The sequence below is a fragment of the Exiguobacterium sp. s128 genome (assembly GCF_018618815.1).
GTDB classification, from domain to species: domain Bacteria; phylum Bacillota; class Bacilli; order Exiguobacteriales; family Exiguobacteriaceae; genus Exiguobacterium_A; species Exiguobacterium_A antarcticum.
The window spans coordinates 1-57,671 of the sequence record NZ_JACSMT010000014.1; the positions used below are offsets into that span (position 1 = coordinate 1).

Annotated in this window: 58 protein-coding genes, 1 tRNA gene, 1 pseudogene and 1 other annotated feature (1 of these 61 running past the window's edge); of the genes and pseudogenes, 41 read left to right on the plus strand and 19 right to left on the minus strand. The window is 45.2% G+C overall.

From position 1 onward, the window contains the following. Positions 1-143: 143 nt before the first annotated feature. Complete coding sequence (locus tag KNQ13_RS07290; RefSeq protein WP_014969551.1) at positions 144-1,013, minus strand: YitT family protein; 870 nt, start codon at positions 1,011-1,013, stop codon at positions 144-146. Positions 1,014-1,153: 140 nt separating this feature from the next. Between KNQ13_RS07290 and KNQ13_RS07295 the strand changes: the two genes are divergently transcribed. Together KNQ13_RS07295 and KNQ13_RS07300 are read left to right on the plus strand one after the other, a co-directional pair. Then, positions 1,154-1,762, plus strand: coding sequence for a hypothetical protein (locus KNQ13_RS07295; RefSeq protein WP_236624396.1), 609 nt, complete (start codon positions 1,154-1,156; stop codon positions 1,760-1,762). 184 nt (positions 1,763-1,946) lie between these two features. After that, positions 1,947-2,783: a formate/nitrite transporter family protein gene (locus tag KNQ13_RS07300; RefSeq protein ID WP_014969553.1), complete on the plus strand. Its 837-nt coding sequence runs from the start codon at positions 1,947-1,949 to the stop codon at positions 2,781-2,783. 105 nt (positions 2,784-2,888) lie between these two features. Here the strand turns inward: KNQ13_RS07300 and KNQ13_RS07305 are convergent, their stop codons facing one another. Then, positions 2,889-3,311 carry a DUF1232 domain-containing protein gene (locus tag KNQ13_RS07305; protein WP_026830895.1) on the minus strand — a complete coding sequence of 141 codons (423 nt, stop codon included), beginning with the start codon at positions 3,309-3,311 and terminating at the stop codon, positions 2,889-2,891. A gap of 95 nt (positions 3,312-3,406) precedes the next feature. Here KNQ13_RS07305 and KNQ13_RS07310 point away from each other — a divergent pair, with 95 nt between their 5' ends. Then, the gene (locus KNQ13_RS07310; RefSeq protein ID WP_026830896.1) at positions 3,407-4,630 is read left to right on the plus strand and encodes an aminopeptidase; all 1,224 of its coding nucleotides are present in this window, start codon (positions 3,407-3,409) and stop codon (positions 4,628-4,630) included. Positions 4,631-4,693: 63 nt separating this feature from the next. Here KNQ13_RS07310 and murB read toward each other — a convergent pair whose 3' ends face one another. Further along, positions 4,694-5,626, minus strand: a complete 933-nt coding sequence (gene murB, locus KNQ13_RS07315) for a UDP-N-acetylmuramate dehydrogenase (protein ID WP_026830897.1) — start codon at positions 5,624-5,626, stop codon at positions 4,694-4,696. 264 nt (positions 5,627-5,890) lie between these two features. On the opposite strand from murB, the gene KNQ13_RS07320 reads away from it, so the two are divergent. The 4 genes from KNQ13_RS07320 to KNQ13_RS07335 all read left to right on the plus strand — a co-directional run bounded on the left by KNQ13_RS07320 (position 5,891) and on the right by KNQ13_RS07335 (position 8,370). Further along, positions 5,891-6,406, plus strand: a complete 516-nt coding sequence (locus tag KNQ13_RS07320; RefSeq protein WP_014969557.1) for a GNAT family N-acetyltransferase — start codon at positions 5,891-5,893, stop codon at positions 6,404-6,406. Positions 6,407-6,437: 31 nt separating this feature from the next. Beyond that, positions 6,438-6,905 carry a GNAT family N-acetyltransferase gene (locus KNQ13_RS07325; RefSeq protein WP_026830898.1) on the plus strand — a complete coding sequence of 156 codons (468 nt, stop codon included), beginning with the start codon at positions 6,438-6,440 and terminating at the stop codon, positions 6,903-6,905. Positions 6,906-6,961: 56 nt separating this feature from the next. Then, complete coding sequence (locus tag KNQ13_RS07330; protein WP_014969559.1) at positions 6,962-7,321, plus strand: hypothetical protein; 360 nt, start codon at positions 6,962-6,964, stop codon at positions 7,319-7,321. A gap of 116 nt (positions 7,322-7,437) precedes the next feature. Then, positions 7,438-8,370 carry a hypothetical protein gene (locus KNQ13_RS07335; RefSeq protein ID WP_026830899.1) on the plus strand — a complete coding sequence of 311 codons (933 nt, stop codon included), beginning with the start codon at positions 7,438-7,440 and terminating at the stop codon, positions 8,368-8,370. Here the strand turns inward: KNQ13_RS07335 and KNQ13_RS07340 are convergent. Further along, a complete protein-coding gene (locus KNQ13_RS07340) occupies positions 8,359-9,198 on the minus strand; it encodes a GNAT family N-acetyltransferase (RefSeq protein WP_026830900.1) in 840 nt (279 codons plus the stop codon). The genes KNQ13_RS07335 and KNQ13_RS07340 overlap by 12 nt on opposite strands. A gap of 112 nt (positions 9,199-9,310) precedes the next feature. On the opposite strand from KNQ13_RS07340, the gene KNQ13_RS07345 reads away from it, so the two are divergent. Continuing rightward, entirely contained in the window at positions 9,311-9,571 is a 261-nt protein-coding gene (locus KNQ13_RS07345; RefSeq protein WP_026830901.1) for a hypothetical protein, read from the plus strand. Positions 9,572-9,637: 66 nt separating this feature from the next. Here the strand turns inward: KNQ13_RS07345 and KNQ13_RS07350 are convergent, their stop codons facing one another. Further along, complete coding sequence (locus KNQ13_RS07350; RefSeq protein WP_014969563.1) at positions 9,638-10,549, minus strand: hypothetical protein; 912 nt, start codon at positions 10,547-10,549, stop codon at positions 9,638-9,640. Positions 10,550-10,692: 143 nt separating this feature from the next. Between KNQ13_RS07350 and nfsA the strand changes: the two genes are divergently transcribed. From nfsA to KNQ13_RS07375, 5 genes are all read left to right on the plus strand, one after another. Then, positions 10,693-11,439: an oxygen-insensitive NADPH nitroreductase gene (nfsA, locus tag KNQ13_RS07355; RefSeq protein WP_026830902.1), complete on the plus strand. Its 747-nt coding sequence runs from the start codon at positions 10,693-10,695 to the stop codon at positions 11,437-11,439. A 14-nt stretch (positions 11,440-11,453) separates the two neighbouring features. Continuing rightward, the gene (locus KNQ13_RS07360) at positions 11,454-12,677 is read left to right on the plus strand and encodes an LCP family protein (RefSeq protein WP_026830903.1); all 1,224 of its coding nucleotides are present in this window, start codon (positions 11,454-11,456) and stop codon (positions 12,675-12,677) included. A gap of 79 nt (positions 12,678-12,756) precedes the next feature. Further along, positions 12,757-13,467, plus strand: coding sequence for an NAD(P)H-binding protein (locus KNQ13_RS07365; RefSeq protein ID WP_014969566.1), 711 nt, complete (start codon positions 12,757-12,759; stop codon positions 13,465-13,467). Positions 13,468-13,611: 144 nt separating this feature from the next. Continuing rightward, on the plus strand, positions 13,612-14,157 hold the full coding sequence (locus KNQ13_RS07370; protein WP_026830904.1) for a TlpA family protein disulfide reductase: 546 nt from the start codon (positions 13,612-13,614) through the stop codon (positions 14,155-14,157). 4 nt (positions 14,158-14,161) lie between these two features. Continuing rightward, positions 14,162-14,611 (plus strand): hypothetical protein, encoded by a 450-nt coding sequence (locus tag KNQ13_RS07375; RefSeq protein WP_026830905.1) that lies wholly within the window; start codon positions 14,162-14,164, stop codon positions 14,609-14,611. Between the two features lie 91 nt (positions 14,612-14,702). Here the strand turns inward: KNQ13_RS07375 and KNQ13_RS07380 are convergent, their stop codons facing one another. After that, positions 14,703-14,912, minus strand: coding sequence for a hypothetical protein (locus KNQ13_RS07380; protein WP_026830906.1), 210 nt, complete (start codon positions 14,910-14,912; stop codon positions 14,703-14,705). A gap of 240 nt (positions 14,913-15,152) precedes the next feature. On the opposite strand from KNQ13_RS07380, the pseudogene KNQ13_RS07385 reads away from it, so the two are divergent. Beyond that, positions 15,153-15,404: pseudogene (locus tag KNQ13_RS07385) on the plus strand (helix-turn-helix domain-containing protein); the annotation flags it as partial. A 67-nt stretch (positions 15,405-15,471) separates the two neighbouring features. Here the strand turns inward: KNQ13_RS07385 and nhaC are convergent. Beyond that, positions 15,472-16,845, minus strand: coding sequence for a Na+/H+ antiporter NhaC (gene nhaC / locus KNQ13_RS07390; RefSeq protein ID WP_026830907.1), 1,374 nt, complete (start codon positions 16,843-16,845; stop codon positions 15,472-15,474). A 493-nt stretch (positions 16,846-17,338) separates the two neighbouring features. Between nhaC and argC the strand changes: the two genes are divergently transcribed. Genes argC through argF form a run of 7 tightly spaced genes read left to right on the plus strand, consistent with a single transcriptional unit; the run spans position 17,339 to position 26,489 of the window. After that, positions 17,339-18,370 (plus strand): N-acetyl-gamma-glutamyl-phosphate reductase, encoded by a 1,032-nt coding sequence (gene argC, locus KNQ13_RS07395; RefSeq protein WP_014969570.1) that lies wholly within the window; start codon positions 17,339-17,341, stop codon positions 18,368-18,370. Positions 18,371-18,384: 14 nt separating this feature from the next. Then, positions 18,385-19,602: a bifunctional glutamate N-acetyltransferase/amino-acid acetyltransferase ArgJ gene (gene argJ, locus KNQ13_RS07400; RefSeq protein WP_014969571.1), complete on the plus strand. Its 1,218-nt coding sequence runs from the start codon at positions 18,385-18,387 to the stop codon at positions 19,600-19,602. After that, positions 19,599-20,372, plus strand: coding sequence for an acetylglutamate kinase (argB, locus tag KNQ13_RS07405; RefSeq protein ID WP_026830908.1), 774 nt, complete (start codon positions 19,599-19,601; stop codon positions 20,370-20,372). The genes argJ and argB overlap by 4 nt, the downstream gene beginning before the upstream one ends. Beyond that, positions 20,338-21,480, plus strand: coding sequence for an acetylornithine transaminase (locus tag KNQ13_RS07410; protein ID WP_209548221.1), 1,143 nt, complete (start codon positions 20,338-20,340; stop codon positions 21,478-21,480). The genes argB and KNQ13_RS07410 overlap by 35 nt, the downstream gene beginning before the upstream one ends. After that, positions 21,477-22,529 carry a carbamoyl phosphate synthase small subunit gene (locus KNQ13_RS07415; protein WP_026830910.1) on the plus strand — a complete coding sequence of 351 codons (1,053 nt, stop codon included), beginning with the start codon at positions 21,477-21,479 and terminating at the stop codon, positions 22,527-22,529. Before KNQ13_RS07410 ends, KNQ13_RS07415 begins: the two co-directional genes overlap by 4 nt. Further along, complete coding sequence (carB, locus tag KNQ13_RS07420) at positions 22,519-25,551, plus strand: carbamoyl-phosphate synthase (glutamine-hydrolyzing) large subunit (protein WP_026830911.1); 3,033 nt, start codon at positions 22,519-22,521, stop codon at positions 25,549-25,551. The genes KNQ13_RS07415 and carB overlap by 11 nt, the downstream gene beginning before the upstream one ends. Continuing rightward, positions 25,521-26,489, plus strand: a complete 969-nt coding sequence (gene argF, locus KNQ13_RS07425) for an ornithine carbamoyltransferase (RefSeq protein WP_034774496.1) — start codon at positions 25,521-25,523, stop codon at positions 26,487-26,489. Before carB ends, argF begins: the two co-directional genes overlap by 31 nt. 56 nt (positions 26,490-26,545) lie before the next feature. On the opposite strand, the gene KNQ13_RS07430 is transcribed toward argF, so the two are convergent. Both KNQ13_RS07430 and KNQ13_RS07435 read right to left on the minus strand, forming a co-directional pair. Beyond that, complete coding sequence (locus KNQ13_RS07430; protein WP_014969575.1) at positions 26,546-27,355, minus strand: MBL fold metallo-hydrolase; 810 nt, start codon at positions 27,353-27,355, stop codon at positions 26,546-26,548. A 172-nt stretch (positions 27,356-27,527) separates the two neighbouring features. Continuing rightward, a tRNA-Gly gene (locus KNQ13_RS07435) sits at positions 27,528-27,601 on the minus strand. A gap of 172 nt (positions 27,602-27,773) precedes the next feature. Here KNQ13_RS07435 and KNQ13_RS07440 point away from each other — a divergent pair. Both KNQ13_RS07440 and KNQ13_RS07445 read left to right on the plus strand, forming a co-directional pair. Further along, entirely contained in the window at positions 27,774-28,319 is a 546-nt protein-coding gene (locus tag KNQ13_RS07440) for an imm11 family protein (protein WP_236624397.1), read from the plus strand. Beyond that, positions 28,316-28,735 carry a hypothetical protein gene (locus KNQ13_RS07445; protein WP_014969577.1) on the plus strand — a complete coding sequence of 140 codons (420 nt, stop codon included), beginning with the start codon at positions 28,316-28,318 and terminating at the stop codon, positions 28,733-28,735. The genes KNQ13_RS07440 and KNQ13_RS07445 overlap by 4 nt, the downstream gene beginning before the upstream one ends. 56 nt (positions 28,736-28,791) lie before the next feature. On the opposite strand, the gene KNQ13_RS07450 is transcribed toward KNQ13_RS07445, so the two are convergent. Beyond that, the gene (locus KNQ13_RS07450; RefSeq protein ID WP_026830913.1) at positions 28,792-29,760 is read right to left on the minus strand and encodes an alpha/beta fold hydrolase; all 969 of its coding nucleotides are present in this window, start codon (positions 29,758-29,760) and stop codon (positions 28,792-28,794) included. Positions 29,761-29,770: 10 nt separating this feature from the next. Further along, a complete protein-coding gene (locus KNQ13_RS07455) occupies positions 29,771-31,450 on the minus strand; it encodes a formate--tetrahydrofolate ligase (RefSeq protein ID WP_014969579.1) in 1,680 nt (559 codons plus the stop codon). Between the two features lie 167 nt (positions 31,451-31,617). On the opposite strand from KNQ13_RS07455, the gene KNQ13_RS07460 reads away from it, so the two are divergent. The 5 genes from KNQ13_RS07460 to KNQ13_RS07480 all read left to right on the plus strand — a co-directional run bounded on the left by KNQ13_RS07460 (position 31,618) and on the right by KNQ13_RS07480 (position 35,851). Next, positions 31,618-32,508 carry a carbohydrate ABC transporter permease gene (locus tag KNQ13_RS07460; RefSeq protein ID WP_014969580.1) on the plus strand — a complete coding sequence of 297 codons (891 nt, stop codon included), beginning with the start codon at positions 31,618-31,620 and terminating at the stop codon, positions 32,506-32,508. After that, positions 32,505-33,392: a carbohydrate ABC transporter permease gene (locus KNQ13_RS07465; protein ID WP_014969581.1), complete on the plus strand. Its 888-nt coding sequence runs from the start codon at positions 32,505-32,507 to the stop codon at positions 33,390-33,392. The genes KNQ13_RS07460 and KNQ13_RS07465 overlap by 4 nt, the downstream gene beginning before the upstream one ends. Positions 33,393-33,534: 142 nt before the next feature. Next, positions 33,535-33,794: a binding site (T-box leader), on the plus strand. A gap of 67 nt (positions 33,795-33,861) precedes the next feature. Continuing rightward, the gene (gene asnA, locus KNQ13_RS07470) at positions 33,862-34,836 is read left to right on the plus strand and encodes an aspartate--ammonia ligase (RefSeq protein WP_026830914.1); all 975 of its coding nucleotides are present in this window, start codon (positions 33,862-33,864) and stop codon (positions 34,834-34,836) included. Between the two features lie 182 nt (positions 34,837-35,018). Beyond that, a complete protein-coding gene (locus KNQ13_RS07475) occupies positions 35,019-35,240 on the plus strand; it encodes a hypothetical protein (RefSeq protein ID WP_014969583.1) in 222 nt (73 codons plus the stop codon). A 17-nt stretch (positions 35,241-35,257) separates the two neighbouring features. Continuing rightward, the gene (locus KNQ13_RS07480) at positions 35,258-35,851 is read left to right on the plus strand and encodes a DedA family protein (RefSeq protein ID WP_014969584.1); all 594 of its coding nucleotides are present in this window, start codon (positions 35,258-35,260) and stop codon (positions 35,849-35,851) included. 78 nt (positions 35,852-35,929) lie between these two features. Here KNQ13_RS07480 and KNQ13_RS07485 read toward each other — a convergent pair whose 3' ends face one another. Beyond that, positions 35,930-37,438, minus strand: coding sequence for a potassium/proton antiporter (locus KNQ13_RS07485; RefSeq protein ID WP_312846192.1), 1,509 nt, complete (start codon positions 37,436-37,438; stop codon positions 35,930-35,932). A 143-nt stretch (positions 37,439-37,581) separates the two neighbouring features. Between KNQ13_RS07485 and KNQ13_RS07490 the strand changes: the two genes are divergently transcribed. Next, on the plus strand, positions 37,582-38,868 hold the full coding sequence (locus KNQ13_RS07490) for an ABC transporter substrate-binding protein (RefSeq protein WP_014969586.1): 1,287 nt from the start codon (positions 37,582-37,584) through the stop codon (positions 38,866-38,868). 51 nt (positions 38,869-38,919) lie between these two features. On the opposite strand, the gene KNQ13_RS07495 is transcribed toward KNQ13_RS07490, so the two are convergent. Next, positions 38,920-40,212, minus strand: coding sequence for an NCS2 family permease (locus tag KNQ13_RS07495; protein ID WP_026830916.1), 1,293 nt, complete (start codon positions 40,210-40,212; stop codon positions 38,920-38,922). Positions 40,213-40,422: 210 nt separating this feature from the next. On the opposite strand from KNQ13_RS07495, the gene KNQ13_RS07500 reads away from it, so the two are divergent. From KNQ13_RS07500 to KNQ13_RS07550, 11 genes are all read left to right on the plus strand, one after another. Then, complete coding sequence (locus KNQ13_RS07500) at positions 40,423-42,180, plus strand: cache domain-containing sensor histidine kinase (protein ID WP_026830917.1); 1,758 nt, start codon at positions 40,423-40,425, stop codon at positions 42,178-42,180. Then, positions 42,180-42,884 (plus strand): response regulator transcription factor, encoded by a 705-nt coding sequence (locus KNQ13_RS07505; protein ID WP_251027367.1) that lies wholly within the window; start codon positions 42,180-42,182, stop codon positions 42,882-42,884. The genes KNQ13_RS07500 and KNQ13_RS07505 overlap by 1 nt, the downstream gene beginning before the upstream one ends. A gap of 25 nt (positions 42,885-42,909) precedes the next feature. Continuing rightward, on the plus strand, positions 42,910-43,617 hold the full coding sequence (gene deoD, locus KNQ13_RS07510; RefSeq protein WP_014969590.1) for a purine-nucleoside phosphorylase: 708 nt from the start codon (positions 42,910-42,912) through the stop codon (positions 43,615-43,617). A gap of 101 nt (positions 43,618-43,718) precedes the next feature. Continuing rightward, complete coding sequence (locus tag KNQ13_RS07515; RefSeq protein WP_026830918.1) at positions 43,719-45,101, plus strand: aldehyde dehydrogenase; 1,383 nt, start codon at positions 43,719-43,721, stop codon at positions 45,099-45,101. 102 nt (positions 45,102-45,203) lie between these two features. Next, on the plus strand, positions 45,204-46,388 hold the full coding sequence (locus KNQ13_RS07520; protein WP_209548222.1) for a CDP-glycerol glycerophosphotransferase family protein: 1,185 nt from the start codon (positions 45,204-45,206) through the stop codon (positions 46,386-46,388). Beyond that, a complete protein-coding gene (gene tagD, locus KNQ13_RS07525) occupies positions 46,385-46,774 on the plus strand; it encodes a glycerol-3-phosphate cytidylyltransferase (protein ID WP_014969593.1) in 390 nt (129 codons plus the stop codon). The genes KNQ13_RS07520 and tagD overlap by 4 nt, the downstream gene beginning before the upstream one ends. Positions 46,775-46,848: 74 nt before the next feature. Continuing rightward, complete coding sequence (locus tag KNQ13_RS07530; RefSeq protein ID WP_236624398.1) at positions 46,849-47,979, plus strand: CDP-glycerol glycerophosphotransferase family protein; 1,131 nt, start codon at positions 46,849-46,851, stop codon at positions 47,977-47,979. A 180-nt stretch (positions 47,980-48,159) separates the two neighbouring features. Then, complete coding sequence (locus KNQ13_RS07535; protein WP_014969595.1) at positions 48,160-48,867, plus strand: Crp/Fnr family transcriptional regulator; 708 nt, start codon at positions 48,160-48,162, stop codon at positions 48,865-48,867. A gap of 205 nt (positions 48,868-49,072) precedes the next feature. After that, positions 49,073-49,186, plus strand: a complete 114-nt coding sequence (locus KNQ13_RS07540; RefSeq protein WP_236624399.1) for a cytochrome C oxidase subunit II — start codon at positions 49,073-49,075, stop codon at positions 49,184-49,186. Between the two features lie 12 nt (positions 49,187-49,198). After that, complete coding sequence (locus KNQ13_RS07545) at positions 49,199-49,669, plus strand: cytochrome c oxidase subunit II (RefSeq protein WP_014969597.1); 471 nt, start codon at positions 49,199-49,201, stop codon at positions 49,667-49,669. Further along, positions 49,670-51,361: a b(o/a)3-type cytochrome-c oxidase subunit 1 gene (locus KNQ13_RS07550; protein ID WP_034774498.1), complete on the plus strand. Its 1,692-nt coding sequence runs from the start codon at positions 49,670-49,672 to the stop codon at positions 51,359-51,361. Positions 51,362-51,496: 135 nt separating this feature from the next. On the opposite strand, the gene KNQ13_RS07555 is transcribed toward KNQ13_RS07550, so the two are convergent. From KNQ13_RS07555 to KNQ13_RS07575, 5 genes are read right to left on the minus strand one after another with little or no spacing between them, the layout of a single operon-like run. After that, complete coding sequence (locus KNQ13_RS07555) at positions 51,497-52,126, minus strand: response regulator (protein ID WP_014969599.1); 630 nt, start codon at positions 52,124-52,126, stop codon at positions 51,497-51,499. After that, positions 52,123-53,148 carry a sensor histidine kinase gene (locus tag KNQ13_RS07560; protein ID WP_214773203.1) on the minus strand — a complete coding sequence of 342 codons (1,026 nt, stop codon included), beginning with the start codon at positions 53,146-53,148 and terminating at the stop codon, positions 52,123-52,125. The genes KNQ13_RS07555 and KNQ13_RS07560 overlap by 4 nt, the downstream gene beginning before the upstream one ends. Further along, a complete protein-coding gene (liaF, locus tag KNQ13_RS07565) occupies positions 53,145-53,864 on the minus strand; it encodes a cell wall-active antibiotics response protein LiaF (RefSeq protein WP_014969601.1) in 720 nt (239 codons plus the stop codon). The genes KNQ13_RS07560 and liaF overlap by 4 nt, the downstream gene beginning before the upstream one ends. A gap of 59 nt (positions 53,865-53,923) precedes the next feature. After that, positions 53,924-54,547, minus strand: a complete 624-nt coding sequence (locus KNQ13_RS07570) for a PspA/IM30 family protein (RefSeq protein WP_014969602.1) — start codon at positions 54,545-54,547, stop codon at positions 53,924-53,926. 55 nt (positions 54,548-54,602) lie between these two features. After that, positions 54,603-54,983, minus strand: a complete 381-nt coding sequence (locus KNQ13_RS07575) for a lmo0954 family membrane protein (protein WP_026830922.1) — start codon at positions 54,981-54,983, stop codon at positions 54,603-54,605. A 269-nt stretch (positions 54,984-55,252) separates the two neighbouring features. Between KNQ13_RS07575 and rsgA the strand changes: the two genes are divergently transcribed. Continuing rightward, positions 55,253-56,302 carry a ribosome small subunit-dependent GTPase A gene (rsgA, locus tag KNQ13_RS07580; RefSeq protein ID WP_014969604.1) on the plus strand — a complete coding sequence of 350 codons (1,050 nt, stop codon included), beginning with the start codon at positions 55,253-55,255 and terminating at the stop codon, positions 56,300-56,302. Positions 56,303-56,387: 85 nt separating this feature from the next. Here rsgA and abc-f read toward each other — a convergent pair whose 3' ends face one another. After that, on the minus strand, positions 56,388-57,671 hold the 3' portion of the coding sequence (gene abc-f / locus KNQ13_RS07585) for a ribosomal protection-like ABC-F family protein (protein ID WP_026830923.1). Its footprint extends 396 nt past the window's final position; only the last 1,284 of its 1,680 coding nucleotides appear in the window; the start codon falls outside the window, past its right edge — the gene reads right to left on this strand; it ends in the stop codon at positions 56,388-56,390.

Genomic DNA, 57,671 nt, shown 5'->3' on the forward strand with positions numbered 1-57,671 from the left:
AATGTGGTGTGGTAACTCCATTCTACACGAGGCCGTTATGGGCTTTTTGTGTTTTCCGTCAGGTGTTGCACTTAATATTACAATTCGTCACACAAAAAACCGCTACATAAAATTTATGTAGCGGTGAAGGTACTTCACGAAGATTAAAAAGAATACGAGTGTTCTTTATAATTTCCGAAAACCGTATGAATCTCGGAAAATGTGACAAAGGCATTGGATTCGACAGAGGAAACGATTTCTTGTAGTTTAAGGATTTCATTGTTTTGGACAACGACATACACCATCTTTTTCGTTCGGTTCGAATACCCACCACGCGCATCAAGAATCGTCACACCACGTCCAAGTTCTTTTGTGATGACCTCATTGATTTCATCTGCTTTTTCACAAATGATGATACATTGCTTAGAAGCAGAATAAAAACTATAGACGGTTTGAAGTGCTTTTGCACGAACAAAACTCATGATCAGTGCATACATGACGTGCTTCAAATCAAATACAAACCAGACGAGTACATAAATCACTAAGTCCTGCATTAAAAAAATACGTGGGAGCGGCCAATTATGAAAACGTGCATAGAAAAATTTCCCGAGAATATCGAGTCCGCCTGTTGAGGCACCGCCAAAGAAAATCAAGGCCATCGCTAAACCAGAAACAAGACCGGCAAAAATAGAAGCGACGAGAGGATCATTTAAAGACTCAGGTACGATTTGTGTTGGAATCCAGTCAATCAAAAAAGAAGAGACCAGGACGATGATACCCGATAAAAACATAAATCGTTTGGGTAAAAAACGAAAGCCGAGTAAAAAAAGTGGGATGTTTAAGACAAGTTGTGTCAAGCCGATGGGTGTATGAAACAATTCTTGGGCAATGAGCGTAATCCCCATGATACCACCGGATCCGATATCGTTAGGTGATAAGAGAAGGCTGATATACAACGAGTACAACAATGTTCCAACCAAAAGGAAACCAATTTTTTCTGTTCGTTTTTTCTTTGTAGGTCGTTTAATTTTCATGGTGAATGATGAGAAATCTCATGCTCCTCCTCTGTAAAAGTATCTGCCTGCAAGAGTACGCTGATATCAGGAATAATTCAACCCCTGATTTGAAAAAGGTTAACAAAACGACGAGTTTTTTGAGAAAGGGGACCATTTTTTTGAAAAAAATCATACTGATCATTTTCTGTGTCGGAATCGGGTTATCGACCGGTTCATGGGTGGTCTTACAGCAGCAAAAACAACCGGAAGAAGAAAGTTGGAAAGACGGTCATGTGATTACCCGTCATGTCGGCACGTCCATTTCAAATACGGCAGCCATCGAAGAATTGGTCAAACAGTTTCCGTTCTCCGAGTCCTTAGACGACGTTTCAATTACAGGGACAACCGTACGGATGACGTATCGCGTGACGGGGAAAGAACGAGTAGCGTGGACAGGGAGCGATACGGAGGATATTAAACGTGGAAGCCCATTCTTTTTAGAAAGTCGTTTGCCAAAGCTCATCATGCACCATACGTTAGGTCTTTTTTTGAGTGTATCGGATCTCTCCGAACTCCGGATCGAGTACAATGATCCGTTCACTGAAGTGGTATTTGACGTGGACCGTTCGAAGTTTGAAGAGTATACGCCGAAAGATATCGACCGAGCCAGTTCTTCCGCAGATCGGTTTAATCGTGTCGTCGTGGAAGACTATATTCTTGTTGATTCAAGGCGGGCCGCATTTTTCGAAAAGTTTGTCGATGCGCTCCGCATCACACCTGAAAACTAGTTGTATCTAACAATGAAAAGGCATTTTTCACAAACTTGACACAATGATATCGTTTTCACCTTGTTCTTTTGACAAAACGCTAAATAAGGTCTATTCATCACTTGAACATCTTATAAGATGGAAGTATGATAATAAGTGAACAGACATTGTGAAGTTTTGAACAAAAGAAAGCGAGGTTTCTACGATGAACGAGGTAGAAGCATTAGAAGGATTAAGAAAAAAAGCCGTCAAATCGACGCAAATGTTACAGTTGCGTCCACTAGAATATTTGGTTCGAGCGATGCTGGCTGGCGTTTTCATTGGTTTTGCAATCATATTTACACTTAAATCAATCAACGGTTTTTATTTAAATGAATCACCTGTCACGACACTTGTCGGTGGATTGACGTTTGGTGTTGCGCTCGTCTTGATTGTTTATGGCGGAGCAGAATTGTTCACCGGAAACACGATGTACTTTACGACATCGACGATGCGTGGTTATACATCGAAAATGGATACGTTTAAAGTATGGACGCTTTGTTTTATCGGAAACGGACTCGGCGGATTGGCATTTGCTTTACTGTTTTCACAAACGGGAATCATTCAGGAACTCGGGATGGACAACTGGTTGTTTGCCGTATCGGAGACGAAGATTCACCATACGACATGGGAAATCTTTACCCGAGCGATTTTTTGCAACTGGATGGTCTGTCTAGCGATTTTCATTCCAAAAAACATGAAAAATGAGTTAGCACAAATCATGATGATGATGATCCTCGTGGCTGTTTTCTTTGCCTCTGGATTTGATCATGTCATTGCTAACATGGCATTGTTCTCACTTGCTTTAGTCGTACCGCACCCAGAAGCGATTTCGTTTGCTGGAGCAATCCACAATCTGATTCCTGCCTTGTTTGGAAACATCATCGGCGGAGCACTTTTCATGGGAATGATCTACACATGGCTCAATAAATCAAAATTAGAAGTCGATCAATCGGATCAAGAAGCAGCAACGATCAATATCGCTTCAAAACAAAAAGCTTAAAAAATGGCCCGGGTTCGATGGGCTTGACCATACACAAAGAAGGATCCGATGAAAAAATCGGATCCTTCTTTGTTATGAATGGGTGTAGGACATGATCTGATTCGGTTACTCCAGATGCTGAAAACGATCGACATCTGCCGCCAGTTCTTCGTAGATGGCTTCGACGATTTGTGCATCGTCGAATAATCCTAAGATGTTTTCATCTGGTAAGGCATCAACCGGAGACGTGAAATATAGAACGGCTGTCAATAACAATTGTTCTTGCTCAGGTTGCATCTCAAAACGTTTCGTATATAGCGCCCGTAACATTTCAAGTAATTGTTTGAGTTGGAAATAAAGGACAAGTTCCGCTTCACGTTCGATATCCGAACCATCTTCTGACGCGATATCCGTTGTGAGTCGCGCCAATCCGAGTTCGCCTTGAATCAATAAGTCTTCCTGTGCTTTCGTATTTCCGACAGCTGTTAATGCTTGTCGGTGAAAATAGGTGTAAGCAGATTTAAAATCGCCTGGTGTAAATTCCATCATCAACACTCCTTCTGTATCTCTAGTTTCACCTTATTTCTTGCAAAATTGCAACTATTTCGTGAAAATAAGAGTAATAGTTGAAAGGGGATTACATAATGCCGACTCAAGAACAGTTAAAAAAGTATGCCGCACTTGCCGTACGAACAGGAATTAACCTACAAGCAGGTCAACAATTGGAAGTTCGTGCCGGAATCGAAAATGCACCGCTCGTCCGTGAAATCACGCGTGTTGCGTATGAAGTGGGAGCTTCTAACGTATATGTGCAGTGGTCTGATGACGAAATGACGAAAATCCGTTACTTCGACGCACCGGAAGATTCGTTTGACGCCTTCCCGGATTGGTTAACAGCACGATTCGATCAGTTGGCAGAGGAGAAAACAGCGTTTCTATCCGTCGTCAGTGAAGATCCGGATTTATTGAACGGAGTCGAATCGAGCCGGATTGCCCGTGCCAACAAAGCAGCAGGTGTTGCATTAGCTAACTGGCGTAAATTCGTCATGAGCGATAACGTAAGCTGGTGTGTCATCGCAGCGCCTTCGGATGCTTGGGCGGCTAAGGTATTCCCGGACTCTGAACACGCTGTGGAAGACCTGTGGGATGCTATCCTGAAGGCGACACGCGTTGATCAAGCCGATCCAGTCGCAGCGTGGGAGCAACATGACACGAACTTGCGGACAAAGGCGACGTTCCTAACTGAAAAAAAATATAAAAAATTACATTATTCAGCACCGGGTACAGAATTGACGATTGAATTACCAGAGCGTCACGTCTGGCTTGGCGGTGGTGGACCAAATGCCGATGGAGTTGATTTCATCGCGAACCTGCCGACGGAAGAAGTCTTCACATTACCGAAAAAGACAGGTGTGAACGGTCATGTTTCGAGTACGAAACCGCTCAGCTACAGCGGGAATCTGATTGATGGGTTCACATTATGGTTCGAAGACGGAAAAATCGTTAAAGCCGAGGCAAAACAAGGACAGGCAGCACTGGACGAATTGATTTCACTGGACGAAGGTGCACGTTACCTGGGCGAAGTAGCCCTCGTTCCACATCATTCACCGATTTCAGACTCCGGGATTTTATTCTATAACACGTTGTTTGACGAAAATGCATCGTGTCACTTGGCGATCGGCCGTGCCTATTCGACCTGCCTTGAAAACGGACCAAGCTTATCGAATGAGGAATTGGCTGATCAAGGTGCCAACGACTCGATGACACACGTCGACTTCATGATTGGTTCAGGTCAGATGTCGATCGATGGAGAACTAGTGGATGGAACCCGTGAACCATTGATGCGCGACGGAAACTGGGCAATTTAATCCATTCCAAAAAAGGGAGTAGGCGGACACGTTAATTGTGTTGGCCTACTCCCTTTTTTTGATTCAACTGTGTAATTCTTCGCCAATGATTTTTACTTCCGGTTCCAGTAAGATTCCGAATTTTTCTTGAACGGTTTCCTGCACGTGTTGGATGAGCGAAATGTAGTCTGTTGCTGTCGCATCTTTAATGTTGACGATGAATCCGGCATGTTTTTGAGAAACTTCAGCACCACCGATCCGTGCGCCTTGTAAACCGCTGTCTTGAATCAATTTACCGGCAAAATAACCTTCCGGGCGTTTGAAGACACTTCCACAAGATGGATACTCAAGTGGTTGTTTCGTCTCACGTTTATGCGTCAAGTCATCCATCATTTCTTTGATCAAGGCAGGATCACCTTCTGTGAGTAAAAAGCGTCCTTCTAAAATGATGTACTCTTTTTTCGAAAAACAGCTTGATCGATACCCAAGCTCAAGTTCCTCGTGTGAGATGTTCAACAGTTCGCCTTTACGCGTCAAGACCGTCGCGCTGTGGAGGCAGTCTTTTACTTCGCCACCGTAGGCTCCGGCATTCATGATTAAAGCTCCGCCAATCGTACCGGGAATACCACAGGCGAACTCAAGTCCACTCAAAGCATGGTCATACGCAACACGTGATGCTTGGATGATCGCAGCGCCGCTTTGGGCAACGAGTTCATGTCCTTCAACAGAAATATCGGTTAGTTTTTCGAAAGATAAGACGATTCCACGAATACCACCGTCACGAACGACAAGATTCGAACCGTTTCCGAGCATCGTCAGAGGGAGTTCGTGTTCATAGGCATAACGAACAGCAAATGCTGTTTCTTCATATGTCGACGGAATGAGGAACAAATCCGCCAGCCCACCCATTTTAGTGTACGTATGGTTTTTTAAGGGTTCATTAATCAAAACGGCTTCTTTTGCGATACCTTCATATAATCCAGCTAATAATTGCTCTAATAATTGCTCAGTCATCATGTCTCAGTCCTTTTTCATAAATTCCATTCAGCTAAAAACGCTCAAAATATATTTTACACTAATTCTATGATTGATGTTTAGCATACTGTCCCCAAAATACAGACTTGACAGATAAAAAGCAAGCTGTACTTCAGAAATAGGAGTGAATTTTCATCAATATATGATGATTTTCTTTAAAAATAAAAATAATAGGATCAGGAATGAATAAAAGAAAAAAGGGGAAAAATAAAATGAAGGCCTGGTATTTAAAAAGGGGGATTTCAGATGGAAAGTGAACGGTTAGAGATGCGACCATTTTCAGAAGCAGATTTTTCCTTTTATAAAACACTTGTCCAAAATGAACGCGTCATGCGGTATATCAATGGCGGGACGGCACTAGAAGAGGCGGAAGCACGAAGTTGGTTCGAACGACAATTCGGACGATATGAAGACGACCGCCAAACCGGTTTTCTATTGTTGGAAAAAAAAGAAACACGCGAACCGGTCGGATTTGCCGGACTCATTCTTCAAGAAGTGGACGGTGTCGAAGAATTAGAAGTCGGATATTGGTTGACACCGATTCATTGGAAGGTCGGATATGGTCGAGAAGCAGCAAATCGGTTGATGCGCGAAGCGTTTGAAAGAGGACACGATCGTTTGATTTCGATTATTCATCCAGAAAATAAATCTTCCCAAAATGTCGCGCGGGCGAATGGGTTACAATGGGAAAAGGACACAGTTTTCAATGGAATTCCAGTCGTCATCTATTCCTGTCGCTTATCTCGGCTGTTTAGAGGATGACCTATGAAATGATAGAGGAGCGAAGTCATTCATGTACCAGACCACGTTGATCACATTTAATGAGTTAACTGTCTCAAGCTTATATCAGTTACTGAAGTTACGAACCGATATTTTCGTCGTTGAACAAGACTGCCCGTATCCCGAGCTCGACAATCGTGATCAAGACGCGTTACATGGTCTTGCTTATGAGGGAGAGAAATTAATTGGTTGCTTACGGATTTTACCGAGAAAGTCGTCCGGAGCAGTTGCGATCGGACGTGTTGCCGTGCAAGTCGATTACCGATCGCATGGAATAGCAAGAAGACTGTTAAACGAAGCGATCGCGTATCTTCAAGAGCAAGGCGAGGTTTTGATTGACCTTCAAGCGCAGGCGCACCTGAAAGAGTTTTATGGTTCATTTGGATTTGAAGAGAAATCAGAGATTTATCTAGAAGACGGCATCCCGCATCTGGATATGCAGATGCAGTTAAGTGAAGTTCCAAAAAGACTTCAGGAATAGGGTGGACGAACCGATGATGATAGCAGGAAGAACTCTATCTGGAGGTGAGTCAGTCATTGAAAAAAGTACTGGTCATTCTCGCGTTAAGTCTGATCGGGGTGTTATCGTTTGCTGTCGGTATCTCCTATGCTGAACTTCAAATTAGCCAACGTAGTTCGGAAGAACAATTGGCTAAGATGTTACAAACCCGGCATGGCATCGATCAGACATCATTGTTAGAAGTGAAGGCCTCGTTTTCATTTCGACATCGGCAAGTGATTCAGGTCCGCTTACGTGGTGAACCCGCCGTCACCTATGAATTCATTCAACCTGAACGACAACTTGAGTATGTCGGTTCGGTTGGGACAAGTGTCGAAAAAGTCGGAAAGCAGGATGAAGCTTTTCGAAATTCGCACTTGAAAGTGAGTGAAAAATAAAAAATCTTGGTGCTATTCTCGAAGCAGAGAAACACCAAGATTTTTTTTGAGTCTTTCAAGAAGAATCGATATTGCGTACACTACGAAGAGAGACATCATTCAGGAGGAAACTTATTATGAGAAGATTTATAAAAAACGAAGCAATCGCCCCTGCGATCCACGCCTTTCGGACGCTCGAGCGAACGGACTTTCATACATACAATCAGCAATTAACACCAGAAGAACGCCGCGCACTGAATTTTATCGGGCGAGCAATCTCTCTACAATCGAGTGAACACCTCGCTTTGGCACTTGAAACAAAGCAGCCGATGATGGACGTAGACCGTCTTCTGGTCGATTTAATCCAGACGGATCAAAGGACTTCTCTATTTCGACAGTTACTTGCGAATGGCTTAGATCTTAACCAATTGGTGACGATTGACGGACATCGTTCGCTTGTCAGACAGCCGCTCTCTTTCCCGGTAGGCTTATATACAGTCTACAATCATGAGTTATTTACGATAGCTCTTCAGGCCGGACTAGATCTTACGTATACGACGACATTACAGCGGAGCGATCGTTTTCTCGAGACCGATGAAATCAATACGCTCGACATCGTGTTGTTACTGACACATGAAGAGGAACTGGACGAAAAGAGCCTCCAGATGTTCCGGCACTCGACGACAGTAGGCTTGGTCGAACGATTACACCGTTCAAAGTCTAAAAATTTGCAACCGATTATTGAGGACACCAATTACGTGGTCTCTTTCCGCTATGCCAAACATTTCCCGTTGTTTTATGCCATCGTTGGTCGCCAGACGGATCAGTTCCCCAAAATGTTGGAAGACGCATTGAAGGATCCAAATCAGCCAGACATCATCAAGGATGCCTTACTTGCCTTTCATAATTATCAACCAGGTCTTGCGGCGAGTTTAGGGAAGACCTATTATGAGAGCTTATTTGAAATCGGGAATCAATTGAAGTCACGTGGTCATGTTGATTTTAATGCAGTAGACGATCAATATGTGTTAGCGGAGTATTTCGATATCGTGCAACGATTACGTGGTTAAGAGGGCACCTTCGCACGAATAACGATGCCAATTGGAAAAGACTTGAATATCGCAAAAAGCATCAGGCTGATAAAGGCGGAGAGCATCTTGATGAGTCGAAAAGCAATACACTTCAAAAGAAAAGATATTCTTTTTGTGGAGTTTCGTCTGAAACGTGTCTAAGATACGCCGCCCATACCCTTGGTGTTTGAGTTGAGGTAGACAGGTGATTTCCAAAAGTCGGACGGTTTGTTTATGTTTTTCAATGAGAATCGTTCCGACGATGGTTTTATCATCATAAACGAGATAGGGTAAAGCACCTTGATCGACTAAGTAGTCGAGATGTAGAGTATCATAAGGAAATAGGAACTCGGAGTCACAAGTCGCATCGTTCCGGATGGTCAAGTATAACTGACGATTACGTAGTGTGAGTGGTTTGAACTGGACGGAAGGAACCCGATTATGGGTGAGACCGATTAAACGAAACTGTTCACTGGATAACTGGTAACCTAACGATGTCCAGGTGGAGACGAATCCGAAGTCATGTGGAGGTATGATTTGTACATCGATGTGTTTAGGGGAGAGAAAAATCGCTTCGGAGTGTACGTGTCGTGCGAGATAGCGAAATGCGTGTAAATCGGTATAAGCCGCATTCAAGATCTGGATCGAGTGTTCGAGGACATGGAAACCAAGTGTAGCTGAGACCTGATCCTCTTTCCAAACGGTCCATTGGTGATGTTCGGTTGGTTGACAGGACAACGATAAGGGGAAAAAACGATTGTTTTGGAGCAACCGATGCACTAAACGACGCTGCTGATGAGACAATTGTCGGTAAGACAGAATATTCATATCCTAGACGCCCTTTCAAAGAAAATGAAAGCCAGTACCTATAGTATACAAATAAATAAGTGTTAAATGGTTTTAATTTGAAATTTAAGGTAAATATTTAGGTGGTGAAGAGATGAAAAAAACATTGATTGCATTAGGCTTCTTTTGGATCATGTTAGCGATTCCGATACAAGCGCAGGAAATCGAAAAAAATGAAACGAGTGTCCGAGAATCGACTACGTACGGAAGTTACGGGACGATGGATGAAATCATCACCGATCAAAAGGAACCAACGTATGACGGTTTTGATTCACCTAATGACATGGCTTTTTTGTTTGCCTGTATCGCATTACTTGCGACGGTTGGATTAGGAATTGTCAACGCAACAGACTAATGTGAGAAAAAGACGCAGGCCTCTCTACGATATGCAGAGTCCTGCGTCTTTGTAGTTGATGTTTCATCAAAAATGAATGTGTTTTCTTCGACCGACGCGCTCGATTCGTTCATGTTCTTCCTCTAATCCAGCTTGTTCAAGCAGGTCGAGATAATAACGAAATGGCGTCGACCGATGCGAAAAGTAAGGAATGTATTCTGTGAATAACATGGCCTCGGCCCGTTCGAGTTCACGTAGAGCAATCAAGGCGTGCAGTTCGGCGAAGCGGATTTCTTGATACAGCAATAACATGTCAGCATCCACACGGACTTTCATCTGTAATTTTTTAGCGTGGTTATTCAATAACGCGACATAGGATTCGCGTTCCGAGTTATTCGTACAGTGTGTGAGGACAGCGAGGAACAGGTCGCTCCGTTCTGTATCGACATCGATCGGCACCTTGACGGCCGTATAGATGGCGCGTTGCATCCACGTCTGATCGGGTGCTTCGAGCTTATAATAACCGACAAGCTCTTCGAACAATTCAACTTGCGTGACTTTAATCAGTCGAAACGGATCGTTACTCAAAAAGAGGGGTTCTTCTCCAGCTGCAGAGGAGAGTAAAAAAAAGAATTCCTCAAAGGCGACACGTGTCCCGTTTTTTCGACCGATGTAATGCCGTAAGTGTTTGAGTAAACGTTTGGCTGTCACATACCAATTTTTTTGTTCACGAAGCGAAACGAGTTCGTTTGGCTCCAGATAATGAAGATCATAAGCAAGCTGAATAAATTGTTCCGTTTGTTCAATCGTCTGCTCGACGGTCGGTTGTTCTTGTTCCTTCTGCAAGCCTTTATACTTAGCGAACTGAGATAACATCAAATCGAGTTCTTTTTCTTCGATAACTTGTTTAGGGAGTTGGCGATAGATTTCTACGATGATGTCGCGAAGGGTCGTATCGCCATATTGTTCGAGTAAAAGACGTAGTTTACGAATTCTCATGATCGCCCTCCTTCGACAAAAAGACACAATACTTCTCTTATCCCTTTCCCGATTTTTTTATAAATCGAACATCTTTCATTTGCACTTTGAGTTCATGTTTGCCTATCGTTAAGAGAATCATTAATTCAAAGGGGCGATTATTCATGAACGAAACTATTCAACATTTACTTAATCATCGGTCGATTCGAAAATTCAAGACCGACCAATTGGACCAGGAGACAATTAATATTCTAGTCCGTTCAGCGCAGGCAGCCTCGACATCTTCCTATCAACAGGCGTATGCCATCATTGGAGTCGAAGACGACACCATTAAACAACGACTAGTCGAAGTAGCGAGTGGTCAAACATATGTCGCGGAAAATGGATATTTCTTTGTCTTCTGTATCGATTATCACAAACATGTCTTAGCAGCTGATCTGGCATCAGGGGCAGTCGATCGGACCGTCGAGACGACGGAAGCACTGATTGTCGGAGCAGTCGACGCAGGACTTGCAGCCCAAAACCTGGTCGTGGCAGCAGAGTCGTTAGGATACGGTACGGTTTATATCGGATCACTGAGAAATGATGCGGCGAAAGTAAGTGAACTGCTGGCTTTACCAGATCATGTCGTCCCGTTGTTTGGTGTCGCGGTTGGTGTACCGGACCAAGAGCCGGGTAAAAAACCCCGCCTTCCGATGGATGCGGTCTTCCACCGGAATACGTATACTAATGACGAGACGATGCGTCAATTGTTGACTCAATATGAAGAAGAGACATCTGCTTATTATGGAGACCGGACTGACGGGCGACGGACGGAAGGCTGGGTCTATCAGATGGCAGCTTCGATGAAGGAACCAAAACGGACGTATCTCCGTCATTTCTTACAGGAAAAACACTTATCGCGCGATTAAAACGGAGGTAGCTTATGGAAGAATTTCACTCGGGACGTTCTCGATTAGAACGAAAACGTCAAGAAGGGTTACATGAATCAGAAGAGCATCCTCATGGGGAGCAAGAACATGAACCGAACGAGGCTAGTCCGAGGCAAGAACGATCTGCGAGTCAGCGTTATTTAGATGATCCGCCAATCGAACGGAAAAAGCAGATGGAAAATGCGCGACAAACAACAGGAAAACGGCGCCTTCAGGTCGGATTCGGCACAGTGCTTCGCTCGGGAAATCGGTTCGCGGTTGTGGTCAAAAATCGGTTGAATCAACGGCGTTCGTCACGTAACCGCCGGACGGACGAACCGATTACTTCGCGTTCGTCCGATCGTGCTTTAAAAAAACAGCCGGTCGCAAAAAAGAAACGGCGTTTTAAAGGGAAAATAATTGGTCTAATCATGCTTATTTTAATCGGACTCATCGTGTTCGGTTCACAACCGTTTACATTCCTGCTGATTGGTAGTGATGCACGACCAGGAGAATCGTTACGGGGATCGCGGTCAGACTCGTTATCCGTCATGCAGTTCGTTCCCTTATCGCGGACGATTCAACTGACGTCGATTCCGCGAGATACGTATACACCGATTGCTTGTGAAGACGGGAAAAAAGATAAGATTACACACGCGTTCGCCTATGGAGGTGAAGACTGTACAAGTAGTGCCGTCAGCGAACTGCTCGATCAAGACATCGATAGTAAAATCGTCATTTCCTTTGATAGTTTTATCGGTCTGATCGATGAGATTGGTGGAATCGACCTTGTATCGACAGGAACATTCTCCGAACAAGATGCCAGTGGAAAAGCCAATCAGTATACGTTCCAAAAAGGAAAAGAATATCATATGGACGGAGCGATGGCACTGGCCTACTCCAGACACCGGAAATCGGATACCGACGTCGCCCGTGCGAATCGTCAATCTGAAGTTATCCAAGCCGTAGCGACAGATTTGATGAAGCCGACAGGTTGGTCAAGTATTCCTGACGCAAACCGTTACATGAAGGAAGAGATGAATCTAGACGTCAGCGTTCGTCAAATGATGACGGCTGGCTTGTCACTTGCCTTGTTGTCGGAGCGCGAACACCTTGAAGTCGAAGGTGTCAGCGAACGGATGAATGGTATCTTCTATGATTTCCCGAAGAAAAAAGAACTGAAAGAACTGCGTGTGAAACTCGATACGACATTTTACGGGACACTAAAAAATGATTAATTTTTCAAAAGGGGTTTGTTCTTTCTCGAACAGTGGAAATTACTAAAGGTGACTAATCTATCGAGGAGGGACCTATCATATGAAAGTATTAGTTGTAGGTGCATCAGGTACAATCGGAGCTCGTGTCGTCAAGTCGCTAGCAAAAGGTCATCAAGTCACTGTCATCGTACGACATCAACATTTAGTCGAACGATTTGAGAAACTGGGTGTCAAGGCGCACTATGTCGACATCGAAACAGAACTTGAAAAAGTCATCGAACATGGCGTTTCCGGGCAAGATGCTGTTATTTGTGCGGCGACGGCCGGTGTCGACGGAGAAGCGACGGAAATCGAGTTGCTCGACCGGACGGTGGCCTTGAAAACGATTGATGCTGCGAAAAAGGCGCGTGTTCGTCATTTCGTCCTCCTCAGTGCCTATGGCGCTGATCGTCCAAATCAGTTTAAAAAAGAAATGTATCCGTTCTATGCTGCGAAAAATGCGGCTGAAGAGCAGGTCGAACATAGTGGCCTGACGTATACAATCATCTGTCCGGTCGATATCGTCGATGGAGAAGGCCGCGGATTGATTGAAGCAGATGAAGACTTAAAGGATGTCAAAGAAGCAACGATTTCGGAAACGGATGTCGCTTCGATTCTTGTCGCTTCTGTCGATAACCGGGCTGTGTTCAATCGCCGCCTGGAAGTCAAACAAGGCAAAACAGCGTTAAACGAAGCACTTGGTGGAGATGAAGCAGTAGGTAGTGTCAAGGATAACCGACAAGTGAAAAAACAATTACCACGTTACAACTAATAGCAATTTAGGATAAAATCCATGAAGTTCTATAGGATTCACAAATAGAGTGTCCGATTCCGATTAGGAATTTGGACACTTTTTTTGTCGCAAATGAAGGGAACGATTCTGCTACACTAGATAAATAGAGGAGTGGAGAAATCAGTGAAAAAATATGTATTGTATCTTCTGATGGCAGTTGTCGTTTCAGGTATCGTCTACACCAGTTATAGCACATACGAAACCAAACAAAATCAGCAACAAATTCAAGCGAAGCAACAGGCGGAGGGGGGACTTGAAACAGGAATGAAAGCACCTGACCTCGAATTAGAACAAGATGGTCAACCCGTCCGTTTAAGCGACTTGACGGATCAACTCATCGTCATTAATTTCTGGGCAACCTGGTGTCCTCCGTGCCGCCAGGAAATACCAGAGTTAAATCGGTTTTCTGAATCTACGAACATTCCTGTATATGGGATTAACGTGACGACTGCAGAAAGGCGATTGACGGACGTCGAACAGTTTCTAAAGCAAACACCCATCACCTACTCTGTCCTTTATGATACGAAGGGACAGTCTGAAAAAGCGTACCGCTTAGTTGCGATGCCTGCGACCTATATCATTGATCGGACAGGAAAGATTGTCGGCAAGCATGTAGGACCGGTTACGGAAAAGATGTTACAGGAAATGGTGCAGAAGATCGGAGGATAAAAACATGGAACTGTACTGTCGTGTCTGTACGTATCACCAAAGCATTGAAGTGGGACAAAAAGAAGAATGGAAGTCTTTTCCGTCCATGTTGACATATGGGATTGAACATTATACTTCTGCCTTGCCGTTTTTATTCGTACCGCCTTATCAGGAACCGTTAGTCAGTCGTCAGCAGATTGATGACCGAATGCGGGCCGATCTCATTCGCGCGTATCATGCGCATATTGATGAGATTGAAGAAGGGTGGGTCCCCCATCAATATGATTTATTCCAATGCCCATCCTGTCACGCGATTTCGACTCGTTTTTGGTGTGCATTATTTTTGAAAAAAGAAATCATCGAACCGATGCATCAATGCGAACGGGATGGATTCGTGTTAACGCGACTATCGTTGGATGATGTTGCGCATACGCCTTGTCCGAACTGTTGTGAACAAGCGCTTCATATCCGTTAAACACCAAAAAAGCCACCTGTATGCAAGAAAGGACTAACAAGAGACGAATTGTCTATTAGTCAATTCTTACGGACAGAAGGCTTTTTATGTGTCAACCCATTTGCCGAAACGAAAATGTTTGAAAGGAAGACTGCGTAGAACTAGATACATCAATTGAGTAACTTGAACCGTCGAATAATATTGTATCACCAAGCCTTGCCTCAGTCGGCAGATAGCGGCGTGGGATGAAACTTGAACCGTTCTCCCAGAGAAGAACAGCATATTTTCCATCAAGCCGTTCCAGTGTGCCACGTTTGATCATAATCGAACTCCTCCTACAAAATTACATCGAAGGCATCCCAAAAGTCGGGTGCAAATTTCTCTCTTTATAATTCGTTGTAATTTTTTAATCTTATGTTTGGTATATTCCCATTTCTCTTTAGATCTACACATCTTTATCAAAATTAGGCGAGAATACGCCCACTTCTAAACGAAGTGAAAGTGGGAGATGAATCGCTAGCCTGCCTTTCGGGTATATTCCCTTTGAAGGAGGTGAAAAATCTTGTTGAAGCACAAGGCCTACAAATTCAGAATCTACCCCACAAAAGAGCAGGAAATCCTGATCGCGAAGACGATCAGGTGTTCGCGTTTCGTCTTCAACCACTTCTTATCGAAGTGGGATGAAACGTACAAGACCACTGGAAAAGGACTGTCCTACGGTTCTTGTTCTAAAGAAATTCCTTTGTTGAAGCAGGAGTTCGACTGGTTGAAGGAAGTCGATAGCACATCTGTTCAGATCAGCGTCAAACACGTTTTTTCTCCAAAAAAGTAGAACTGAATAAACAGTTCTACTCAGAAAAATTATGAGTTGAAGGCGCGAATTAAGCGACCAAATCTTTTGCAGGTTTCTTAGTGGGACGGGTGAAAGCAAACACGAACGTAAAGAATGGTGAAAGCAGCAAGAAAAACGCAAACGGCACGTACGCTGTGACCGGGACACCAAGTGTCGATGCGAAAAATGCGCCGGATACGCCCCAAGGAATCAACGGATTGACGAGCGTCCCACCATCTTCTAAGGCGCGTGACAAGAAGCGTAGATCAATCGAACGGTCTTCAAAAATCTTTTTGAATGCTTGTCCTGGCAACAAGATAGACAAGTATTGTTCCCCCGCCATGAAATTGACACCAATGGAAGCGAGAGCAGCGGATGAGATGATGCTCCCGTCGCGTTTCAGTCTAGAAACAGTGTGTTCGATGATGACATCGATGACACCGATCCCGCGAAGAACACCACCAAAAGCCAAAGCTAGCATGACAAGAGAGACGGACCACATCATCGATTGAAGACCACCTTTACTGATGATGCTGGAAACGGTCTGATTTTCAGTTTCTAACTTCAAACCATTTTGAATGACACTCATCCATTGTCCGATATTCCAATTTCCTTGTGTCAGCCCGGTTAACAGCAGTCCACTCAACACACCAACGATTAGTGTTGGGACGACAGCCGTCTTACGTAAAGCGAGGATCATCACAAGAAGCGGTGACAGCAGTGTCCACGGTGATAAATCAAACAACCGAGCTAGTTCTTGTTGGGTCGAGCCGATCGTTTCTGAATCAATCGAACCGTCACCTCGTCCGAAAATAAAGAACAAAATAAAAGTGATGGTAATCGCTGGAATGGTCGTACCCATCATGAAACGGATGTGATCAAACACCGAAACATTGACGATACCCGGTGCAAAATTTGTCGTATCCGACAATGGAGACATCTTGTCGCCAAAACAAGCTCCACTGATGATGGCACCGGCGGCAAGTGCCGGGTTGACACCAAGTGCAACGGCAATCCCCATTAAAGCGACACCAACGGTCCCAATCGTCGTAAACGAACTACCGGTAAACGTTGACACAATCATTGTGATGATCAAAGCGCTTGGAGCAAACCAGGTAGCAGACAGCGTTTCAAGTCCAAAATGGAGAAGTGTCGGAACGGCACCACTCATCATCCAGACGGCAATCGTCATCCCGACGAGTAACATGATTAAAATCGGTTTGATGGCTTCACGAATCCCGCTGATCATATGTTGTTCAAGCTGTTCGTATCCAAAACCACGGAAAGCGGCATAACCTGTGACGAAAATCAAACTCGATAAAATGGCAAGATGCGGTTCGGCTTTGGCACCGAATAATACAGATAATAAGATGATGATACTGATTCCTAGGATAGCTGCGGACTCACGAAAGGATATGCGCATGCTTCCACCTCCTTAATTCTATGTTGCGTTTATGCTTGTTTGCTTTTACGTGCGAAAGTGAAGAACAGTTGTTATGTTATCGGATATGAGAGTATTCGTCAACTATCTAGATTTTGCTGGAAAACTGAAAAATAAATCGAAATGTGACGATTTTTTGTCGTAAACGCTTTCTTTTTTTGGAGAAATCTTGCACAATAGGAAATAAGAGATGTCTATTTTGTGAACAGGAGGGATTACATATGTTTACTGCAATTTTTGTCGTCGTCATCGCTTTAATGGGAGTGAGTGTTTTTGGGATCGATCATCTAGTCGCGCAACGAGCAGAAAAAAGATAAATAAAAAAGCGTAAAAAAGGCTTTGATCAATGAACATCGAGTGAGATGTCATTGATCAAAGCCTTTTTTGTGTCTTTAAATAAATAAAAATACAATTGACAGTATAAATATGCATATGTTTAAATCGAGTTATCATTTATTACAAAGGAGTTCCGAAGATGAAGTGTACGATTATTGGAGCAACGGGATACGCTGCGATTGAACTGATACGAATGATTGAACTTCATCCTTATCTAGAAATCGTCTCATTGATCAGCGACTCGATGACAGACCAAGATATTAATCTTTTATACAGTTTTATGAATGAAAACAACTATTCACGTTTGGCTAAGTTTTCGGTGGAACATATTGAAGAGGTCGAGACGGATATTCTATTTTTAGCGACACCAAGCGGCATCTCGATGAACTATGTGAAACAGTTAGGCAATTGGAAAGGAACGGTGATCGACTTAAGTGGTGATTTACGTCTGGAAAAAACACTGTATGAAAAATGGTATGGCCACGAAGGGATCGACCGTTTGATCCAAAGAAAAGCGACATATGGCTTAACCGAATGGAAACGAGATCAAATCAAGCAAAGCCGGCTCATCGCGAATCCAGGATGTTATGCGACGGCAATTTTACTTGGCTTGTTGCCGCTGCTTGCGGAAGAAATGATTGATCCGGCGCAAATCATCGTTCATGCGAGCTCCGGATTATCCGGTGCAGGAAAAACATTGACGGAACAGACCCATCACGTTCGGTCAAATGAAAATGTTCGATTATACAAAATGAACCGTCACCAGCATATTCCGGAAATCGAATCCATCGCCGAGGACATCACCGGTCAAAAAATCATGATCTCGCTGGCTACGTATTTAGTCCCCCTCAATCGGGGAATCATGGCGACGATGACGTTACAACCACTTGTCGAGAAAACAGAAGCAGCATGGCGGGCGTGGTTCAGTGAAAAGTATGAAAATGAGCCGTTCATCCGGATCGGACAAGCAGAACCGGAAATCAAATCGGCAGCCGGTAGTAATTATTGTGACTTGTCCGTGTATGTCGATCCGAGAACCGGAAGATTGACGGTCGTATCTGTCATCGACAACATGCAAAAAGGTGCAGCGGGACAAGCAATCCAAAATGCCAATGTCGTATGTGGATATCCAGAGACATCAGGTCTGACACAACAGCCATTCTTTATATAGAGGGGATCATGACTATGTTAAATGTACAACTGACATCACCGTTGACCGTAACGACACCAAAAGGGTTTAAAGCAACAGGGATCCATGTCGGACTTAGACGCAAACGTAAAGATTTAGCACTTTTATTATGTGAAGGGGGCGCTGAAGCAGCAGCCGTCTATACGACAAATCAAGTTCAGGCAGCGCCCATCACGGTGACGAAACAAGCGATGGCAACTTCAGGGGGGAAGGTACATGCTGTTTTGGTTAACAGTGGGAATGCCAACGCGTGTACAGGACAACTCGGACTCGAGCATGCCTATGCCTCGCAACATGCCGTTGCGGAACAGTTTCACTTGGCGCCGGAACATGTTGTCATTGCCTCAACGGGTATCATCGGTCAGCCGATGGCGATTGATACGTTATTACAAGGGATTGAACAGCTGAAACCGGATACCGAGGAAACACAGGCGGAAGACTTTGCGACAGCGATCTTAACGACCGATACGGGGACTAAGACGGCTGGGCGGCAAGTGTTACTCAATGGCGAGGTCGTCTCGATTTGTGGAGTCGCTAAAGGTTCTGGCATGATTCATCCGAACATGGCGACGATGCTTGGGTTTTTAACGACGGATGCTGCAATTGATGCCGGTTTTCTCCAAGATGTTCTAAAAACGGCTGTGAATCGGACATTTAATTGTATTACGGTCGATGGTGACAGTTCGACGAACGATATGGTGATGATCCTCGCGAGTGGTGCTGCGCAAACAGAGGCGATTGAACAGGGAACAACAGAGGCGGATCAGTTCCAACAAGCCGTGGATCAAGTCTGTCAGGATTTAGCGAAACAAATTGCGCGTGATGGAGAAGGAGCCACGAAACTGATTGAAGTCAAAGTTAATGGTTCAAAAGACGAGTTGCTCGGTCGAAAGATTGCGAAACAAATCGTAGGCTCATCGCTCGTGAAGACGGCGATTTTTGGAGAAGATGCCAATTGGGGACGGATCGTAGCTGCGATCGGGAGTATCGATGAACCGATTGATGTCAGTCAAATCGACATCCGGATCGGGTCTCAGACGGTGCTTCGTCAAAGTATGCCGGTCTTGTTTGACGAGGCGTTAGCGTCGAACGAGTTAGCGGCAGACGTGGTCGAGATTGAAGTGAACTTGAATCAAGGGACGAAAAGCGGACATGCCTTCGGGTGTGACCTGACGTATGACTATATCAAAATCAACGCGAGTTACCGCACATGAAGAAACGAAAATTAATCAAACTGGGTGGAAGTGTGTTCGAACAATTGGATCCTCGCTATTACGAGGAGTGGTCCGAGTGGTTGGCCGAAAAAAATGAATTGATTGTCATGCATGGTGGTGGACCGGCGTTATCTGCTTACTGTCGGGAACTCCAAATTGATTCCATATTCCAAGCGGGAGTCCGAGTGACGACGGCTGAAGTGTTGCTCGGGGCAGAACGTGTTCTTGGCGGGGAAGTACAATCAAAAATCGTCTATACGTTAAATCAATACAAGTTACCAGCGGTTGGTATAACGGGGATTGATGGAGCGAGCATCCGGGGTGAAAAACAACCGGAGTACGGAGCAGTGGGACAAGTCACGAAAATCGAAGATAAACTGTTTCACACACTGATGCAAACGGGTTTCATTCCCGTTGTCACGTCATTGATCACAGGTTCCGAGGGCACGCTGAACTGTAACGGAGATACGTGTGCCGTCGCGTTAGCAACTGAGTTAGCAGTAGATGAATTTGAATTGTTAACCGACGTGGCGGGAATCAAGCTAAACGGTTTGGATCAGTCGGAGGTGACGATTTCTGACTTACAGGCAGGACTCGAATCGACCGAAATCAATGGAGGAATGATTCCGAAGGCGGAGGCACTCATTGAAGCAGCACGACAAGGAATCAAACATGTCCGGATTCGCTTCGGACAAGATGTGACGAGCCCGGGGACGCAGGTGAAGGAGGAGAAAAATGAGCGCATTACTACCAACGTATCAGCGTCATGACATCGAACTAGTGGAAGGGACCGGATCCTTTGTAACGGATACAAAAGGACAGAGATATCTGGATTTCATGATGGGGATTGCTGTTTGTAATACCGGACACCGTCATCCGTATGTCCAACATGCGGTAGAAGAACAGCTTCAAAAGTTGTGGCACACATCGAACTTGTTTATCAGCAGTAAGCAGGAACGTGTTGCGGAATTATTGACGAAGGGTAGTCACCTCAGCTATGTCTTCTTTTGTAACAGTGGGGCGGAGGCAAACGAAGGGGCTTTTAAGCTGATTCGAAAATGGACCCAAAAAACGGAAATCCTGACATTCAGCCAGTCGTTTCACGGTCGGACATTCGCCATGATGGCGGCGACGGGTCAAGATAAGATAAAAGCCGGATTTGGAGAAATGGTTCCGGATTTTAAGCATCTCATGTTCAATGATTTTAAGAGTCTTGAGCGGATTACGGAACAAACTGCTGCTGTCTGGCTAGAAGTCATTCAAGGAGAAGGCGGCGTGATCCTGGCCGATAATGATTGGTTGCAGGCTTTGATGGCACAAGCTAAAAAATATGACGTCAAAATCGTCATCGATGAAGTCCAGACCGGTATCGGACGAACTGGATCACGTTATGCCTTTGAACAAACACCACTCCAGCCGGACATCATCACTGTCGCCAAGGGACTCGCAAGTGGGTTTCCGGTCGGAGCGATCATTACGACACCGGTTGCTGCTACAGTTTTTACTCCCGGTACACACGGATCGACGTTCGGCGGAAATCCGCTCGCAATGACGGCAGCGGAAGCGACACTTGAATTGTTACTGCCGGATGAACAGATGCAACAGGTGCAGCAAAAAGGAATGTACTTGATGGAACAGTTAAGCGAATTAACGGGAACGATGATTCGTGAAGTAAGAGGACGTGGATTGATGGTCGGGATTGAATGTCGTCAAGCTGTCGCACCATTGATTCAAGCACTGCAACAAATAGGATTATTGGTCGTCAGTGCCGGACCAAACGTCCTCCGGTTGTTGCCATCACTATTCGTCACCGAGTCAGAACTCGATCTGGCGATTGAAAAAATCAAGTCAGTATGCCAACAGGAGGTCATGATGTGAAAACAGTAGGAACATTACAACTGGCAGATGGACAAGCATATCCGGGCGAACTGGTCGGTTCTTCGTCTGTTCAAGGAGAGGTCGTGTTTTTTACCGGCATGACCGGTTATCAAGAAGTATTGACCGATCCCTCGTATCGCGGACAAATCATCGTGTTTACGTATCCGTTGATCGGACAATACGGCATTTCCGCCATGGATTCAGAAAGTCAACAGATTCAAGTGGCGGGGGTTGTCGTCCAGACACTTGCGAATAACGGGACACGATCGGATTTAGCCGACTGGTTAGCGGCATCCGGTATTCCCGTTCTCGGTCAAGTCGATACACGGGCTCTTGTGCATCATTTGCGGACCCATGGCGATCAAGTCGGTCTAATTGAAATGAACGAACAACCGTCTCCACAACCGTCGGATTTGATTGCCGCAGTCTCGACACGAACGCTTCAAGTCTATGATGTCGATCAGGCGGACGGCCATGTCGTCTGCATCGACTATGGTGTGAAAAAATCGATGATTGCCGCGTTGAATGCACGACAGATGAAAGTGACGGTCGTCCCGTTTGATACACCGAAATCCGTCATCGACGAACTGAAACCAGATGGATTACTCTTTTCAAACGGACCGGGTGATCCGGTGCAACTCGATCATCTGACGGCTGACATCAAACAGTTGGCAGTAGCATATCCGACACTTGGCATCTGTATGGGGCATCAAATCATTGCTAAGGCTTTTGGCTGCCAAATCGAGAAGCAGCATCATGGTCACCGTGGCGCGAATCATCCGGTCCGCGAACTGACGACGGGCCGTGTATTCATGACCTCACAAAATCATGGCTATGTCGTTCAGGCGACGAGTGTCGAAGCGTCTGAACTTGTTCCCGCCTATCGCCATATCAATGATGGTTCGATCGAAGGGCTTGTACACCCGGCTTATCCGATTCTGACCGTCCAGTTTCATCCGGAAGCCCATCCAGGACCCGTCGAGGCGATGGTGATTTTTGATCAATTCGTAGCGAGTATTTTAAAACAGGAGGTAGAGTATGCAGGATAATAAAAAAGTCATGGTCATCGGATCGGGTCCGATCGTGATCGGGCAAGCAGCGGAATTCGACTATTCAGGGACACAGGCCTGTCAAACACTTCGGGAAGCGGGATGCGAGGTCATGCTGATGAATTCGAATCCGGCTACGATCATGACGGATCCGTCTACAGCGGACCATATCTATATCGAAGCGATGACCCTTGAGAAAGCAACTGCCATCATTAAACGGGAACGTCCGACACACTTGCTCGCGACAGTTGGTGGTCAGACAGCACTGAATTTGGCTTTATCGCTTGAAGAAGCGGGCGTACTCGACCAGTACAAAGTCAAGCTTCTTGGCACGTCACTCGAAACGATTCGTGACGGAGAGGACCGGGAGCGGTTTAAACAACGGATGCTTGAACTTGGTCAGCCGCTCCCGATCAGTCAGACGATCGAGACACTGGCTGAACTAGAAGGATTCATGGAAACGTCAGGTGTTCCGCTTGTCATTCGTCCTGCCTTTACGTTAGGGGGAACGGGCGGTGGCATTGCCGAGACAAAAGCAGAAGCACGGGCGCTTGCCGCAAACGGGTTACAGGCGAGTCCGATTTCGCAATGCCTGGTCGAAGCAAGCATTGCGGGATATAAAGAAGTCGAGTATGAAGTGATGCGGGATGCATTTGATACGACGATCATCGTCTGTAACATGGAAAATATTGATCCGGTCGGCGTCCATACGGGCGATTCCGTTGTTTTTGCACCGATTCAATCGATTTCTGATCAGATGAATCAACTGTTACGGACAGCTGCCCGAGAAATCGTCTCTGCACTAGGCGTCGTCGGGGGATGTAACATCCAATTTGCGATTCATCCGACCGAACAAAAATATTATGTCATCGAGGTCAACCCACGGGTCAGCCGTTCTTCCGCACTGGCTTCCAAAGCAACCGGGTATCCGATTGCGAAATTAGCGACACGCCTTGCACTGGGAGAACGATTAGATGATTGTATCAATCCCGTAACGAAAGAGACAATGGCGAGTTTCGAACCAACGATGGACTATATAACAGCAAAAGTCCCTTGTTTTCCGTTTGATCTATTTCCGGAGAGCGACCGGGCGCTCGGAACCCAGATGAAAGCGACCGGCGAAAGCATGGCGATGGGGAAAACGCTGGAAGAAGCGTTGCAAAAAGCTTGGCGGGGTGCAGGGATCGAACAGGCTCCGCTTTATCCGCATTGGATGAAGCAAGCCGATACGACGGAACTGTGGAATGAAGTGAAGCAGATCACGGATCGTCGTCTGCTCGCGATAACCGCGTTACTCGATCGGAAAGAAACGACCCTTGAACAAGTCGTCGAACTGACTCAGATTCAGCCGTTGTTCATTACGGTGCTCGAAACATTGTTGTCGATTCAGGAGACATTGGATCTTACTTCCGAAGACTCACTTTTAAAAGCAAAACGTCACGGATTTACGGATCAACAAATCGCGGATGTATTAGAAGTACCGGTTGATTCCGTCCAACAGAAACGTCAGGAATTTGGCATACAACCAGCATTTCAAATGATCGATACGTGCGCAGCAGAATTTTCAAGTCCAACACCCTATTTCTATGGCAGTTGGTCAGGGCAGACAGAAGTCACGCCATCGACTCAAAAAAAGGTGACCGTTCTTGGGGCAGGTCCGATTCGAATCGGTCAAGGAATCGAATTCGATTATTGTTCGGTTCATGCCGTCCGCGCGCTCCAAAAAAGTGGGTACGAGACGATCATGATCAATAACAATCCAGAAACGGTTTCAACGGATTTTGAAGTCGCTGACCGACTGTATGTCGAACCGTTGACACTCGAAGATGTGGTGCATGTGCTCGAGGCGGAAGACTGCCAAGAGGTTTTGGTTCAATTTGGCGGACAGACGGCAATCGCCTTAGCGGCTGAACTGGAACGACGTGGTTATCATCTACTCGGAACGACGGCAGATACGATTGATGAGATGGAAAACCGGGATCGTTTCTATCAATTTTTAGATCGACTCGACATAGCGCATATTCCGGGTCAAGAAGTCTCGAGTCATGCGGAATTAGCGACGGTCGTGACTCAGCTCGGTTATCCGTTGATGATCCGCCCTTCCTATGTCATTGGTGGAAAAGGCATGCATCGTTTGAAAACAGCAGCGGACTTGGAAGCGTTGTTGCCTGCACTGTCGTTTCCGGTTTTAGTCGATGCTTACATCGAAGGAAAAGAATTCGAAGTGGATTGCATCTCTGATGGAATCACGACGTATGTTCCCATCATCATGGAACAGATTGAAGCCGCTGGTGTGCACTCTGGTGACTCGACGATGATCTTACCGCCGGTTTCGGCTGCGCTGACGTTACAAGACGAAATCGAAGAAATTGCTAAATCCATCGGGCAACACCTCGCTTACAAAGGGGCGTTCAACATCCAGTTCGTCGTCAAAGAGAAAAATATTTATGTCTTGGAAATCAATCCCCGTGCGTCGCGGACATTACCGATTGTTGCAAAAGTCACAGGACAACCGTTACTCGAATGGGCAGTCCAGGCGGCGAGCGGGCAACATGTGCGTGCATTACCTGGACAACGGATGAGTTTACCGTTCCACGCGGTGAAGAGTCCGATTTTCTCGACGCTGAAATTACGTCACGTTGATCCGATGACGGGACCCGTCATGCGTTCGACGGGCGAAACATTACAGTGGACGTCAACCGGTTTGGCAAAAGAACGTTTTACGCATGATGAAACAACAAAAACAATGATGCTGAATCGGACTCTTCGGATTGCCGGTAAAGGAACGGAAGGATGGGCAGACGCAGTACCGTTAGACAACGAGATTGATTTTGATCGGTGTCAAGTGTTCTTCTCAATCAGCGAAGAGGAACAAGCACAACGCGCATTGGCTTTGACCAAGGGAGTTCTCGTCATCACCGAACAACACCTGGCTCAGTATTTTGAGAGCATCCAGAAGATCGACATGCTCCCTGTGAAGCCGTTGGCGGAATGGATGACACGAAAGGAGCAAATCAAGTGACGAACACGAAACAGCAGTTACGACATTTATTGACTTTGGAAGAATTGACGGCAGAAGGATTAACCGATTTATTAGAGTTGGCAAAAGCGGTCAAGCAAGCTCCAACGACGTACGCACACACGCTTAGTGGAAAAAAGGTAGCGTTGTTGTTTGAAAAAGCCTCGACGCGAACGCGTATTTCGTTCGAAGTGGGTGTCATCGAGTTAGGGGGACATCCGATTGTATTGAACGGTTCAGACATGCAAATCGGGCGAGGCGAGTCATTGGGTGACACGATTCAAGTGATGAGCCGTTATGTCGATGCCTTGATGATCCGGACGTTTGCCCATGAAACGGTCGAGACACTGGCGGAACACGGAACGATCCCGGTCATCAATGGGTTAACGGACATGCACCATCCATGCCAGGTCTTGGCGGATTTACTGACGATCGAGGAACACTTCGGGCAGCGGACGGGAAAGGTATTGACCTATATTGGTGATGGGAACAATATGGCACATTCGCTATTGATTGGTGGAGCTTTAAGTGGGATGACGATCCGGATTTGTAGTCCTGCTGCTTACGCACCGGATGAGATGATTGTGGAACAGGCGAAGCAACTGGCGAAAAAGACAGGTGGGAAAATCGAACAATATACCGATCCGGAAAAAGCTGTTGTAGGGACGGATATCATTTACAGTGATGTGTTTGCTAGTATGGGACAAGAAGAACAAGCAGGAAAACGTTTGGAGGCTTTCGAGGGGTATCAAGTCAACCAAACGTTACTGAAGTTAGCCGCTGACGATGTGATTTTCTTACATTGTCTCCCTGCACATCGCGGGGAAGAAGTGACAGCGGAAGTCATTGATGGTCCGTACTCCGTTGTTTTTGATCAGGCGGAAAATCGTCTGCATGCCCAAAAAGCATTGATGATTGAATTAATTGGGTCTACTCAGTAAATAGGATAACAGATCACGTCGGTCGCTGATGAGAAGCGGCAGACGTGATCTGTTTTTTAATCATATTGGCGACGGGCGAGTTGTTCTGCATGTTCTTTTTTGACTTGTCGTTTATTTTTTTCATGTAAGCGGGTCATGAAAGATGTCCGTTGCCAAGACGGAGACCAGTTCGATTCCTTTCCGGCACGCAGGGCTAAGATATAGTCGTAGCTGAGATGAAGCCGTTCGATCATCTCGGTCCGGACGTCACAAATATGCCCATGACCGGGAATGAGTAACTTGACTTCATATTCGTAAATAAACGATTCGAGTAATTCGAGCGTCGTCAAATATTCACTGGAATCATGTTCAATCAATGGGATTTCGACATCCGATGCATAATCGCCGCAGACAAGAATATGCAGGGGCATGACGACAAAAGAGAGGTGTGTCGCCTCATGACCGGGTGTCAGGAAAAAAATCAGCTTGGTTTTACCAATCGTCAACGTGGTTTCTGACTCTTCGATGACATGCGTGATTTTTGGAAACAGGACGGGGGATTCGATGTAATATTCATCGTTAAAATGTTGGACTTCTTCCAGAGCAGCAGTTTGATCGACATCGAGGAACCGACGGGATGAAATCGCAATCGCATCTTTGAAGGCGTAAGCACCTAATATGTGATCAAAATGGGCGTGAGTATAGACGATATAAAGAGGACGATCATGCCGGATGATTTCGACGTCCCGGCGAATCGTCGCAATCTCGTCCGGTAGCCAACCTGGATCAACGACGATCAGACAGTCGGGTGTTTCAATCAACGTCGAAGTCGTTTTCATTAACGTGCTTTGGTAGACTGTCACACCGGGCATCTTCATCTGGATCATGGAATTCCTCCTCTTTCTTAGATGGAAACTTTTATAACGAACTATACCCCAAAAGGTGTGGTATGTATCCTGGGACACAAAAAAAGACGACCCGCATCGTTGCGAGTCGCCTCCCCTCTAGAGGGATTAGGGTCGTTGACCTATGTGTCGTGACCTATGTTATGTCATAAGTTGGAGCGGGTGAAGAGAATCGAACTCTCATCATCAGCTTGGAAGGCTGAGGTTTTACCACTAAACTACACCCGCAAAAGTGTCTACATGAGATATAGTAGCATAGCAAAGCGATTATTTCTACGACTTTTATGAAAAAAGGTAATTCTTTTGATTTTATGTGTACAATAATAATAGCTAAATCGTTTACATGAGCTTCCTGTAACGAGCGTAAATGGCTGAGGATGGAAAGAGGAGCGAATGACTGGTGGACAAAGTTCGAGTTTGGAGCGAACAGCCGATGGGAAAAGGATGGGTGGCGACATGTCATCATCAAATCGATCGTTATCGCTTCACGACAGGAGAGTGGTTTCTGAACGCAAGCTTACTTGCCTTTTCAATCGAACAGGATGCGGATATGTTACCGGACGTGCTTCCGAACGAGTTGAATATCCCGCTGGTATCTGAACGGATGAAACGGGCACTGGAACGGTTGACACCGTTTTCTATACAGTGCCTTCGTGTCCAACTAAAGACACGGTCGGGATTAAACAATTACTATCTCATCAATATACTAGCGGTAAGACGGGTGGAGCATCTACATAAGACGGAGATTTTCCGGACCATTCGGAAAAGACAGGTCTATTTCATGACGGAGCGCATCGTCAGTGAATCGCTTGGTCCCCACCACATCTTACGGGATGAACGTACGAATCGTATTTTCCTCTCGAATACGCTAGCGCGGTATTTGGAACAACTAGCCGTGACAGGCGTACATTTTGGCGAGATAAATCGAATGGAGGAAATCATATGAAACAGTACACGGTCGATAATTGGATCACACTTCAATATCCACAAACGTTTGAATATCAGGAAGAGGAAACGTTCGTTAGTTTTTATTCGACGGAAGAAAATGCGATGGGAACGTTACAGTTATCCATCTATGAGTCGGATACGGAAGAACTGACACCGTTTGAAGCAGCCGAGCAAGAAATCAATTTGTTGGTAGAAGAGTTTGGGATCGAACTGACCGGACCCCTCGAAGCACGTCGGAACTCATCAAAAGAAGCACTTCTTGCTGTTGATGGGAAAGAAGAAGAAGTCTTCATCCGAATTTTTGCCTATTCGGATGGCGAACGTCTTGTTCTGTTGACATATTCTGCTGACCGAGAGTCATTGGAACTAGAAGAAATCGAAACAATGATCTTATCTTTGAACTGGATTCATTAAGATTAAAAGCGGGGCGTCCTCTAAGTTAGAGGGCGTCCCGCTTTTTGTTGTGATTATTAATGTCCTTGTTTTCGGACGGAAGAAGGATGACGCGAGCCGACTTGTTTATTCAGCCAACCGGCGATATCCGCAAACACACGAATTCGTTCGAATTCATGAAATAGTTCATGACGCAAACCACGATAGATAGTGAGCTGAACCCCTTCGACACGAACGCGATTGTAGGCATCAAACAGTGTATGGATTCCTTTCCCGTCAAAAGCGACTGGATCATCTTCTCCGGCAGTAAGCAGCAAAGGCAAGTGACGGGGATGTTGATACAGATAGGCGAGGGAATTGACGGCTTTCGTTGCCGCTAACAATTCATAAAAGAATCCAAGCGTCACCGTCTGACCCGACAACATGTCTTCATCGTATCGTAAGACCGATTGGGGATCCGAGGATAACCAGGCATTCGGAGAGAGCGCTGGGAAAAACCGTAAGTTGTACCGACCGAAAATCAATTTACTCATACCTTCCGCTGGATGACGCGAAGACGTTTGTTCCATCAAGCGTTGTACGATTTTTTTGCTGAGCGTTCCGAGAAGTCCGCTGTCCGTAGGAGGACCACTTGCGATGACGCCTGCTAGCTCATGACCAAGTGTTTGACCGAGTCGTCTCGAAATCAAGGAACCAAAACTATGACCAAATACAAAAATCGGTAAGTCTGGATAACGGTCCTTGATGTCGTAAACTAATTCTTCAGCATCTTGTACTAACTGATCAAATCCTTCATTAGGTTCTAAGTGCCCAAGCGAATCCAATTGTTCTGCACGTGTACCAAAACAACGTAAATCCGGAATGATGGTGTGGTAGTGGTGGGCATAAAGAAATTCGGCAAATTCTTGATAACGTGCGCCGTGTTCCATCATTCCGTGAAAAACGATGACAACACCCTTCGGCGCCGTAGCTTCAAGCAGATGCATCGTCGTCGTATAACCGTCTGATGCAATCCAGTGTGTATGGTCGATTGTCACATCTATCATCCTTTCTTGATTAAGAAAGCCCGAATATCGTTCCATCTTCAGAAATTCCCATCGTATTAGCAGCCGGTGTTTTAGGTAAACCTGGCATGGTTAATACATTCCCGGTCAAAGCGACAATGAACCCAGCTCCGATTGCCGGTCTGATTTCGCGAACCGTGATGGTAAATCCTTCGACGCGGCCGTATTTACTTGGATCGTCCGTCAATGAGAAGGGGGTTTTCGCCATACAGATTGGTAAATGACCTAATCCTTGTTCCGTGCAACGCTCAAGTTCGCGTAAAGCTTTTTCTTCAAAATGGACACCTGCCGCACCGTAAACACGTTTTGCAATCCGCTCGATTTTTTGTGTGAGCGGTAAATCTGCTGGATAAAGGGGAGTGAACTGGCTGTCTTCTTCGATTGCTTCGAAAACCTGTTCGACTAGTGTTTCTCCACCAGCCCCCCCTTGACTAAACACTTCGCTTTCTGCTACCCGAATCTTACGTTCCCGGCACCACTCGAGTACGGTTTGGCGTTCAATATCCGTATCGCTTGAAAAGCGGTTCAGTGCGACGACCGCAGGAACACCAAACAAATCCATCGTCTCAACATGTTTCTCGAGCAAAGCAAGTCCCTCGACTAATGCAGATAAGTTTTCTTCTGCCAATTGATTTTTTGCAACACCACCATGCATTTTTAACGCCCGGACAGTTGCGACTAGAACGACGGCATCCGGATGTAGATCGCCAATTCGTGATTTGATATTAAAGAATTTTTCTGCTCCGAGATCCGCTCCGAATCCAGCTTCTGTGACGACATAATCGCTTAATTTGAGGGCGGTTCGCGTCGCGATCAGCGAATTACATCCATGGGCAATGTTGGCGAACGGTCCACCATGAATCAACGCGGGAGTCCCTTCGACGGTTTGGACAAGGTTTGGACGGAATGCCTCTTTTAAAAGTAACGTCGCAGCACCAGAAGCCTGGATATCTTTCACCGTAATCGGTTGTTGTTCGTACGAGTACGCTACGACGATTCGGCTAATACGCTCTTCTAAATCAGCGATGGAATCGGCGAGGCAGAGAACCGCCATGATTTCTGATGCGACCGTGATGTCAAAGCCATCTTGACGGGGAATCCCATGAGCCGCTCCGCCGAGGCCAATCGTGATATTACGTAACGCCCGGTCATTCAGATCGAGGACACGTTTCCACGTGATGCGACGTGGGTCAATCCGTAAGTCGTTTCCTTGATGGAGATGGTTATCCAGCAAGGCACTGATCGTATTATGGGCCGAGGTGATGGCATGCATGTCTCCTGTAAAGTGGAGGTTGATTTCTTCCATCGGTAAGACTTGGCTGTAACCTCCACCACAAGCGCCACCTTTTAATCCCATCGTTGGTCCGAGTGACGGTTCCCGTAAACAAATCATCGCTTTATGATTGAGGCGATGCAAGGCCTGACCAAGTCCGACCGTGACAGTCGATTTTCCTTCACCGGCAGCCGTCGGATTGATGGCTGTGACGAGAATCAATTTTCCATCGGCTTTCGTCGCTAACCGTTCGGCTAATCCATCTGCTAACTTGGCTTTGTACTTTCCGTACGTATCGTAATCCGCATCGGTCAGCCCGACTTGCTTAGCGATTTCAGAAATAGGTCGTAACGTCGTTTGTTGGGCAATCTCTAGATCAGAACGAATGGTTTTCTCCATGGCATACTCTTCCTCTCAAGATGAATTTCTCTATATTTCTTTATAGTAGCTTATCTGAAACGAGCACGCCAAACAATCGTTCAATATTTTCCACCCAACGTGTCAAATGGTTACGTTTTCATTTTGCTTTGAATTCCGTACTGTTAAAGGTAGAGGAGGGATGATCGATGGCAGTAGGCAATAAGAAAAAAGTAAAACGTGGACTTGAATTCTGGATGTTCGTCGGACCGGTTTTTTTAGTTTTTGCAGTGATTGTTCTCGTACCTTTTTTTAATGGTGTCATGTACTCATTCACGGACTGGAACGGGATTACAGGAGAATTGAACTGGATCGGGTTGGATAACTATGTACGACTCTTTACGGTCGATGAACAGTTCCAGCAGTCGTTTTGGTTAACGACAAGATACACCGTCGTTGCAGTCATCTTGACTAATTTAGTCGGATTCATCTTAGCGTTTTTACTCACACAAAATATTCGGACGCGGAATTTTTTACGGACAATCTTCTTCATGCCGAACTTGATTGGCGGATTGATTCTCGGATTCGTCTGGCAGTTCATTTATGTTAAAGGATTTGCCTCGATCGGAGAGCTGACAGGGTGGAGTTTATTTGAACTTCCATGGCTCGGTGACGCTCAAACCGGATTTTGGGGAATTGTCATCGTTTCGGTCTGGCAGGGCGGTGGCTACATCATGGTCATCTATATCGCTGCCTTACAGAATGTCCCGCAGGAACTGGTTGAAGCAGCGAAAATTGATGGGGCGAACCGGTTGTCGACGTTACGGAACATCACGATTCCACTCATCATGCCGTCGGTTACAATCTGCCTATTCTTAACGATTTCATGGTCGTTCAAACTGTTTGATACGAACTTGTCCCTGACAAATGGTGGACCATTTAAATCAACAGAAATGCTGGCCTTGAACATCTATAAGGAATCATTTACAAACAATAATCTCGGACTTGGTTCGGCCAAAGCGATCATCTTCTTTGTTGTCGTCGCAGCGATTACCGTGACACAAGTCTACTTGACGAAAAAACGGGAGGTGGAAGCATGAGTACGGCCCAACCTTTACCGAAACCAGAACTGAAGCCGGAGCAACCGGCACCGAAAAAGCGTGGACGTTATTCAGTCCGTCTAGGAACTGTTGAAATTGCCGCGGTCTTGATAGGGTTACTCTACATGATTCCGTTTTATTACGTCATCTCCAACTCGTTTAAGACACAAGGAGACATCTTTACCAATACGTCTGGGCTTCCGAAAGAATGGATTACGTCCAATTACACGGATGCGTGGGAAGCGATGAATTTCGGGAAAGTTTTCTTGAACTCTGTCATCATCACCGTCGGCGCCAATGCCGTCATCGTCATTTTCTGTTCGATGGCTGCTTGGAAGCTGGTCCGAACGAAAAGCCGTCTATCAACCATCGTCTTTTTCCTGTTCGTCGCAGCGATGATCATTCCGTTTCAGTCGATCATGATTCCGTTATCGAAGTTATCTGGTGATTTGGGTCTGCAAAACAGCTACTGGGGCTTGATCTTGATGTATCTTGGTTTCGGCTCCGGCTTATCGATTTTCTTATATCATGGATTCATGAAGTCGATTCCGGAAGAGATCGAAGAGGCTGCAATCATCGATGGTTGTTCGCAGTGGGGTGTCTTTTGGCGAATCGTCTTCCCGTTACTCAAACCAATCACGGTGACGATCGTCATCTTGAATACACTTTGGATCTGGAATGACTTTTTACTGCCGTCATTGATGTTGCGTGACGTTGAACTGCGGACGATTCCGCTCGCGACGTTCTATTTCTTTGGTCAGTATACGAAGCAATGGGATTTAGCGCTTGCCGGATTAATTCTCGGTATCATTCCGCTCTTGCTCTTCTTCTTTGCGATGCAAAAACAAATTATTCAAGGAATTACGAGTGGTTCCATCAAATAAGATGTAAGCGCGTTCTCGCTTCGGCGGGAACGTTTTTTGTTGGGATAGTTAATCTGATTAGTCAGATTATTTTATTTTTTTTTGAAAAAAAGGCTTTTCAAATGCTTTGCGGATGGTGTACGATGTTCTCAATTCAATTGTAACAACGACGTTGAAAGGAAGAGTAACATCTTGTAAGACCGGATTAGCGAGCTGGGGACGGTGAAAGCCCAGTCGGACACAAGTTGCGAAGAACATCCTGGAGTCGCTACCCGAACACAAAAGTCAGTAGGCGTAGCCGGAGTTGCCTGTCCGTTATCATATGGCCGAAGATTGAGATGATAAATGATCATCAGTCTTTTGAGTGAGCAGCTGAGCTGTTAACATGGGTGGTACCGCGGAACCGAGTCTTTCGTCCCATATTCTTGGGAGAGAAGGGCTCTTTTTTATGGCTTCTTTTTCAAACACACAATTGAGGAGGAAGAATACCATGACAACACTCGTATCGATGAAACAGACACAGGAAGCGATCACACTCGTAAAAAAACGCTTTGAGGAGCAATTCTCATCCCAACTCGGATTGACACGCGTCGAAGCCCCGTTGTTCGTTGAAAGCACATTAGGGGTCAACGATCATCTCAACGGAATTGAACGTGTCATTCGCTTTGATGCGATTGACCATCAGGCAGAACTTGAGATCGTTCAATCCCTTGCGAAGTGGAAACGCCAGGCGCTCCATACGTACGGATTTGCAAAAGGTGAAGGGTTATACACGTTGATGCACGCAATTCGCCGGGATGAAGTGTTGGATGCAACGCATTCGATTCACGTTGATCAATGGGACTGGGAACGAATCATTTCTAAAGAAGAGCGGACGATTGACTACTTGCAAACGACAGTTCGTGCGATTTATCAATCGATTCACCAAGTAGAACGTGAAGTCGAAGAACAGTTTGGAATCGAGGCGATCTTGCCCGAGACGATTCATTTCATGACGACACAAGAACTCGAAGATGCCTATCCGACCCTTTCAAGCAAAGAACGGGAGACGGAAGTGACGAAAGAGCACGGAGCGGTCTTCTTGATGCAAATCGGTGGTGCCTTGGCATCTGGTGAAAAACATGATGGACGAGCGGCAGATTATGATGACTGGACGCTCAACGGTGATATCCTGGTTCACCACCCGGAAATCGGCGCATTCGAACTTTCGTCGATGGGTATTCGTGTCGACCGGGCAACGTTACTTGCACAAATCGAAACGACAGGCGAACATTCGAAACTTGATTTCCCATTCCATCAAGGTGTGTTGGACGAAGCTTTACCACTGACGATTGGTGGAGGAATCGGTCAATCTCGGATGGCGATGTTCCTGTTGAAGAAGCGTCACATTGGTGAAGTCCAAGCATCTGTTTGGTCAGAAGAGACACGGACGGAGTACCGTCAGCAAGGTGTCCACCTCTTATAACGGCGAGTTGAGTGATTGATTTATAGAGCAGACAATCGATCGATGTTTCCCGGCATATCATACATGCCGGGAAACATCGATTTTTTTGTCGATAAAACAAGTTCATGAGACCTCAGACGGAGGGAAGACGTGTGAAAGTAAGGTATAATGGGGATACTAACTAATAAGAAAGAGGTGGAGACATGTCAGCAATACTCATTACAGGATTAGTATTTGCTTTACTTTTCGTAGTTTTCCTTTGGTTCAACATCAAAGGGTTGCGGACGATGTGGCGTGATTATAAACGCACTGGATCGATGATGGCACTTGGCTTCTTTATCGTCGGAATCATCGGGATCTTTACAGGTGTCTGGACGACGCTCGTCGTCATCATTTATTATCTTCTTCGTCCTGCACGAGGCTGATTCAGAGGAGTGGTTGGATGTTAGAATGGTTATTCTCAGCCGGAGAATCGAATCTCTGGCTGTTTTTAGGAATCATGATCTTAGGACTCGGAACGGAGTTGATTCCGGCTGAAGTCGGATTACCTTTACTTGGTCTCTACGTTTCAAATGGAACGCTAGGATGGACGGCAGCGGTTCTAATCGGCTTTGTCGGAAGTTTGATGGGGGCGACACTGTTTTATTTTCTTGGGCGTTATGCCGGTCGGCCTTTATTGATTCGTTATGGAAAGTGGTTGATGATCAAAGAACGTGAAATCGTCCAAGGTGAGCGAATCGTTTCGAAATACGGTTCATGGTCAGCACTATTTGGTCGCTTTTTCCCGGTCATTCGGTCCGTCGTCTCGATTCCATGCGGTTTGTTCAACTTGTCCTTTAAACGTTACTTAATCGCATCCAGTATTGGGCTGTTTCCGGTTTCCTTGTTCTATGTCTGGTTAGGAGAGCGGTTTGGCGTTGAGCGAGCAGAATCGATGCTGAAAGGGTTAGAACAAGAGTTATGGTGGATTCTTGGAATCATCGTTTTAGGGATTGCCGGGTATATTCTGTATCGTCGATTAAAAGCAAAACGATAATCATCAGGGCTGACTTAATTGTTGGTCTCGAAACAGAACAGGGGTGACGGATTTCAAATCCGTCACCCCTGTTCTGTTTCATGAAGTTTTAGGAAATAAAAAGCGTTTCAGCGTTTTAATACGATGTTTTGGTGTTAATAGAAGCAACTGGTCACGTCCTTCAAAAATTGTATCTCCCCGAGGTGTGACGATTTGATCCTCTCGAATAATCGCCGTGATTAAAAACTCTTGTGGAAGATCAATCTCCGAAATCGCTTTCCCGACGAATGGATGAGAGGTTGGAATCGTCAGTTCAATGATTTCAGCATTCGGTTTACCAATCGACATGAACTCAATGACCGTTTGAATGGTCGAAGAACCGGTTTCGTTTAGATTCAGTCGTTCTGCTAAAAAGGTTAAGACACTTCCTTGAATGAGCGTGGACAGAAGAACGGTAAAAAAGACGATATTAAAGATCATTCCGGCATTATCAATACCCGCAACAAGTGGATAGGTCGCGAGTATGATCGGGACAGCTCCTTTGAGCCCGGCGAAGGAAATAAAGACTTTTTCTTGCCACGAATATTTAAAGGGTAACAAGCTCAGCCAGACAGAAACAGGGCGTGCGATGAAGATCAGAATCAATGCTAACGCAATCGAGGATAAAATCACGCGTGGATCAAGTAGTTGTTTTGGGAATACGAGTAATCCGAGCACGATGAACATCCCGATTTGAGCAAGATGTGCCATGCTCATCGTGAAGCGGACAAGCGTTTGGCGATAGACCAACTCATGGTTGCTAATATAGATGGCTGTGACGTAAACGGCTAAAAACCCACTCGCATGGACCGTATCGGCAATGCCGAACGAAAGAAAGGCAAACGACATCAAGAGAATCGGATAAAAACTAGATGAGCTTAAGTCGATTCGGTTAAGTAAAGTAGAGGCGATCCATCCGAGCAGTAGTCCGAGCAGTAATCCCACTACCATTTCCCAAACAAGTGAGGAGAGACCGGAAACAAGCGAGGCATCTTTCGGATTCGTGACGAATTCAAGGAAAAAGACGGTCAGGAAAACAGCCATCGGATCATTTGTGCCTGATTCGAGTTCTAAGGTCGAACCGATTTTCCGCCGAACCGATTGTCCGCTGAGGACCGAAAAAATTGCGGCGGCGTCCGTCGATCCAACGATTGCCCCTAACAAAAAGGCATTGGCCCAACTGAAGCCAAGAATGTAGTGGGAAGCGACTGCGACGATCGTCGTAGCAGTGAAGACGCCGAATGTAGCAAGTGAGAGCGAAGGACTGAGTTCTGTTTTGACTTCTTTCCAAACAGTCTGAAGTCCACCCTCGAATAAAATGATGATTAATGCCACCGTACCAAGCAATTGTGCCAACTCGGCATCGTCGAATCGGATGAATCCGGTAATATCGCTTCCGGCAATCATTCCGAGGGCGATAAAAATCAAGAGTGCCGGAATGTTGAGACGACTGGATAACTTCGTCGTCCAGACGGCGATGAATAACAGTAAACCAATCAGTAAAATCGTAAATTGTAGGGATATTGCATCAAACTCCTTCGTAAAGTAGTATCTACTTTTATCATACACTAATCCCGAGTTTTTCTGTCGGATAACGATTGTTCAATATTTTCCACCACACCGGACAAAATTATCCGTTTTTATTGCAAGCGTTTTCATTTAATGTAAAAGCGTAGCACGATTATCAACTCGAAAATCAGGGAGGTATCCGAATGCGTAAACGTAAATGGGCAGCACTACCGGTTGCCGCGACGGCAATGGTCGTAGCACTTGCAGCATGTGGTGGCGGTGGAACACTCAATAGTGATGACTCAAAGGACAGTGGCTCTTCCAAGGACGGAAAGACCCTCAACGTATTCCAATTTAAAGCTGAAATCGCAAAAGACATGGAGAAGATGGCGAAGGCCTACGAAAAAGAAACCGGCGTAAAAGTAGTCGTTCAAACGGTGGGTGGCGGATCGGATTATGGCGCTGCCTTGAAATCACAGTTTGCGTCAGGGAACGAGCCGGACGTCTTTAACAACGGTGGATTTACAGAAGCGAAAACATGGCAAGACAAGCTAGAAGATTTGTCAGATGAAAAATGGGTCAGTGATTTGACGGATCTGTCGAAAGAACCGATGACGATTGATGGAAAACTGTACGGTATGCCGATGAACTTAGAAGGTTATGGATTCATCTATAATAAAGAAATCTTCAAAAAAGCAGGGATTACCGAGTTACCGAAAACGTTGACTGAATTGACAGAAGCATCTAAAAAGATTAAAGCAGATGGTGTCACACCATTTTCAATCGGATATGGTGAATGGTGGATTCTTGGAAACCACTTGATGAACATCCCGATGGCGCAACAGGATGATCCGGATCAGTTCATCGCGGACTTAAACGCTGGAAAAGGGAAGTTTGAAGACAACAAACAATTTAAAGAGTTCATGAATCTGTTTGATCTAACGATCGAATACGGCAACAAAAATCCGTTGACGACGGATTACAATACACAAGTCTCCCAGTTCGCTGAAGGAAAAACAGCGATGATTCAACAAGGGAACTGGGCACAACAATTGATTACGGACGTGAATCCGGATATCGAAATGGGCTTCATCCCGATGCCGATCAATGATGATAAAGAAAAAATGGACCGACTTCCGGTTGGCGTACCGAACAACTGGGTCGTTAACAAAAACTCGAAAAATAAAGAAGAAGGTAAAAAGTTCTTGGAATGGATGGCGACATCTGAGACAGGAAAAGATTATATGGTCAACAAATTCAAGTTCATTCCTGCTTTCAAATCGATCGAAGCAGCGGATCTTGGACCACTCGCTGACGATATCATCAAGTACTCTAAAGAAGATAAAACAATCTCATGGAACTGGTTTAAATACCCGGACGGCGCTGTTAATGAATTTGGTGCCATCATGCAAGCCTATGTAGGGAAACAAAAAACATCGGAAGAGATGTTACAAGACTTTACGAAGACATGGGAAAAAATGAAGAAATAATAAAAAACGTGTTGTTTCCAAGAAAAATTGGAAACAACACGTTTTTTATTATTAATGTAGGAAAAACAATTGAATGAAAAACAGAACAGCAAACAGATAAATCAAGAAGTGGACTCGCTGTTTTTGCACAGCTTTCATGATGGGATAGATGATGAATCCAAAGGCGATTCCTGTCGCGATACTGCCAGAAAGAGGCATGATGATGATGACCATGAAGGCCGTAAATGCTTCGCTGAAATCATCCCAGTCAATCTGTTTGATGTTTTGGAGCATCAAGGCACCGACCAACAATAAAGCAGGTGCGGTAATGGCAGGGACGTTAGAAATCGACTGAACGATCGGACCGAAGACCGCAGCGAGTGCAAATAAGATGCCGACCGTGACAGACGTTAAACCTGTTCGCCCACCAGCTGCGACACCGGAAGCTGATTCGACGTAAGCCGTCGTTGGACTGGTTCCGAACATTGATCCGACAATCATCGCCGTCGAATCGGATAACAAGGCCCGTTCACTGTTTTTTAAAGTACCATCTTTTTCAATCAGACCAGCTTGTTCGCCGACTGCGACCATCGTACCGGTCGTATCAAACATCGTCACAAGGACAAAGGACAGGACTCCGCTGAACAAACCGTATTGGATGACATCTTGGATAGCCGATAACGGATTCGCGACAAGGATTCCTTCCGGTAAGGTCGGGAAAGCTACCAACGTTTTAGAAAATGTCAGCTCTCCCGTAAAGAAAGCGAGTAATCCGGAGAGTAACATCGCGTAGAGGAGACCGCCGGGTACACGCTTGACCGTTAAGATGGCGGCAACGAGCAGACCAATCAATGTGATGAGTGCTTCCGGTGACGTCAATGATCCAATGGTGATCAGTGTTGCCGGATCAGCAATCAGAATGCCAGACATTTTTAAACCGAGTGAGGCGATGAATAGACCAATCCCGCCTGTGATGGCTAGTTTAAGTGTCGCCGGAATGACCTCGATGAGTTTCGTCCGTAAAGGTGACAAGGACAAAAGAAGAAAAATCAGTCCCGCTACAAAAACGACAGACAAAGCCGTTTGATAAGGAATTTTTTCACCGATGACGAGGGTATACGTAAAATAAGCATTTAACCCCATACCCGGTGCAACAGCAATCGGAAGATTGGCATAAAAGCCCATCAGTAACGTTCCGACAAGTGTCGCGATGATTGTTGCCGAGAAGGCTTGATCTTGAGGAATTCCCGCTTCCGATAAGATGGTGGGGTTAACGAAAAGAATGTAGGCCATCGTAATGAAGGTAATGAAACCCGCCTGGATTTCACGTTTGGCTGTTGTATGGTGTGCAGAAAGTTTGAACATGTGTCAGAAACCACCTTAATCTAAAAAAGTTTGTTAAAAACGAACATTAACGATGTTATAGCAATATTCATTCGGAATCAAGCATTCTTTTTTGATGAAGGGAATTCTGGTGAAACAAGCAGGGAGCTAAACTAATAAAAGACATGCATGTAAGCGGATACAGCTATGCTATACTACTTATTAGAAGAAAAAGGATGGAGGGAGACGGCAGTGAAGAGCATCCGAACACGTTTGATTCGACTTGTCGTCTTGGCGATTCTGATCCCTACAACGCTTGCTACGTCAGCTTCTTACGTATATGTCCGCCACCAAAATGTAGAACAGGCCGAACGCTCGAGCCTGAACGCTTTAAAAAGAGGAAGCAACCAAATCAGTCATTATATGGAAGATGTGCGACGTTTACCGACGAGTCTCTATGCCAATCGTTCGCTGATCAACATCATGACTGTTGGGGCAGATGCAGAACTGAGCGAATCAGAAGGTGTGATTTCACGAGCGTTATTAGGTCTTTTTTTATCGAGGCAAGACATCGAGCAGCTTCATTTCGTCATCTTAAAGGGCAACTCCGAGTACTCCGTCTACAATATGAAAACCTCGAGCAGAGGAAAGTTTGATTGGTTACAAGAAACGGATTATTTTCGGTTGATGAAACAAAAAAATGGATGGTTGATTGATCCCGCTCACCGGATTGCTGCTTATAATACGCATACGATGATTCTTGATGAGGAAGAAATCGTAAGTTTTCGCTATCGGATCAACCGAGTCGAAACGGACGAGCCCCTTGGTTTTCTGTCGGTCGACATCCCGACAAGTGTGTTTAAACAACAGTTAAAGTTGTTTGAGAATTTTCCGGATGAATCACTTTGGCTGATGAATGGAAATCAACTGATTGCGAAAACAGGACAAGAACTGCCGGTCACGAACGATCGATTCACGGGGACGAACGGCAGTATGCGGGTCGGTGATTCCTTCATCGTCTACGCTAAAACAAACACACAAGGTGTCCCGATTACGTTAGTAAAGGCGATTCCCTATGCTTCAGTCGTCAAAGGGGCCAATGAAACGGCCTTGATTTTAATCTTGATTGGTGCCGTCTCCTTGATTTTAATGATCATGGCAGCGAGTCTCGTAGCCCTTGAAATCACGAAACCGATCAAACAATTGACGGCGAATGTGTGGCGAGTCGAACAAGGGGATTTATCAGCACGATTCGTAGCGACGACAAATGACGAAATTGGATTGTTGAATCGGCAATTCCAACGGATGATCCAGCGGATTGATCGATTGATCAAACGTGAGTACCGCCTTGCTCTTGAAAATCGGACGAACGAGTTGCGGGCGCTACAATCACAGTTGAATCCACACTTTTTATTCAATGCCTTACAGTCAATCGGAACAACGACATTGCAGGGAGACCGTAAAGTCGCCTATCGTTCAATCACTGGCTTGTCGCAGATGATGCGTTATTCGATGAACAACGAGCAGACGATTGTGACCTTGAAACAAGAAGTCGATCATCTTCAATCCTATATGCGTCTCCAACAACAACGTTTTCCAAATCGTTTTCGTTATATCGTCGATGTGCCGTGGCACATGAATTCGATTGAAGTCCCGAAAATGATTTTGCAGCCCTTTGCGGAAAATTACTTCAAACATGCGTTCAATCAGCAAATGGATGCGACGGAAAATTATTTGGCCTATAAAGTCAGAAGTGATGGTGACCAACTCATCATTCAAGTTGAAAACAGCGGTGTGATCATGGATCCGCCTGTGCTCGATACGATTGATCAAACGATGCGGATGCACCGGAGACCGGAAGATCGGCAAACGTCTGGAATCGGGCTACACAATATCTACGAACGCTTACTCATCTTTTATGGGGATCAAGCAAGCATGGTGCTGCAATCTCCGGCAGAAGGTGGTTTTAGAATCGTCATTCGTATTCCCGTTGAACAGGAGGAACTATGATGAATGTATTGATTGTAGACGATGAACAACATGTACGAGATGCCGTTAAATTACTCGGAGAATGGGATGAATGGAAAGTCACCAATATTTTTGAAGCAGACAATGGTATTACGGCAAAACAATTTTTGAATCAGGAAAAAATAGATTTGATGCTGACGGATGTCGAGATGCCTGGACTAGACGGTTTAAGTTTACTGGAATGGACAAAAAATCATCATCCAAAGGTCGTCACGATCGTACTGACAGGGTATGATGATTATACGTATATGCGTCGTGCGATTTTACATCAATCTTTTGATTACTTACTAAAACCGATCGACCCGGACATCTTAAACGATGCACTTGCTCGGGCGATGGAATTGCTGTGTCCTGTTCAAGAACAGGGGGAGGCGATTGATCAGATTGCAAAATACATTGCGACACATTATGCGGAAGAACTAACACTTCAACTCATGAGTGAACGCTTTTACTTAAGCCGAGAATACATTTCCAGACGGTTTAAACAACGTTTCTCCGTTAATTTATCCGATTACATTCAAACGATTCGCTTGAATCGTGCCAAGGAATTGCTCAGGGAGACAGACGCCCGGATTTATGAGATTGCGCTTGAAGTCGGGTATCATGATGACAAATATTTTCGGAAAGTGTTTAAAAAGCAGTTCGGGATGACCCCGAATGAGTTCAGAGAGTTGTTGTCTGTTTAGTCGACATTTCAAGGAGGAATCGTACATGAGCGTACACATTAACGCAACAGAAGGTCAGATTGCAGAAACGGTTTTACTTCCAGGAGATCCACTCCGGGCAAAATACATCGCCGAGACATTTTTAGAGGATGTTGTTCTCTATAACGAAGTTCGTGGGATGTACGGCTTTACAGGAACGTATAAAGGGAAAAAAGTATCGGTTCAAGGGACGGGGATGGGTGTTCCATCAATGTCGATTTATGCCAATGAATTGATTCAATCGTATGGTGCGAAAAACCTGATCCGTGTCGGGACTGCCGGTGGAATTACACCGGACGTGAAAGTCCGTGACGTCGTCATCGCGATGAGTGCTTCACACGATATGGCACAGAACCGTGTCCGTTTTAACGGACTCGACTATGCACCTACGGCATCGTTCGATCTGTTGTATAAAGCATACAACACAGCAAAAGAACACGGGATTGATGCGAAAGTCGGTCAAATCTTCACGACGGATCAATTTTATCAAGATGATTTCCATCACTTTAAAAAATGGGCGGATTTCGGTTGCCTCGCAATCGAGATGGAAGCAGCCGGTCTCTACACACTTGCTGCGAAACATAAAGTCAATGCCTTGACGATCTTAACGATTTCAGATCATCTGTTGACAGGCGAAGAAACGACAGCGGAAGAACGTCAAACGACGTTCAACGATATGATGAAGGTCGCACTCGAAACAGCGATTCAACTGTAAAGGGAAAGCGGAGAAAAGACTCTCCGCTTTTTTTGTTTGCTTCAACAGCTATGGTAGAATGAGAAGGAAGAATTGGAAGACATGACAAGGGGGAACAATCGATGGGATTGACGGTAATTGGATCAGATCTATCAAGTCGTATCGGCGTACAACGAACATTTTTCAAGACCGGTGCCACGCGGAGCGTCGCCTTCAGATTAAGTATGCTGACGTTTTTAAAACAAGCGATTGAAACGCACGAGGAAGCGATCTATGAAGCGTTGGAAGTCGACTTGAATAAAGGACGACAAGATGCGTTTACGACGGAGATTGGGTTTGTTTATGGCGAACTGAATCGAATGGAAAAACAATTGCGACGACTCGCAAAACCACGCCGTGTCGGAACACCGTTATTACATTTTGGATCAAAAAGTGAAATCCGTTTAGAACCGTACGGAAACGTGCTTGTCATCGCCCCTTGGAACTATCCATTCCAATTGGCGCTTGCCCCAGTCATTGGAGCGATTGCAGCCGGGAATACGGTTGTCCTGAAACCATCTGAATTGACGCCGAATGTCTCACGTGTCTTACGCGAAGTATTTGAGACGGCGTTCCATCAACGGTTTGGTTTAGTCATCGAAGGCGATGCCGATGTGAGTGCAGCCGTTTTAGAAGAGAAGTTTGACTATATCTTCTTTACAGGCTCGACGCGTGTCGGGAAAATCGTTCACCAGGCAGCCGCAAAACATTTAACACCGGTCACGCTTGAACTGGGCGGGAAGTCTCCGACGATCGTTCATAAAGATGCGGACTTGCGACTGGCTGCAAAACGAATTGCCTGGGGGAAATGGTTAAACGCTGGGCAAACGTGTATCGCGCCAGACTATGTATTTGTCCATCAAGACGTCCGGGAAACCTTTTTACGTTTAATTGAAGAGGAAGCATTTTCTCAGTATGGGAATGGTGTTGGTGTTGGTTCTTATGTCAAAATCGTATCCGACGGTCACTTGGAACGATTGACGAGTTACCTTGCGCAAGGTGACATTCAATTTGGTGGGCAGGTCGATCCGGAATCAAGAAAGATGGCGCCAACCGTCATGACAAACGTTTCAGCCGATTCGAAATTGATGCAGGAAGAAATCTTTGGTCCGATTTTACCGGTTTTGGTATATGAAGAAATCGAAGACGTCATCACGTTTGTCACGGATCGAGACAAACCTCTAGCACTATATCTGTTCACAGAAAATGAATTCATCAAGGAGCGGGTCTTGAACCGGATTTCCTTTGGGGGTGGTTGTGTGAACGATACATTGATGCATGTCGCTCAGCATAATTTACCGTTTGGCGGCGTTGGTGCGAGTGGAATCGGCGGCTATCATGGCAAATATAGTTTTGAGACGTTCAGCCATCAAAAAGGACTTGTCCATAATACGACGAAGTTCGATTTACCTTTCCGCTACATGCGTTCAAATACCGATTCCAAATGGATGCGCTTTTTGTTATGATGGTTGAGGTTTGATAAATATGAAGTGTCATAAAAAGTAAATTTTTTGTTGAAATAAGGAGTATGACTTTTGAAACATCATTTACGTAAGTGGATCAAGAAAATCAAACTAATTGAAACGATGTTGCATCTATTGATGCGATTGTTTGCTTGTCTGCCCGTTCGCCAACATCGAATAGTCTTCGAAAGTTTTTTGGGGAAACAGTACAGTGATAATCCACGTGCGATTTATGAAGCTTTCCAACAGGAACATCCGGAATTCGAATTGCTGTTCAGTAAAGACCGCCGGAGTACGTTTGATGATCCTGCTGTTCAAACGGTCAATCGAATGACGATTCGTTGGGTGTATCTATTGGCAACGTCACGCGTTTGGATTTCGAACAGTCGTCTTCCGTCGTGGTTATATAAACGAAAAGAAACGATTTATTTACAGACGTGGCACGGAACGCCCTTGAAAAAGCTGGCGCTCGACATGGATGAGGTTCAGATGGCGAATGCAACGACAGAACGTTATAAACAGGACTTTGCGCGTGAGGCATCGAAGTGGGATCTGTTAATTTCACCGAATGCTTATTCGAGCAAAATCTTCAGACGGGCATTTGATTTTACAGGAACGTTGCTCGAAATCGGTTATCCGCGGAATGATCTGTTTTATCAGATGACTCGACATTCGGAAATTCTCGATCGTGTCTACTCCCGTTATCACATCGACCGGACTAAAAAAATCATTCTGTACGCTCCGACTTGGCGGGATAATGAGTACGTGGCACAGGGCTCCTACTCCTTTACACTCCCGTTTTCGCTCGAACAGTTCGAAAAACGATTTGGTACGGAATATACATTATTGATTCGGATGCATTATTTAGTAGGTGATCAAGTAGATACGTCATCCTATGAGTCAGTACACAATGCATCGGATTATCCGGATATTTCCGATTTGTATATCGCGGCGGATGCCATGATCACGGATTATTCTTCCGTCATGTTTGATTATGCGCATTTGAAACGACCGATGTTGTTTTATACGTATGACTTGGAACATTATCGTGATCACTTACGAGGATTTTATTTTGATTTCGAACAAGAAGCGCCTGGTCCACTCGTCTTAGAGGAACAACGATTATTTGAAGAAATCGATCAGTTGTCGGAATGGAACAGTCGATATGGTGTACGGTTTGCGGCATTTGAAAAGAAGTTTTGCCAATGGGATGACGGAACGGCTTCTCAGCAGGCATGTCACCGTATAGTACAACTTGTCAGTAACCAGCATAAAGGAGAATCATCATGAAAAAAATCATCACGTACGGAACATTTGATTTATTGCACTGGGGACATATCAATATCCTCAAACGGGCAAAAGAAATGGGAGATTATTTAGTCGTTGCGATTTCAACGGATGAGTTTAACCGTTTGAAGCATAAAGAATCGTATCATAGTTTTGAAAATCGTAAATTAATTTTGGAATCGATTCGGTATGTAGATGAAGTCATTGCTGAAAACAATTGGGATCAAAAAATCAGTGATGTACAAGAACATCAAATTGATACGTTTGTCATGGGAGATGACTGGGCAGGTGAATTTGACTTCCTGAAAGAATATTGTGAAGTCGTTTATCTCAGCCGGACGGAAGGTATCTCGACGAGCCAAATCAAAACCGAATTAGGTAAGGGATAATAAACAAAGAAAGACCACACGATTCGTGCGGTCTTTCTTCTTGGAAGGACAGGATAAACGTGAGAGAGAGTATCGTGCAAATCTATTTGCTACTTTTTCGGATTTTCTATCGTATCTTCTGTTTGTTACCCGTGAAGCCGGTAACGCTCTTTTGGGTCACATACGGTGATAATGTAAAACCGATTAATGATGCACTCCTGACGGCATTCCCGAAAGAAAAACGTTATTTAGTTTATGATAGAAAATTTGTGAAATGCGCAGAACGATGGGCAACAGAAGATCGGTTGCCTTATCGGCGACTTCGTTTCATTCGATTGGCTTATTTATTAGCAACCTCTAAACATATCTTTATTGATAATTATATCGGTGAGTTTAGTGTCGCGCCGATTCGAAAAGGAACACAACGGGTACAGCTCTGGCATGCTGCCGGGACATTAAAACAATTTGGTTTGTCTTCGTCCAGAAGCTTACTGGTTTCTAAACGGACACGCAAACGTTTTAAGCATGTCTATCAGCGGTATGGTGATTTTATTGTACCAGGAGAACCATGTGCGACCCAGTTTTTGGCGCCACATGATTTGCCGAAAACCGTCTTTAAGCCGTTTGGAGTACCACGGACAGACTATTGGTTCGACGAACAGCATCAGGAAATCAAAGAACAATTAAAAAATGCCTATCAACAGGTCGGACGACGGATTATATTGTATGCTCCGACTTACCGGGAACATGATGGAATGGAAGGTCAGACGGTTCATCAGTTGGAACGATTGACGGATCAAGGGTGGACGATTCTTGTCAAGTTACATCCGACCGTACGCTCGGCATTTATGCATCAAATGGAGCATATTCACTTTGTAACAGATGAATATTCCATTAATGATTATCTGCTTATTACAGATGTTCTCGTCACGGACTATTCGTCCATTCCGTTTGAAAGTTGTCTGCTTGAAATTCCGACGATTCTCTATACGCCGGATATCAATACGTATCGCCAGCTACCAGGAATTATTGAATCGTATCCGGACCCACTACCTGTAGTAGCTACCGATCGAATCGAGACGGTGTTCGACTGGATCAGTTCGGATCGTGCTCTGGACGACAGCCGGATTGCGATGAGAAATTTTAAAATGTTCTGGTATGCAGAAACACCTGGGCAAGCGACGCAACGAATTATTGAATTTTATTACCCGGAAACGACGAATTAATCGTCTGGACTCATTAGAGGGATGGATTTGAAAGGAAAGAACTTTTGAATCCATCCCTTTTCATTTAAAATTAAAATGTGAAAAGGTGAACAATGTTTGACAATCTTTTGAAAAAACGCCTTTTGTGCGTGTGATGTTCTATACTGAGGTCAGAAGGAATCCAGGAAAGGAGAATGCGACATGCTTGCTTGTGGGACGACAGAAGCCAATACCTTTGTTTTATCGACGGAGACACGAATGATACTTGAAGATTTCATGACCGAGGTGACTTTCAAAAAGGATGCGATCGTTTGTTGGGAAGGGGAACTAAACGATAAGCTGTTTTATGTGAAGCAAGGCGGTGTCAAATTGTCGAAGTTGACGAAAAAGGGAAGTCCTTTGATGATGTTTTTGTATTTTAAAGGGGACTTATTTGGTGAATTTGATGTCGGAGAGGCATTTCCAAGTTCGTATAGCGTCGAAACGATGGAAGACAGCGTACTTGGTGTCATCCCTAAAAGTAAGTTAGAAGAACTGATGAAACGCGATGGAGTTTTTGCGTTAGAAATCATGCGCTGGCAAGCACTCATGCGAAAACAGTCAGAAACGAAATTACGAGATCTTTTATTATTCGGAAAACAAGGTGCCCTTGCTTCGACCTTGCTCCGCTTGATTGCGATGAACGGAAAACAAGTTGGAGAAGACTATATACTTTCGGATCGACCGTCAGATAGTGAACTCGGACAATTGATTGGCGCACCACGTGAAACCGTCAATCGGATGTTTTCCCAGTGGAAAAAGGACAAAGTCATTTCATCAACCACTACTAAAATCATCATTCATGATGCCAAGTATCTAAGGGACCTATGTCACTGTGAAGGTTGTCCGGTAGGCGTTTGCCGGATTTAATAGTTTTAGGATCAATCCTCTTGTCTTTGAGACAGGAGGATTTTTTGATTTGTTGTATTACAAAATGTGAACTTTATGTGTGTTTTTTAAATGGAAACAGCGAAATTGTCACAACTACTGTGATTTTTATCACGGTTTCTTGATGCGAGTCTTATTTAAAATAAAGGTACATCACCGAGGTGAAATGAGAAAGGGGTTTTACGTCATGAGTACTAAACCGGAATCGAATTTACATGGAACACTGGTCGCCGTCTTCATCGTTGCCGGAGTCATCATCGGCATGTGGGGATCGATTTTTCTATTATTTAGTTCAAGATGAGGAGGAAAGACAATGCATATTCATCGTTTAGAGAAAATTTGGTTAGGATTTGGTTGCGTGATGTTAGCTGTTTTCTTATTGATCATCGGAGTGTCTGCCTTTGCTTCAGGAAATCAGCCACCCTCTGATGCCACATTGATTGATCCAACTCAAGTCGATCAGACAAAACCATTCGATAAGCCAGGACTAAAAAAAATTGACGATAACAAATACGAAGCGGTCATGGTTTCGCAAGCCTTTCAATTCACACCTCAAGACATGGTCATTAAAAAAGGGGCAACCGTTGATTTTCTCGTCACATCAAAAGATGTGGTTCATGGATTTGAAATTGTGAAAACAAACGTCAATATGATGGTCGTACCGGGGCATATCAATTCACTGGAGTATACATTTGAAAAAGCCGGTGACTACTTGATTGTCTGTAATGAATATTGTGGTACAGCCCATCATATGATGTCGACAAAAATCAAGGTGGTGGATTAAATGAATGCCATTTCTAAAAAATTAAAAGAATTTGAGATGGAGCGGGGGATACCTGCGACGGAATTAGGCGTAAAAGAAGCGAAACTAGCATTTGCACATGTCAGTTTTTCGCTCGTCGCATTGTTGATCGGTGGATTATGTGGGTTGTTACAGACGCTTGTGCGGACAGGAGTCATTCCGGAAATCGCCGGAATCGGGTATTACGAATTATTGACAGCACATGGACTGATGCTAGCCATTGTATTTACGACATTATTTATCTTTGGATTATTATTCTCATTTTTAGGCCAATCGTTTGGTCGTTTTGAAGAATTTCCGAGACGACTGGGATGGGTTGGTTTTTGGTTGATGATGCTTGGAGTCGTGCTCGTCACCTGGATGGTCCTTGCGGGTGAAGCCTCGGTCTTATACACTTTTTATGCGCCATTAAAGGCACATCCTGTCTTTTATATTGGTCTTGTTATTTTTGTCGTCGGGACTTGGATTTCTTCCGGTGCGATGTTCCGGATGTACGCTGATTATAAACGGGAACACCCGGGTGTTCATCCGCCACTACAGGCATACATGAGCATCATGACCGTGTTGTTATGGGTTGTTGCGACGCTAGGTGTTGCTGCTACGATTTTGTTCCAACTCTTGCCGTTGTCACTCGGTTGGACGGATAAAGTTGGGATCGAGCTATCACGGACACTGTTTTGGTATTTTGGTCATCCCCTCGTCTATTTTTGGTTATTACCAGCATATATTGTGTGGTATACGGTGATTCCTAAAATTGTCGGAGGAAAGATTTTTTCCGATGCCTTAGCCCGGATGTCATTTTTATTGTTTTTATTGTTTTCTTTCCCTGTTGGCTTTCACCATCAATTATTAGAACCTGGTATTTCAGCATTTTGGAAATACATTCAAGTCGTTTTGACGTTTCTTGTCATCATTCCATCGTTGATGACGGCATTTTCGATGTTTGCCACATTTGAATTAGCGGGAAGACGAAACGGAGCCACCGGCTTATTCGGATGGATCAAGAAGATGCCGTATCGAGATGTTCGATTTTTAGCTCCATTCGTCGGGATGTTATTTTTTATTCCGGCTGGTGCGGGCGGCGTCATCAACGCTTCCCACCAATTAAATATCGTTGTTCATAATACGCTGTGGGTGACGGGACATTTTCATATCACGGTCGGAGCAGCTGTCGCCTTGACGTTTTTTGGAACAGCGTATTGGCTGGTTCCGTTGTTAAGAGGGCGGACACTGACGAAGCAACTCAATCGTATCGGTCTTATTCAAACAGCAACGTGGACGATTGGGATGCTCTTTATGTCAACCGCGATGCATATCTCAGGCTTACTCGGAAACCCAAGACGGACTGGTCCGGCAGCCTATTTTAAAGATTCATTGGTAGCCGACTGGATTCCCTATCACGCTGCGATGGCAATCGGTGGGACGATTTTGTTCATCTCGATCCTGTTGTTTTTATTCGCGATGTTCCAACTTGCTTTTCGGGCTCCAAAAGGAATCGAGGAATTTCCGGTTGCTGAAACAGAAGAAGCGGCGATGCAGACACCACTTTTCTTTGAGAATTGGAAACTTTGGATTTTCGTGACGTTTGCATTGATTGCTTTTGCGTATACGGTCCCGATTTGGCATATGATTGAGAATGCGCCTCCTGGGGCACCTGGATGGAAATTGTGGTGACAGATTGTGCCATACAAAAAACGAACAAATTTCTCCTGTATCTCGGAGGAACTTGTTCGTTTTTTTGGATGGAAAATCTATCACATCGAACTTTTTAAGTATAAAAAAAGAAAAAACGAGTTCAACAATCAAAGGTTATTTCACAATTCCGTGCTTAAAGGCATAAACCACCGCTTGTGTCCGATCGACGACATCAAGTTTCGATAAGATGTTTGAGACATGTGTCTTGACGGTCTTCAACGAAATGAACAGTTCATCGGCGATTTCCTGATTCGCCATGCCACGTGCCATCAATTGCAGGACTTCCTGTTCTCGCTCCGTCAGATCGTCATGCAGGTGGCTCGTTGGTCTTCGTAATCGTTCCATCATTTTACCGGTGACTTGAGCAGCCATGACGGATTGTCCGCTCGCAGTTTTACGGATGGCCTCCGCGATTTCAAACGCACTAGCTGTTTTTAAGACATAACTCATGGCTCCTGCTTCAATGACCGGGTAGACTTTTTCATCGTCTAGAAAGCTTGTGACAACAAGAATTTTCGCTTCTGGCCAGTCTTTACGAATCAATCGTGTTCCTTCAACGCCGTCAACCGGTTCCATGACTAAATCCATTAAAATCACATCAGGCCGATGCTTTAAAGCCAGTTCAGCTCCGACCTGTCCATCTGATGCTTCTGCCACAACTTCAATATCTGCTTGAGTGGACAAAAAGGCAGATACACCTGCACGAACCATCTCATGATCATCGACTAATAACACACGTATCATACTTGCACCATCCGATTTTTTCTCAATTTCACTTCAATTTGTGTACCTTGTCCGGGGACACTGACAAGGCGGATCGTTCCGCCCATCTCTGCCGTTCGTTCGCGCATTGAATTGATACCGTAAGAAGCAAGCTTCTTTTCATCCACGATGAAACCGACACCATCATCGTTCATGCTCAAGATGATCGTATCATTGAATTGACGCAACTCGATATCCATATGTGACGCCTTCGCATGACGTAACGCGTTGGTCAAACCTTCTTGGACGATCCGGAACAGTTCATTTTCAATCGGGCGTGGTAACTCAATTGCTTCGAGCTTCCAACTCAGTTCAGTGGATTGTTTTCTAGAGAGTTCTTCAAGAAGTTGAGTAAGTCCTTGTTGTAAGGTCATCCCTTCGAGTTCAACGGGACGCAACTGCAGCAATAAGGAACGCATTTCTGATTGGGCTGTCTGGGCCATCGTCTCAACGAGATCAATTTGTTTAGCAGCTGTTTCAGGTTGCGTTAAAATCGTTTGTTTGGCAGCGGTCGTCATCATCGAGATTGCATACAGTTGTTGGGAAACGGAGTCGTGCAGGTCACGAGCAAGCCGTTTTCGTTCCTCGGTAATCGCTTGAATCCGGACTTGTTCGATATGTTGTGGACGGGTACTGATTTTTTGGACAGTCTCGACTTGTTCATCAATCCGTTTGCCGATTCGGGATAGGCGTGTCAGCGTGTGGAAATAGGGACCGTTGACAATCGTCACTTCTTTTCCTTGTTCGAGTTCGATGATAGCTGTCGTGACTTTTTTAAAATCACGCCGTAAAAAGAAATAATGAATACTGCCAACCGCTAAAGGGAGTAGTAAGGAGAGACCGATGACAAGCAGGAGGACCGGAAAGTCCTGTTGACGGACGAAAAGTACATGCCAATCGACTTGGCGTGTACTTAAAAATAATAACGTCGTCAAAATGGCGGTCAAAAATCCGGTCATGACTTGAAGGGCGATGACACCAAGTGGGAATTGGTCACGTTTCATATCGATGTCACCTCCACGTTTCCGATACCGAGCATGACATGAATCCGTACTTTTCGTACCGCCTCGTCATATTCAGGAGCCCGGTATTGAATCCGTCGATTGAAAAACGTCGGAATCCGACGGACATCGGTTTTGACGCTTCCGAATCCGATCGACGTATCGAGCGTATAATCGTAACCCGACGGTAACAAGATCCGGACGTCTCCGACGACACCACTGACGACGATCAAGGTTTCGCCTTCAGGCACATAAGCATGAGTCAAATCAATCTCTAAATCACGAACGATGAACTGTTCACTTAAATCCTTTAGGACATAGGGAAGTTCTTGTTGTGTCGTAAACGAATATGCCGGTTGAATTTTGATGCCTTCTTCCTCATACAGACTAGGAGAAATCTTCGAAAAGAAAAATTCTCTGACCGAGTGTCGTGTGACGAGAATGATTCCGAGATATAGTAGGATTCCTGCAATGACGAATCCGATAGCGGCCGAACTCAGAACGACACCAGCTAAGATGATTGTACCAACGACATAAAACAAAATGGCGAGTTTTTCATGATTTCTTTTACGGAAATAGATTCCGACATAGTACAGTAAAAACGGAAACAGGACTCCGAATAACACATTCCCGGCACCTGTCGTCAAATCATAAAATAATCCGAGGGCGAACAGGATCGACACGTAACCGACTAATTGTTTTGTACTTAATCGTCGCACGAGGAATCTCCTTCCTGACATGACAAAGGGAGGCAACGATGCCTCCTTCATCAAAACACTTATTTTTGGAAACGACGTTCGAGTTCGGCAATCCGTGCATCGATGTCATCTTCTGCGATGGTCGCTTCTTCTACCTTCGTTTCATCTTCTTCAACTGTAAATGGATGTTGCTCTTCCTTAATAGTAGCATTTGGTTCACGTTCTAGCACCTGGTTCATCTTTGATTTTAGATTCGAGACGTTTTCACGCATCATCCATTCATACCGTTTGTTTTGTAAATCTTCTAATTTCAGTTTTAATTCAAGTGCTTCCCGTTCCAGTTGGTTCAATTCCCGTTTCGTCTCTTCGATCAATTCTTCAAAGAAACGGAACTGCTCGCCATAATGTTTGGATTCAATTGCAGCCCGTTCGGCAAGCTCTTGTTCGCCTGCTTCTTTGGCGATTTCGACCTGCGTAAAGCGTTTGTCTGCCAACTCTTTGGCTTCATCTTGTTTATGTGTCAGTTCGACGAGTAACGTCCGTTGGCGTTCGAGTAGCCGGTCGATTTCTTTTAGGTCGGATTCAGTCGTCCGAATATGGCGGACCAACTTCTTAGCCGGTGCTTCGCCTTGATCTGCTGCTTTCTTGACTTCCGTCATCATTTGATTGGCAAACTCGTTTAATTGGTCAAATACGTTTTTCATGAAAAATTCCTCCTTGGATGTAAGTTCATTTGTGTGTTTGGGATTAAACGGTCGATTAGTGGCGTTTTTGATCGAGATCCTTCCAATCGGCTTCAAAATGCGTCGAAGTTGTCGAACGACGGCGGGCAAATAAAGTATTTAAATCAACACGTTGCATTTTCATTCGCATGTATCCGATGTAAAGAGCGAGAGCGGCAGCAATCCCGATGATGGCCCAGATGTTAGACAGAGCTAAACCGATGCCAAGAGCGGCGAGTAATCCGAATCCGATTTTTGCTAACACTTTTGATGTTTGGACAAACTTACCGATGGCATAAAATGCTATAAGCGCACCGAGCCCGAGTCCGATCATGTGTGGTAATGTACCGATGACGACAGCGAGAAGGGCGAGACCGGCAAGTGCCATCAAGACCTGTTTTCCTTTTGATTGCTTCATGATGAAGCCTCCTTTTCTTGATACTCTTATCTTACGGCAGCTGAATGTGAATCACGACGCCCTTCGGACCGTAATTCTCTCCGACTTGAGGCGGAGAGTGAAGGTCTGACTTTAGTATGCCTGCTATGTCTGACTTAAATAATATGGTAAAATTCGACTATCAGAAACGAGAGGAGTGGTGTTTGATGAGTGCGACTAGCCACGTAATGAATCAATCTATCGGAGTACAGGGAGGGGTTTCCCTCCCTTAAATCAGAGGAGGAAACCATTTGAACGAATGGGGTAAGTTACCGACAGATGAAGTCGGAACAAATGAACAGTTAGGTCGCGTCACGGCGGTCTTCCAAAAGCAATACCGTGTGATGACGGCTGACGGGGAAACATTAAGTGAGTTATCGGGAAAGATGCGGTTTGAAGCGTTGACGAAAGCAGAACTTCCGGCGGTTGGTGACTGGGTCATCCAATCAGAACGGGAAGTGGGTAAAGGACGCATCGAACGGATTCTGCCGCGAACCTCACAATTTTCCCGAAAAGCAGCGGGGACGGAAATCGAGGAACAAATCATCTGTGCGAATGTCGACGTCGCGTTACTCGTCATGGCGTTTGGACACGATTTCAACGTTCGCCGTTTAGAGCGGTATTTGACGGTCGCTTGGGAAGCGGGGGTCAAACCACTGATCGTATTGACGAAAAAAGGTTTAATCGATAACGTGGACAAACCGCTTTCAGAGGTTGAAGAGATTGTATTCGGAACACCTTATTTTGCCGTGGACTCGTTGACGGGAGAAGGATTAGATGCCTTGAAAGACGTCCTGCAACCGCGAGAGACGATTGTCCTTGTCGGGTCGTCAGGAGTTGGCAAGTCGACACTCGTGAATGCTTTAGCGGGCGAACAACTGATGGAAACGGGTGGGGTCCGAGAAGACGACGAACGGGGACGTCATACGACGACCCACCGGGAACTAAAACGATTAGCCAACGGGTTGTTACTTGTTGATACGCCGGGAATGCGTGAGCTGGGTCTCTGGGACGGGAGCGAAGGATTAGCTTCTACTTTTTCAGACATCGAGATGCTCGCAAAATCATGTCGCTTTCGGGACTGCCAACACGGAAAAGAGCCGGGGTGTGTGGTACAAGCTGCGTTAGCAGAGGGAGAGTTGGCACAAGAACGATGGGACAGCTTTTTGAAGCTGAAGCGTGAAATCGCCTATGCGGAACGTAAACAAAATATTGCCCTTCAAGTAGCGGAAAAAGAAAAATGGAAAAAAGTGCACAAACAGGCACAGGCCCGGACAAAACTAAAATACCAGAAACGCTGATATCAGAACGAATGTCAAACACAAAAGACGAACGATTCCTTTCTCTACTGGATAGAGAGGCGCCGTTCGTCTTTTTTATGAACGATTAAGAATGATCAAAGTCAATCGTTCCCGTCAAATCATCGAGGCGTCTTAGATCGTTTTGGATGGCGTGAAGGTCGCTTGGTTGTTGTTCCCGTAATTGTTTTGTACCGACAGGATGAACGGTGGGTGCTTGATCTAACGTGATTGTCCGGTTCGAGAGACGGTCGTTGAAGTAACGATCGTGTGACACGAACAATAGTTCACCCGGGAAGACGTCAAGAGCGGCTTCGATTTGTTCGCGTGTCGTTAAATCCAGATAGTTGGTCGGTTCATCGAGAATCAACAGACGTGCACCGGAAAAATAGAGGCGTAAGAAAGCAAGCCGGCATCGTTCCCCCATACTCGCTTCGGCAATTGGCTTATAGACATGGTCACGCCGAAATAAAAAACAAGCGAGAAGCGTCCGGGCATCGGTCTCGGAAATCGTCGTGTCCTGCATCAAGGCGTCAAGCAAAGAACCGGAAGTCGGAAGATTCGAAAGCGCCTGGGAAAAATATCCGATTGTCAGGGAAGGGTGGCGTTTGATCGTTCCTTGATGCGGAGCAAGCTCACCTTGAATCAGACGGAGCAACGTTGTTTTCCCGGAACCGTTCCGACCGATGACAGCAATCCGGTCTCCCTGTTGGATGGAGAAGGACAGCTGTTCAAACAGTGGGAGAGTCCCGTAAGAAAAGGAGACAGTATCTAATGAAAGTAACTGCTTTGCTGCAAACGATGTGGCTTCAAACGAAACGTGAACAGACGCGGCCGCTTCTGGTTTGGTAATTCGTTGATCAAGAACATGTTCGAGTTGCTTTTCTTTTGCTTTGAACTTCTTCGCTTGTTTGGCTGCTTTTTTCTTGGCGTAAGGATCCCGTTCACTTGCGTGGGCGACGGCTTGTTGATGCCAGTTTTGGTATCGGGTGATCATTCGTTTTAGTTCTTTGCGCGTTTTTTCCTGTTTTTCATATTGACGTTGTTGAGTCAATAGCTCTTGGTCTTTTTGATGCCGGTATGCTTGATAATTTCCTTTATACCGTGTTGCACAATCTGCTGTCAGCTCGATGACAGCATCCGCCGTTGCGTCGATGAAAGCACGTTCATGTGATACATAAAGAATCGCGGTCGACGTCTGGTGCATCCAGTCGATCAGCCAATCCAACGTGTCAGTATCCAAGTGATTAGTCGGCTCATCCAGCAGAATGAAATCTGGTTTTTGGACCAACAGACAGGCAAGTTGGATACGTGTCTGTTCGCCGCCGCTGAGTGTGTCGAAGGGGTGAGACCAGACGTGTTCGGGTAGTTG

Coding starts and splice junctions, on each gene's coding strand:
- KNQ13_RS07450 (WP_026830913.1), bottom strand. CDS start 29,760: ATGATAGATGTGACAATCGACCATACACACTGGATTGCATCAGACGGT.
- KNQ13_RS07410 (WP_209548221.1), top strand. CDS start 20,338: ATGAGCGCATTACTACCAACGTATCAGCGTCATGACATCGAACTAGTG.
- KNQ13_RS07290 (WP_014969551.1), bottom strand. CDS start 1,013: ATGAAAATTAAACGACCTACAAAGAAAAAACGAACAGAAAAAATTGGT.
- KNQ13_RS07540 (WP_236624399.1), top strand. CDS start 49,073: ATGAGTACTAAACCGGAATCGAATTTACATGGAACACTGGTCGCCGTC.
- KNQ13_RS07325 (WP_026830898.1), top strand. CDS start 6,438: ATGTACCAGACCACGTTGATCACATTTAATGAGTTAACTGTCTCAAGC.
- KNQ13_RS07575 (WP_026830922.1), bottom strand. CDS start 54,983: ATGAAGCAATCAAAAGGAAAACAGGTCTTGATGGCACTTGCCGGTCTC.
- argC (WP_014969570.1), top strand. CDS start 17,339: ATGAAGTGTACGATTATTGGAGCAACGGGATACGCTGCGATTGAACTG.
- KNQ13_RS07465 (WP_014969581.1), top strand. CDS start 32,505: ATGAGTACGGCCCAACCTTTACCGAAACCAGAACTGAAGCCGGAGCAA.
- murB (WP_026830897.1), bottom strand. CDS start 5,626: ATGATGACTGAGCAATTATTAGAGCAATTATTAGCTGGATTATATGAA.
- KNQ13_RS07305 (WP_026830895.1), bottom strand. CDS start 3,311: ATGATGGAATTTACACCAGGCGATTTTAAATCTGCTTACACCTATTTT.
- argB (WP_026830908.1), top strand. CDS start 19,599: ATGAAGAAACGAAAATTAATCAAACTGGGTGGAAGTGTGTTCGAACAA.
- KNQ13_RS07365 (WP_014969566.1), top strand. CDS start 12,757: ATGAAAGTATTAGTTGTAGGTGCATCAGGTACAATCGGAGCTCGTGTC.
- nhaC (WP_026830907.1), bottom strand. CDS start 16,845: ATGCGCATATCCTTTCGTGAGTCCGCAGCTATCCTAGGAATCAGTATC.
- argF (WP_034774496.1), top strand. CDS start 25,521: ATGGATGACACGAAAGGAGCAAATCAAGTGACGAACACGAAACAGCAG.
- KNQ13_RS07535 (WP_014969595.1), top strand. CDS start 48,160: ATGCTTGCTTGTGGGACGACAGAAGCCAATACCTTTGTTTTATCGACG.
- argJ (WP_014969571.1), top strand. CDS start 18,385: ATGTTAAATGTACAACTGACATCACCGTTGACCGTAACGACACCAAAA.
- KNQ13_RS07545 (WP_014969597.1), top strand. CDS start 49,199: ATGCATATTCATCGTTTAGAGAAAATTTGGTTAGGATTTGGTTGCGTG.
- KNQ13_RS07490 (WP_014969586.1), top strand. CDS start 37,582: ATGCGTAAACGTAAATGGGCAGCACTACCGGTTGCCGCGACGGCAATG.
- KNQ13_RS07430 (WP_014969575.1), bottom strand. CDS start 27,355: ATGATCCAGATGAAGATGCCCGGTGTGACAGTCTACCAAAGCACGTTA.
- KNQ13_RS07375 (WP_026830905.1), top strand. CDS start 14,162: ATGGAACTGTACTGTCGTGTCTGTACGTATCACCAAAGCATTGAAGTG.
- KNQ13_RS07335 (WP_026830899.1), top strand. CDS start 7,438: ATGAGAAGATTTATAAAAAACGAAGCAATCGCCCCTGCGATCCACGCC.
- KNQ13_RS07445 (WP_014969577.1), top strand. CDS start 28,316: ATGAAACAGTACACGGTCGATAATTGGATCACACTTCAATATCCACAA.
- KNQ13_RS07550 (WP_034774498.1), top strand. CDS start 49,670: ATGAATGCCATTTCTAAAAAATTAAAAGAATTTGAGATGGAGCGGGGG.
- KNQ13_RS07380 (WP_026830906.1), bottom strand. CDS start 14,912: ATGATCAAACGTGGCACACTGGAACGGCTTGATGGAAAATATGCTGTT.
- KNQ13_RS07310 (WP_026830896.1), top strand. CDS start 3,407: ATGCCGACTCAAGAACAGTTAAAAAAGTATGCCGCACTTGCCGTACGA.
- KNQ13_RS07570 (WP_014969602.1), bottom strand. CDS start 54,547: ATGAAAAACGTATTTGACCAATTAAACGAGTTTGCCAATCAAATGATG.
- KNQ13_RS07455 (WP_014969579.1), bottom strand. CDS start 31,450: ATGGAGAAAACCATTCGTTCTGATCTAGAGATTGCCCAACAAACGACG.
- KNQ13_RS07480 (WP_014969584.1), top strand. CDS start 35,258: ATGTTAGAATGGTTATTCTCAGCCGGAGAATCGAATCTCTGGCTGTTT.
- tagD (WP_014969593.1), top strand. CDS start 46,385: ATGAAAAAAATCATCACGTACGGAACATTTGATTTATTGCACTGGGGA.
- KNQ13_RS07495 (WP_026830916.1), bottom strand. CDS start 40,212: ATGTTCAAACTTTCTGCACACCATACAACAGCCAAACGTGAAATCCAG.
- KNQ13_RS07360 (WP_026830903.1), top strand. CDS start 11,454: ATGGAAGAATTTCACTCGGGACGTTCTCGATTAGAACGAAAACGTCAA.
- KNQ13_RS07555 (WP_014969599.1), bottom strand. CDS start 52,126: ATGATACGTGTGTTATTAGTCGATGATCATGAGATGGTTCGTGCAGGT.
- KNQ13_RS07475 (WP_014969583.1), top strand. CDS start 35,019: ATGTCAGCAATACTCATTACAGGATTAGTATTTGCTTTACTTTTCGTA.
- nfsA (WP_026830902.1), top strand. CDS start 10,693: ATGAACGAAACTATTCAACATTTACTTAATCATCGGTCGATTCGAAAA.
- KNQ13_RS07515 (WP_026830918.1), top strand. CDS start 43,719: ATGGGATTGACGGTAATTGGATCAGATCTATCAAGTCGTATCGGCGTA.
- KNQ13_RS07320 (WP_014969557.1), top strand. CDS start 5,891: ATGGAAAGTGAACGGTTAGAGATGCGACCATTTTCAGAAGCAGATTTT.
- KNQ13_RS07460 (WP_014969580.1), top strand. CDS start 31,618: ATGGCAGTAGGCAATAAGAAAAAAGTAAAACGTGGACTTGAATTCTGG.
- carB (WP_026830911.1), top strand. CDS start 22,519: ATGCAGGATAATAAAAAAGTCATGGTCATCGGATCGGGTCCGATCGTG.
- KNQ13_RS07505 (WP_251027367.1), top strand. CDS start 42,180: ATGAATGTATTGATTGTAGACGATGAACAACATGTACGAGATGCCGTT.
- KNQ13_RS07345 (WP_026830901.1), top strand. CDS start 9,311: ATGAAAAAAACATTGATTGCATTAGGCTTCTTTTGGATCATGTTAGCG.
- KNQ13_RS07340 (WP_026830900.1), bottom strand. CDS start 9,198: ATGAATATTCTGTCTTACCGACAATTGTCTCATCAGCAGCGTCGTTTA.
- deoD (WP_014969590.1), top strand. CDS start 42,910: ATGAGCGTACACATTAACGCAACAGAAGGTCAGATTGCAGAAACGGTT.
- KNQ13_RS07300 (WP_014969553.1), top strand. CDS start 1,947: ATGAACGAGGTAGAAGCATTAGAAGGATTAAGAAAAAAAGCCGTCAAA.
- asnA (WP_026830914.1), top strand. CDS start 33,862: ATGACAACACTCGTATCGATGAAACAGACACAGGAAGCGATCACACTC.
- KNQ13_RS07350 (WP_014969563.1), bottom strand. CDS start 10,549: ATGAGAATTCGTAAACTACGTCTTTTACTCGAACAATATGGCGATACG.
- KNQ13_RS07560 (WP_214773203.1), bottom strand. CDS start 53,148: ATGAAACGTGACCAATTCCCACTTGGTGTCATCGCCCTTCAAGTCATG.